Below are 54,336 nucleotides of genomic sequence, written 5' to 3' on the forward strand. Positions count from 1 at the left end.
CCTACAACCACTCCCGCCTTGTCGAATTCCCACAAACCGACAGGCCGAGTACCGAGTTCCCGCACCGGAGTGTGACTCAGCCACCCGCCGGGTCAACATCCGTGCGGTGGTCACCCAAGCGGCGATGACCACTACACCGCCGCGAAGGTACGAGACGAACCTCCGCCGACATGTGATGACTCGTCAGTAGGGTTAGCAAAGGGTGAGCAAGAGTCCTGCCACAGCTCCCCACAGAGGGACACACCGTGGAATCGCCTGACCCCGCACAGGGGGCCCACAGCACGTCCAGCCGCCCTCCCGCACGCGATGGAGGGACGGGAGACAACGCACGACGGCGAGTCGCCCGTCCGTCACCAACCAATTAGCCGTTTCCGCAGGTCAACGCACCCTTCCCCGCGGCTTCAGCGGCACCGGCGGGAGCTCCGGAGCGGGCAGCGGGGCGCCGTCGTAGCCCTTCACCTCGCCGAAGCGGGTACCGGTCATCCAGTCCCGGCGGGCCTGTTCGATCTCTTCCTGGGTCCGGCCGATCCAGTTCCAGAACATGACCAGTTCCTCCTCGAACGGCTCGCCGCCCAGGAGCATCAGCGCCGCGTCGGACTCGGCGCGCAGGGGGAGTTCGTCGCGGCCGCAGCCGAGGTAGAGCATCGAGCCCGGGAGCACCGGTACGCCGTCCACGTGGACCTCGCCGGACATGGCGAGGACCGCGTACTCGAAGTCACGCTCCAGGGGCAGCCGGACGTCCGCGCCGTTCGACAGGGCCAGGTCGGCGCCGACGATCGGGGTGTACGCCGTGCCCGGGGACGTGGCGCCGTCCAGGTCGCCGAGGATGAGTGTGGCCTCGACCCCCTGCGCCGTGACGACCGGGAGGTCGGCGTGGTGCTCGAAGCGCGGGTCGGTGTGGCGGTGGCCGTCCGGGAGGGCGACCCACAACTGGGCGCCGTGCAGGAAGCGGGCGTGCGAGCGGGGGCTCTCCTCGGAGTGGCTGATCGCCCTGCCGGACGTCATCAGGCCCAGTTCGCGCGGGCGGATCATCTGGAGGCTGCCCGTGGAGTCACGGTGCAGGACCTCGCCCTCGTGCAGCCAACTCACCGTCTGCAGGCCCATGTGCGGGTGCGGCGGCACCTGCATGCCGGGCTCGTCGGCGATGTCGTCCGGACCGTAGTGGTCGACGAAGCACCACGCGCCGATCATGCGCCGCCCCAGGTTGGGCAGCAGCCGCCGGACCTCCGTGGACTCGCCGAGCTTGACCTGCCGGGGGCTGAGGAGTTCCCGTACCGGCTCCGCCACCACGAAGCCGCGGCCGCCGCACAGGGACGGAACGGCTTCCCGCTCGAGATTGCTCATGGGCACAACCTAGCTTCGAGGGGGGCGGTGAGTCACTCCGGTGAGCCACTCCGTCGCTTCCCGCTCCGCCACCCCCGCCAGTAGTGGAATATTCAATCAACCAGCTCCGTTGTCGGCGTCGAAGGAGGTCACGAGTGGACACCATGTACTACTACGACCACGGAACCCCGGCCGAGCGCTGGGAGCGCGCCGGGCTGTTCTTCGACGCCAAGGACTACGCCGCCGCGGCGCGCGTCCTGAGCGGGCTGGTCGAGGAGGTGCCGGAGCAGACCGGGCCGCGGCTGCTGCTGGCGCGCTCCTACTACCACTCGGCCCAGCTGCGCCGCGCCGAGGCCGAGCTGCGGGTCATCGTGGAGCGCGACCCGGTGGAGCACTACGCCCGGCTGATGCTCGGCCGCACCCTCGAACGGCAGGGGCGGAACGAGGAGGCGGAGTCCCACCTGCGGATCGCCGCCGCGCTGGCGGGCGAGTTCGACGATGGGCTCGACCGGGAGTTCGACCACGCGTAGAGGACGGCAGTCGCGCGGGCCGGTGCCCGGCTCCTCCCGGAGGGAGACCGGCACCGGCCCGCGCGGTCCCGCCGCGTCCCGGTTACGGCGTCCGTGCCGTTCCGGTGCGTTCGTCTCCCCCGTACGTCCGTCGCCCCGCCTGTGCGCGATCTCCCCGAGGACGAGTCGACGGCGAGGAAGGCGGCCGGCGGGATGCCGAGCAGCGGGACGAAGTAGCCCAGTACGGCGACCACCGCCAGCAGCGGGACGAGGAGGTACGGCGCCACCACCACGCCCGGGTAGAAGTGCAGGCGCAGGATCAGGGGGCGCAGGGTGGTCCAGGCGGATCCGGACCGTGCGGGGGCGGGGGGCTGGGGGGCCTCGTCCGTGGTGGTCGAGGGAGCGGTGGTCATCGGTGGGCTTCTCCCGGGGCGTCTTGGCGGCCGTGGTGCTGCTCCAGTGGTCGGGGCGGCGGGGCCGCGGGTTCCCGGGCGACGGCTGTGACCCGCATCACTCGCCGAAACGGAGATGTCGTGGGCACGTGTCATCCTGGCCCGATGGGAACTCCGAACGATCGTGCGCCCCTTGCGGAGCGCGTCGAGCAACTCCTCGCCGGTGAAGGGCCGTTGCCCATCGTCGCGGCCGGTGATCCGGTTCTGCGGCAGGCGTCCGAGCCCTTCGACGGCCAGTTGGACCCCGCGCTGCTGGCGCGGTTCGTCGGGGCGTTGCGGGTCACCATGCACGCCGCGCCGGGGGTCGGCCTGGCCGCGCCGCAGGTGGGGGTGGGGCTGCGGATCGCGGTGATCGAGGATCCGGCTCCCGTCCCGGACGAGGTGCGGCTGGCGCGCGGCCGGGTACGGCAGCCCTTCCGGGTGCTGGTCAACCCGGTCTACGCGCCGGTCGGCGGCGGGCGGGCGGCGTTCTTCGAGGGCTGCTTGAGCGTGCCCGGCTACCAGGCGGTGGTGGCGCGGCACGCCGAGGTGCGGCTGACCGGGCAGGACGAGCACGGGCGGGCGGTGGACGAGGTGTTCAGCGGCTGGCCCGCGCGGATCGTCCAGCACGAGACGGACCACCTCGACGGCACGCTCTATCTCGACCGGGCCGAGCCCCGCTCGCTCTCGTCCCACCAGGCGGTGGTGGAGCGCTGGTCGCAGCCCACGCCGGAGGCGGCCGCGCGGGCCCTGGGCTTCGAACTGCCGTAAGGCCCGGTCGCCCGCCCGTGGCCCGCTCTCCCGGTGGCTCAGGTGCTGTCCCGGTATGCCTCCAGCAGTCGGAGCCATGCCTCGCTGATCGTCGGGTACGACGGGACCGCGTGCCACAGGCGGGCGACCGGGACCTGGGCGGCGACCGCGACGGTCGCCGAGTGGACCAGTTCGCCCACGCCGGGGCCGACGAAGGTGACGCCGCGCAGGGTCTCGCTCTCGAGGTCGACGACCATGCGGGCGCGGCCCTTGTACCCCTCCCCGTACAGACCGGCGCCGGCGACCGAGGACAGGTCGAGGTCGACGGCGCGGACGCGGTGTCCCGCCCGTTCCGCCTCGGCCAGGGAGAGGCCGACCGAGCCCGCCTCCGGGTCGGTGAACACCACCTGGGGTACGGCGTCGTGGTCGGCGGTGGCGGCGTGCGCGCCCCACGCCTCCGCGGCGACGGGCCCCCCGGCGGCGCGCGCGGCGATGGCGGCGCCCGCGATACGGGCCTGGTACTTGCCCTGATGGGTGAGCAGGGCACGCCGGTTGACGTCGCCGACCGCGTAGAGCCAGTCCTGGCCGGTCACTCGGAGGCTGTCGTCCACGGAGAGCCAGGATCCGGGTTCCAGACCGACGGTCTCCAGGCCGATGTCGTCGGTGCGCGGGGCGCGGCCGGTGGCGAAGAGGATCTCGTCGGCCTCGATCCGTTCCCCCGTTTCGGTGATGACCACGACGGCGCCGTTCTCCCTGGTCACCGAGGCGGCGGAGGTACCGGTACGGAGGTCCGCGCCGGCCTCGGTGAGCGCCTCGGCGACCAGCTCTCCGGCGAAGGGTTCCATCCGGGACAGCAGGCCCTTGCCGCGTACCAGGAGCGTGACCCGGGAGCCGAGCGCCTGCCAGGCCGTGGCCATCTCGGTGGCCACGACACCGCCACCGACCACGACCAGCCTGTCGGGCACGGCCTTGGCGCTGGTGGCCTCCCTGCTCGTCCACGGCGCGACGTCGGCGAGTCCGGGCAGCGGGGGCAGCAGCGCGCGGCTGCCCGTGCAGACGGCGACGGCGTGCCGGGCGGTGAGGACGCGCCGCGTTCCGTCGCCGGCGGTGACGGTCACCGTGCGCGGGCCGGTGATCCGCCCGACGCCACGGTGGAGTTCGACGCCGACGCTCTCCAGCCACCGGACCTGACCGTCGTCCTTCCAGTGCGAGGTGTACTCGTCCCGGTGGGCGAGGACCGCGCTCACATCGAGCGGCCCCTGCGCCGACCGGCTCAGGCCTGGGGTGCGGCGGGCGTCGGCCCGCGCGAGAACGGGACGCAGCAGGGCCTTGCTGGGCATGCACGCCCAGTAGGAGCACTCGCCGCCGACCAGTTCGCTCTCGACGATCGCGGTGGTCAGCCCTGCCGCGCGGGTGCGGTCGGCGACGTTCTCCCCCACGGGCCCGGCGCCGAGCACGACGACGTCGTAGTCCATGGGCTCCGGGTCCGCCGGTCCTGTCGACCCCGTCGGTCCTGTCCGTCCTGTCGGTTCCGTTTGCCTCATGGGGTCAGTCTGGTGGGTGGTGTGCGTGGTGGCCACATGGGTAGGGGCGCGGAATACGTGACCCGGCCGGCCGTGTTGTGCGGATGGCTCGACCCGACGTCAGGAAGAGGAAACACCATGAGCAGCACCGTGGAGCTCACCAAGGAGAACTTCGACCAGCTGGTCACGGAGAACGAGTTCGTTCTCATCGACTTCTGGGCGTCCTGGTGCGGGCCGTGCCGTCAGTTCGCCCCTGTGTACGAGAAGGCGGCGGAGGACAACCCGGACCTGGTGTTCGGCAAGGTGGACACGGAGGCGCAGCCGGAGCTGGCCGCTGCCTTCGACATCCGGTCGATCCCGACGCTGATGATCGTCCGCGACCAGGTGGCCGTGTTCGCCCAGCCGGGCGCCCTGCCCGAAGCCGCGCTGACGGACGTCATCGGGCAGGCCCGGAAGCTGGACATGGACGAGGTCCGCAAGTCGATCGCCGAGCAGCAGGCGAAGGCCGGCGGCGAGGCGGGGAGCCCGAGCCGGGGCCAGTGACCGACCGGCCCCGGCTCGGGTCCTTCTAGAACGGGTACTGCGCGACGTCCCCGCGCACGGTGGTCCAGCGCACCTCGGTGAACGCGTCCAGGTTGGCATCGCCGCCGAAGCGGGACCCGGTGCCGGAGGCGGCGACGCCGCCGAAGGGGGCCACGGCCTCGTCGTTCACGGTCTGGTCGTTGATGTGCACGATCCCCGTCGGGATCCGCTCCGCCAGGGCCAGGCCGCGTGCCGTGTCGGCGGTGACGATGCCCAGCGAGAGGCCGTAGGGGCTCGCGGCGGCCAGGGCGGCGGCCTCGTCGGCGTCGCTGAAGGACCGTACGGGTGCGACGGGGCCGAAGACCTCCTCCGTGTACGCGGGGGTGTCGTTGCCGGTGTCCGCGAGAACGGTGGGCCGGTAGAACAGCCGGTCGTGGGTGCCGCCCGCGGCGAGTTTCGCACCGCCGGCGGTGCTGGACTCGACCAGGGCGTGGACCTTGTCGAGCTGTCCACGGTCGATGAGCGGGCCGAGGTGGACCTGGTCGCGGTGCGGGTCGCCGACGGCGAGTGAGTCCGCCTTGGCGGCCAGCCGTTCGACGTACTCGTCGTAGAGCGAGGCGTGCACCAGGTGGCGTCCGGTCGTCATGCAGATCTGGCCCTGGTGGAAGAACGAGCCCCAGGCGGCCGTGGAGATCACCGCGTCGAGGTCGGCGTCCTCCAGCACGATCAGCGCGGAGTTGCCGCCGAGTTCCAGGTGGGCCCGCTTGAGGTGACGGCCAGCGGCCTCCCCGACGTGCCGGCCGGCGCCGGTGGAGCCGGTGAAGGAGATGACGGGGACGCGCGGGTCGGCGACGAGCGCCTGACCGGTCTCCGCGCCGCCCGGCAGGATGTGCAGCAGTCCCTCGGGCAGCCCCGCCTCGGCGAACACCGCGGCGAGCGCCAGTCCGCCGCAGACCGCGGTGCGCGGGTCCGGCTTCAGGACGACCGCGTTGCCGAGCGCGAGGGCCGGGGCGACGGAACGGATGGACAGGATCAGCGGCGCGTTGAACGGCGCGATGACGCCCACCACGCCCACCGGCACCCGTCGGGTGTAGGACAGCCGGGGCCCTTCGGTGGGCAGTACCTGACCGGGTGGGCGGGAGGCCAGGGCCGCGGCCTCGTAGCACTCCTGGGCGGCCACGTGCAGTTCGAAGTCGGCCTTGCCGGGGATGTTGCCGGCTTCGCGGACCAGCCATTCCCGCAGTTCCCCGGCGTGCGCGGCGAACAGGTCGCCGGCCTTGCGGAGCACCGCGGCACGGACGAAGTGCGGGGCCTTCGCCCACTCGGTCTGGGCGGTGCGGCCCGCTTCGGCGGCGGCCCCGACGTCCTCACCGGTGGCGAGGGTGACGGTGGCCAGCTGTTCGCCGGTGGCGGGCTCCGTGACGGTGTGGTCGGGTCCCGCGAGACGACGGGGCTGCCAGGTCGTGGGGTCGAGCAACGGCATGTGTGGGCTCTCCGATCGGTCACCGGCGCACCGCGCGAGCGCGAGCCCGGCTGTCCTTCCGCGTACCATTTGGTTGAGCAGGCAACATCCTAGTCACCATCCGGACGGTCCGACTCCCCCGAGCGCCCGACGATGTGACCGGACATCGCATGCGGCGCGGGCGGGCGCCCGGCACGCGAAGAGACCTCAGCTGGACTCGCGCTGGACCACCGACGCTCCCAGCACCTTGTGGGCCTCGAGTGCGGCGGCGGGATCGCGCACCGCGCGGTCGACGAGTTCGGCGAGTTCCCGGCCGGACGGCAGGTCGAGGTGGACGGTGGTCAGCCGGGGCCGCAGCAGTCGGCCCAGCATGAGGTTGTCGGCGCCGACCACGGCCGTCTCCTCCGGGATGCGGACGCCGACGTCGTCCAGGGCCCGCATCAGCAGCATCGCGTACTCGTCGTTGTAGGTGAACACGGCGTCGAGGCCGAGGTCGCGCCAGCCTGCGGCGAGCCGCGCGGCGGCGCCCTCGTCGTGGGCGAGGGGCAGTTCGGTGACCGTCGCGTCGGTGCCGCGCAGCGCCGCACGCACGCCGGCCAGGCGGGGCGCGGAGAACGCCCCCAGACCGGGCTCGCGCGGGACGACGACGCCGATGCGGCGCCGACCGCGGTCGAACAGATGGGCGCCCGCGCTGTGGCCGACGACGTCGTGGTCCATGAGCAGGGCGTGGGCGCCCTCGACGGACTCCGGGCCGAGGGTGATCACGGCACGCGCTCCGGAGCGCTTGAGCACGGCGACGCCCCGCGGGCCGAGCCCGGAGCCGGGGACCAGCACGGCCACGGGACGCAGTTCGGCCCAGGCACGGGCGGCCTCGTCGTCGTGCACGCCGACGGTGCCGTACTGCACCACCGTGTAATCGAGGCGGCCGAGCCCCACCTGGAGGTCGTTGACGAACTGGCTGTAGACCGGGCCCACCGGGAAGGCCGGGGCCGGCATCAGCACCATACGGCTGTGGCCGGCCCGTAAGCTGCGGGCCGCCGCATGCGGCACGTACCCGAGTTCCCTGGCGGCGTCGCGGACGCGGCGGCGGGTGGGCTCGCTGATCCGGACGGCCTCGGCGTTGTTCAGGACGTAGGAGACGGTCGCGCGCGAGACGCCGGCCAGTCGGGCCACGTCGGCGCTCGTGGGCACGGCGCGCGGCAGTGCGACGGATGCGGGCGCGGGTGGGTTCGGTATCTGCACCATGACGCCACGCATCCTTGCAGAAGCCCGAACGAGCCCTTCAGGCGGGGGAGTTGAGAGCGCCTCAGCGCAATTCCGGTTCAGTTCAGGACGTCCTGGCCGTGCGGTCGGGGTGGCGCGCTCCGGTCTGCGCGGCCGCGGCGAGCGGCCCGGTCAGCCGGGGAAGGCCTCGGAACCCGTCACGCGGTCGACGAGGTCCGCCCACGCGGCTTCCAGCCGCTCCATCGGCATCCCTCGCTGCTGGGTCAGGTGGTGGACCAGGGCGGGGTCGAGCGGCGCCATCAGGGTGTGGGCGAGGAGTTCGCAGTCCGCGTCGGGGACGGCCTCGCGCAGCAGCAGCGACACATGGTGGATCAGCACGCGGCGGGGCGGGCTGGTGAAGCGGCGGTCGGCGCACGGTTCGGCGGCGAGCTGCAGTTCCAGTTCGTCGGCCGTGCGGCGCAGCAGGGCGAGGCCGAACGCCCGCAGGCGCTCCGCGGGCGGCGCTCCCGGCCCCAGCGGCGGGGGTCCGGCGAGGAAGGCGGCCTGGAACTTCTTCTCGGAGTGGTCGAGCAGTGCCGACAGCAGCCCGGTGCGGTCGCCGAAGCGCCGGAAGACCGTCCCCTTGCCCACCCGGGCCGCCGCGGCCACCGCCTCCATGGTGAGGCCGTCCGCGCCGCGTTCGGCGACGAGGAGAGCGGCGGCCTCCAGCAGTCGGGCGCGGTTGCGCGCCGCGTCGGCTCGCAGGCAGGGCTCGTCGATCTCGCCGCCGAGCTGCGGCAACTCCTGCGGCTCGACGGGCTCCTGAGGTGTCGGGGCGGGCGGCGGCACGGCGGACATGAAGCCAGAGTAAGGCATCGGGAAGAAACTGGACCAGGGTCCGGTTAGGGTGCTAGAAAAGTAAACGGACCTCGGTCCGGATTGTTGCGGCGATGTTTCGTCACGCCGTCGCGCCCGGCCGTCGCACCACATGTCCCGCCCCCGTGTTCCACCCGGAATTTCACCCCCCAGGAGTTCTCATGTCCGTCCGCATCCTCGCCCTCGTCGGCAGCCTTCGCGCCGGTTCGCACAACCGTCAGCTCGCCGAGGCCGCGGTGAAGCTCGCACCCGAGGGCTCCGACGTGGTGCTCTACGAAGGTCTCGCGGAGATCCCCTTCTACAACGAGGACATCGACGTCGAGGGCAGCGTCCCCGCCGCCGCCACGCAGCTGCGCGAGGCCGTGGGCAGCGCCGACGCCCTGCTGCTCTTCACGCCCGAGTACAACGGCACGATGCCGGCCGTCCTGAAGAACGCCATCGACTGGCTGTCCCGCCCGTACGGCGCCGCCGCCCTCGGTGACAAGCCCGTCGCCGTGATCGGCACCGCCTTCGGCCAGTACGGCGGCGTCTGGGCGCAGGACGAGTCCCGCAAGGCCCTGGGGATCGCGGGCGGCAAGGTGATCGAGGACATCAAGCTCTCGATCCCGGGCTCCGTGACCCGTTTCGCCGAGGTCCACCCCGCCGACGACGCCGAGGTCGTCGGGCAGCTGACCGAGGTCATCGTCGCCCTCAACGGCCACGCCACCGCACCGGCCGCCGCCTGAGCCACCCCGCACGACCGCGTCCCGAAGGGGCCGGAGCCGTCTCGACGACGGCTCCGGCCCCTTCGGCCGTGGCGCGCCTGTTCCGGGGCACCCTCCCATGGCCCCTCTCACGTTGCGCGCTTCGGCCCGCGGCGGAGACTGGTGACGGACGATGTCACGGCGGGGTACCGCCTGTTCCTTCCCCGGGCGGCGCGGACCGTGGTCGAAGGCTCGACCCACCTGGGACACCGCCGGGCCGGATTGGTGTGGCCGCTCCGGGGCACGCGACCTACTGGGACCGAGCAGTCCGGGGCTCAGGAGCAGCCCCGGGGCCGGCGTGTCACGGCCTGCGGGCAGGGCCGAAGAGACCTTGGTCGCCCCGGTCACCTGTCGCGCGGGACCCGGCACACCGCCACCGAACGACGAAAGGCCGACCCATGACAGACACCCCACCTGCCACCACGACGGACTCCGGCGCCCCGGCGGAGAGTGACGAGCACTCGCTCACCGTAGGTCCCGGGGGGCCGATCCTGCTGCACGACGCCTACCTCATCGAGCAGATGGCGCAGTTCAACCGGGAGCGGATCCCCGAACGCCAGCCGCACGCCAAGGGAAGCGGCGCCTTCGGCCACTTCGAGGTGACGCACGACGTGAGCGCCTACACCAAGGCGGCCGTCTTCCAGCCGGGCACCCGCACCGACCTGCTCATCCGCTTCTCGACCGTCGCGGGCGAGCGCGGCAGCCCGGACACCTGGCGCGACCCGCGCGGCTTCGCGGTGAAGTTCTACACCAGCGAGGGCAACTACGACATGGTCGGCAACGACACGCCGGTGTTCTTCGTCAAGGACCCGATGAAGTTCCAGCACTTCATCCGGTCGCAGAAGCGCCGGGCGGACAACAACCTGCGCGACCACGACATGCAGTGGGACTTCTGGACCCTCTCGCCGGAATCCGCTCACCAGGTCGCCTGGCTCATGGGAGACCGCGGTATCCCGCGGACGTGGCGCCACATGAACGGCTACTCCTCCCACACGTACATGTGGATCAACTCCGAGGGTCAGAAGTTCTGGGTGAAGTACCACTTCAAGACGGACCAGGGAATCGAGTGCTTCACCCAGCACGAGGCCGACCAGATGGCGGCCGCCGACACCGACTACCACATGCGGGACCTCTTCGAGCACATCCGCGACGGCGAGTACCCGAGCTGGACCCTGTACATGCAGATCATGCCGTACGAGGAAGCCGCGGACTACCGGTTCAACCCGTTCGACCTGACCAAGGTGTGGCCGCACGGCGACTACCCCCTCATCCCGGTCGGCCGCATGACACTCGACCGCAACCCGACCGACAACCACGCCGAGATCGAGCAGGCGGCCTTCCAGCCCAACAACCTGGTCCCCGGCATCGGCCCGAGCCCGGACCGCATGCTGCTGGCCCGGCTCTTCTCCTACGCCGACGCCCACCGCCACCGGATCGGCGCCAACTACCAGCAGCTTCCTGTGAACGCCCCGGTCGTCGACGTCCACAGCTACTCCAAGGACGGCGCGATGGCCTACCGGAAGACGACCGATCCGGTGTATGCGCCGAACTCCAAGGGTGGTCCCGCGGCCGACACCGAGCACTACGGCACTCCGCCCAGCTGGGAGGCCGACGGGGCCCTCATGCGCACCGCCTACGTCTCCCACCCCGAGGACGACGACTGGAGCCAGCCCGGCACCCTGGTGCGCGAGGTCATGGACGACGCCGCGCGCGACCGACTGGTCGACAACGTCGTCGGACACCTCCTCAACGGCGTGACCGAACCCGTCCTCGAGCGAGCCTTCGAGTACTGGACGAACATCGACAAGAAGATCGGTGCCCGCATCGCCCAGGGCGTGCGGGCGAAGGCGGACGAGAAGGACCCCAAGGCCGCCGAACAGGGCAGTCCGGCCCGGCGCACCATGCAGGAAAAGGCCTGACGCCTTCGGCGAAGGGCGAGTGGGCGGCTTCGGGTCCCCGTCCGTACGGGGCGTGCGTCACACGGCGCGCGCCCCGCACCTGTTTCCGCACCGCCGGGGCCTGTCCGGCTGTTCGAACGGCCTTCAGGCGACGGCCGTCGGCGCCAGTTCGCGTAGTTCCCGCAGGGCGGCCTCGACCGCCGGGCGGGCGTGGCCGCCTCCTCGCGTGCAGGTCAGCAGTTTGCGGTGCGGGTTGCCCGTGCAGCGCACCCGGGTGACCGGCAGGTGCGGGGTCGGCTGGGCCAGCCGCGGGATCAGGGCGACGCCCAGCCCGTGCGCGACGAGGTGGGCGGTGACGTTCCAGTCGAGGGCGTGGTGGACGACGTCCGGGGTGAACCCGGCGGCGCCGCACGCCGACATCACATGCGCCCGGCAGGGACTCTCCGGCACCGGCGCGATCCACGGCTCGCGCGCCGCCTCCTCGAGGTCGACCCGCTCCCGCCCGGCCAGCGGATGCCCCTCGGGGACCACCAGGTCGAACGGGTCGTCCAGCAGCGGCCGCTGGTCGAAGCGCGCGTCGCTGAGCGGCGGGTTCCTCGGAGTGGCCTCCACGATCGCCAGATCGGTGGCCCCCTCGAAGAGCAGGTCGAAGCTCTTCGGCACCTCCGTCTCCAGGATCCGCACCGCCAGCCGCGGATGACGCGCGCCCAGCCGGGCCGCCATGGGCGCCAGCAGCACCGAGATCGCCACCGGGAATCCGGTCACCCGCAGCAGCCCGGCGGGGGCACCGCGGTCGGCCCGCAGGTCCAGTTCGGCCTGCTCCCAGTGGGCCTGGATGGCGTCGGCGTGCGCGAGCAGGCTCTCGGCCGCCGGAGAGAGCCGTACCCCGCGCCCCTGCGGTTCCAGCAGGTCGACGCCCAGGTCGCGGGCGAGCCGGCGGATCTGCTGGGAGGCGGCGGACGGGGTGAAGTGCAGGGCCTGGGCAGCCGCCGTGACCGTGCCGTAGTGGGCGACCGCCCTCAGGACGTGCAGCCGACGCAGGTCAATCATGTAGCCCACGCTTCACGGTCAGGTCCACGAAGTCAACCTGGACGTGTACGGATGTTCCGGCGCACCCTGGGCTGTGTCACGACGGCCGACCGGGCCATGTCGTCATGGGAGCCGCGAGTTCGAGAACGCGCGGACCCGGGGATGTGAGGAGCTGAGGAGTCATCATGACCAGCACGCCCGGAACCACTGGCGCGACCGGCTCGACCGGCGTCATCTGCCCGTACTGCGGATGGCCGGACGACGGCGAGCCGTTCCGGCTGGTGTCGCGGCACACCACCGCGGCGGGCAGCACCGTGTGGACCCGCTGCGGCTGCGGCTCGCTCCAGGTCCGTGTCGTCGACGACCGCGGCAGCCGCGTCGTCACCCGCAGCAGGCCGCCCGCCGGCGTTCCGCCGAGCCGGGCGGGCGGGGCGTGCGGTGTGGGCGGGACGGGTCACTGAAAGGGGCGCCGTTGACAGGCCGCTCGCCCCGGCCGTACTAATCGGGGAGGTGAGCGAAAGGCGTGGACGTGCAGAGACATCCCCTGTCCGGGGTCACAGTGGTCAGTCTGGAACAGGCCGTGGCCGCGCCGTACGCCACCCGTCAGCTCGCCGACCTCGGCGCCCGTGTGATCAAGGTGGAGCGGCCGGGCGGGGGAGACTTCGCCGGTCGCTACGACACCACCGTCCACGGCCACTCCAGCTACTTCGTGTGGCTCAACCGCTCCAAGGACTCCCTCACGCTGAACCTCAAGGATCCGCGGGGCCGGGAGATCCTGCACCGACTCCTCGCCGGTGCCGACGTGTTCGTGCAGAACCTGGCGCCGGGCGCGGCGGGCCGGCTCGGTCTGGGCACCGACGAGCTCGTCCGGCGCCATCCCCGGCTGATCCCCTGCACCGTCTCCGGCTACGGCACGACCGGCCCCTGGGCCGACCGCAAGGCGTACGACCTGCTGGTGCAGTGCCAGACGGGCCTGGTGTCGCTGACCGGAACACCGGACGGCACCGCCCGGACCGGTATCTCGGTGGCCGACATCGCCGCCGGGATGTACGCGTACAGCGGTGTCCTCACCGCGCTGTACACCCGCGCGACCACCGGCACCGTCCACCCCGTGGAGGTGTCGCTGTTCGAGGCGCTCGCCGAGTGGATGGGCCAGCCCGCCTACTACACCCGCCACGGCGGCACCCAGCCCCCGCGGCTTGGTACCCAGCACGCCACGATCGCCCCGTACGGGACGTATCCGGCCGCAGACGGGCGCGAGGTGCTGTTCTCCATCCAGAACGAGCGCGAGTGGGCGGCCCTGTGCGCGGAGTTCCTGGGCCGCCCCGAGCTGGCCGAGGATCCCCGCTTCGTCACCGGCTCCGCCCGGGTGGCGCACCGCGAGGAACTCGACGCCGTCATCGCCGAGCGCTGCGCCCGCTCCGACGCCGGGGAACTGCTGGAGGAGCTGGAGGCCGCCGGCATCGCCTGCGCCGGGGTCAACGACGTCGCCGCCTTCCTCGACCACCCGGTCCTCGCCGCCCGCGACCGCTGGCGCGAGGTGGCCGTGCCCGGAGCGACCGTTCAGGCCCTGCTTCCGCCGGCCGACCTCGCGGGCCTGCCACCCCGCATGGACCCGGTACCGGCCGTCGGCGAACACACGGAGGCGATCCTCACCGAACTGGGCCACTCCCCCGCCGACATCGACGCCCTCCGCGCGGACGAGGTCGTCTGAACCGATGCCGTCGTCCGAGCAGACGCGAGCGGGCGCGAGCAGACGACGGCATCCGAGTCGCGCCTACGAACCGGATGCCCCCTGGCGCCGGTGCAGCGCCGTCAGCACGTCCTCATCCGTCAGCTGGTCGAAGTCCGCGTACCACTCGCCCACGGCCATGAAGCCGGCGGGCCGGTGCGGACAGACCACCTCGTCGGCCTCGGCGCGCATCCGTTCGACACTGTCCGGGGAACCGACCGGGACGGCCAGCACGACCCGGGCGGGTGCTTGACGCCGTACGAACCGGAGCGCGGCGCGGGCCGTGGAACCGGTCGCCAGACCGTCGTCGACGACGATCACGGTGCGTCCCCGCAGCTCGGGGGCGGGCCGACCCTGGCGGTAGAGCTGTTCACGGCGTCGCAGTTCGACGCGCTCCCGCTCGACCACGGAATCGAGATCGGTCTCGCTCAGGCCCAGCGCCCGCAGGGTCGACGGATCGAACAGGGGCACCTCGTCACCGGCCATCGCACCGACGCCGACCTCCCGGTGGAAGGGGGCGCCGATCTTCCGGACGACGAGTACGTCGAGCGGCGCCTCGAGCGCCTCGGCGACCTCGTGGGCCACGGGAATGCCACCGCGGGGCAGGGCGAGGACGACGGCCTCGGGCAGCGCGCCGTCGTCCCGCATCCCGCGCAGCCTCTCGGCGAGTTCCCGGCCGGCTTCCCGCCGATCACGGAACAGCATGACGGACGCCCCTCTCCGCGCCGGTCTCCCCACCGGGGACGGCTGCCCCGGCGCGGCTCTCGCGTACCCCCTCGCGGGTGGTCCGAAGCACGCTCCGCCCGACGAACCTCCCACGCCGGTACGGGGTCGCATGCCCGGGGGACGAGGGGGTACCCCGGGGCACATGACCGGTATCGACATCGGCAGTGACGCCTTCGACGACCACACGTTCATCGCGCGGCGGCACGCGTACGAGGCGGCGAACGTCTCGCCGCCGCTGGCCTGGAGCGGTGTGCCGGACGACGCGGCGGAGCTGGTCCTGCTGTGCGAGGACCCCGACGCGCCGTCGGGGACGTTCGTGCACTGGATCGTCGTGGGCATCGACCCGCACAGCGGCGGCGTCGGCGCGGGGCAGAGTCCGCCGCGGGGCACCGCGCTGGTCAACGGCTACGGGGAGCGCGGCTGGGGCGGGCCGCACCCGCCGCCCGGGGACGACGCGCACCACTACGTCTTCCGGCTCTACGCCCTGGCCGAACCGTGTGTGCTGCCCGACGCGCCCCGGGCGGAGCAGGTGCACGAGGCGGTGGACAGGGCTCGGATCGCCGACGGCACCCTGGTGGGGTTGTATCGGCGCTGACTCCGCCGGGTCCCACCGGCGGGAACCGCGCGGCCGGGGCGGGTGAGACGGCTCGCGTATCCGCCCGCCCCGGCCCGACCTGTGCTCAGAGCGCTCCGGGGACTTCCTCCGTGACGCCGTTCAGCGGCGACGCCGGGTCGCTGCCGTAGGGACGGGTGATCACTTCCAGGCCGTGTCCGGCCGGGTCGGGGAAGTACACGCCGCGTCCGCCGTCGTTGCGGTTGATCCGGCGTGGGTGCCGACCGTGCGGGTCTGCCTGGATGGGGACCCCGGCGTCCACGAGCCGGCCGAGGATCGGGCCGAACTCGTCCTCGGAGACGAGGAAGGCGTAGTGCTGCACGGGAATGTCGGCGTCGATGGTCGCGAAGTCCAGCGTGACGCCGTTGGCCGTCGTCACGGGCAGGAACATTCCGGCCGGTTCGCCGACCTCCAGCCCCAGGATCCGGGCGAGGAAACGGGCGGACTTCTCCCGGTCGCGGGTCAGGACGATGGTGTGGTTGAACTCGACTGACACGGTTTCAATGCCTCCACGGGCATCCGCGGCGCCTCCATGCCTCACCCTGCCGGTGACCGACACGCGATGCCGCACGGGGATCATAGGCAGTCCCGTGGGCCGTGGTCGAGGGGCTTTCGCGACCCCGTCGCCTCCATGGCCTCGTCGACGCGGGCGGCCACACGGTCCAGGAAGCGGCGCACATCGCCGGCGGGCAGCGGGAGCGCGGCCGCCCTGGGGCGTTCGAAGCTGTGCAGCGCGGCTTCGACGAGGGGCCGGAAGGCCGGCTCGGAGGCGGCGACCGCCTCCGCCGCCCTGCGCTTGGGAAGCCACTGGCCGGTGCGGCAGAACACCAGGGAGCGGCAGCCGTTGAGCACCCTGTTGTCCGCCAGGTGGCCCTCGCCGTCGGCGTGTTCACGGACGGAGGCCCGCAGCGCGGTGAGCAGTGCGGTGCGGGGCGGCTCGGCGACCGCCTCCCGGGCCGGCCCTCCGAACAGCGGGCGTCCGGCCCGGGAGGCGATGGAGCGGTCGATGACGTACCAGAAGTCCGCGGACTCCCCCGGGTCGAAACTCACCTTCTCCGGCAGCTCCGCGCCGGTGTTGAGGTCCAGCAGGTAACCGGCCCCGCCCTCCCCCGTCCCGGCGGCGGTGTCGGAGGCGTGGACGACCAGTTCCAGCCCGGCCGCGGGACACGGCAGCGCGGAGTGGCTGAGTGTCCCGGCCAGCTCGTGCAGCGCCCGGCCGGGCAGGGACGGGTCCACCACGACCATGACGTCGACGTCACTGCGCCCGTGCAGGTAGTCGCCGAGGGCGACCGAACCGATCGCGAGGACGCTCACCAGGTGAGGGCCGCAGACGGTGCGGATGCGGTGGACCTGTTCCGCCAGATAGGGACGGAGCTCGGCGGGCACGGGCTGCGGGGAGGCGGGAGGGGCGGGGGTGCGGGCCATGCCCTCAGTGTCGCCTGGTGGAAAGTGCCCCTCGCCCGGCGTCCGTCGCCGTACGGCAGGGCCCGGCCGTCCCTGCCGGGCCCCACCGGCCCCCGGGGTACCCACCGGCACCGTTTTCAAGCATCGGTTGCTCATCAGGGCCGTCCGGCCCTGGTCCTGGTGGCTTCCGCCGCCGACGATGGACTGATGTTCCAGAGCGATGGCTTCCGCGCACTCGATCGCCAGGAGTGCCTGCGCCTGCTGGCGAGGGTGCCGGTGGGTCGCGTCGTGTACACCCTGCAGGCGCTGCCTGCCGTCCTCCCGGTCAACTTCTCCCTGGACACGGACTCCTCCGTGCTGCTGTGCACCTCGCGGGACTCCGACCTGGTGCGCGCGATCGACGGCGTCGTGGTGGCCTTCGAGGCCGACGACTTCCAGGCCGGGACACGGGCCGGCTGGAGCGTGGTGATCACCGGCCGGGCCGCCGTGGTGACCGACCCCGCCGAGCACGAGCGGCTGCTGCGGAGCGGTCCCGACTCCTGGATGCCGATGCGGAACGGGGTGTTCGTACGGATCGAGGCCGGTATGGTCTCGGGGCGGGAACTCATGGGCCTGGGCGTGCGCGGCACCGCGTCGACCACCTGAGCCCACCGGACCACCGGCCCGGTGCCGCACGGCAGTTGATCACGGCCCTGGGGCATCCCGTACGGTACGCCCGTGACCGAGTACAGCACTGAGGAAGCCCCGGGGCGCTTCGGCCCCACCGCCACCACCGAGGCCGAGCCCGGCGATGTGGGCCGGGTGCGCACGGAATACTCGCCCGCGCACGACGGTGACCCCGACCCCGGGGAGATCGTCTGGACCTGGGTGCCCTATGAGGAGAACGACGGCCGGGGCAAGGACCGTCCGGTGCTCGTCGTCGCACGTGAGGCGGCCGGAACCGTCCTCGCCGTGCAGTTGTCGAGCAGGCCGCGCGACGGGGACCGGGACTGGGTGCCGATCGGCAGCGGGCCGTGGGACCGGTCGGACCGGGACTCGTGGGTCGCCGTCGACCGGGTGCTGCGGCTGCACGAGGACGGCATGCGCCGTGAGGCCTGTGCCCTGGACCGGATGCGGTTCAATCTGGTGCGTCACCGGCTGCGGGAGCGGTACGGCTGGAGCTGACCGCCACCGTGTCCGCCACCAGATCCGCGAACGTCTGCTCGAAGGCCCTGTGGGTCGCGCCCTCGCGCGTGCGGTCCAGGATCCCGAACACCACGTGCTCGAACGCCCCCGCGAACCGGCCGCCCGGCTCCAGCAGCGCCCGGAACGCGGCCGCCACCTGCGCGGGGTCGTTGCGGAAGACCCCGCAGCCCCAGGCGCCCAGCACCAGCCGCCGGTAGCCGCCCGCCACGGCGGTCTCCAGCACCCGCTCCGCCCGGACGGCCAGGGCGCCGGGCACCTCGCCCACGCGCTCCGGCGCCGTCCGGCGGATGACGCCCGCGTTCGGCGCGGGCGAGGTGAGGAAGCCCGCCTGGAACGGCTCCTCGAGGAGTCGGCCGCGGTCGTCGCGGAAGACGGGCACCGCGGGTGAGTGGATCACCCGGTCGGAGTAGAACGGGTCACGGTGGTTCCGGTGGTGGTCGTAGTACTCGGCGGCTCGCAGCAGGCAGGTGTGGAGCGCGGAGGCACGGCACAGCGCCTCCTCCTGAGCCTGCGCGCCGTTGAGGTAGCCGCCGCCGGGGTTCCTGGCGGAGGCGAAGTTCAGCACCGCCGGCTCCCGACGCTGTCCACCCGGCTCCGCGTCTCCCGCGAGCCGGCGCGCGGCCTCCAGGCTGCTCTCCCCGGTGACCTCGATCCGAGTCCCGACCGGGAAGGACCGCTCCGGAACCCGCACCGGCTCCGGCCCGTACGTCCGGGTCCCGTCCCGGGCGGCCCGGACGGCCGCCGCGAGGCGCACCTCGCGGCCGCTCGGGGCACGGTAGGTCCCGGCCGCCACGATCTGCTCGGTCTCGCGCGCGATGCCGCGCAGGCGCGCGCTCACGCCACGACCCCCGTACGCTCCGTGACCGCGCGCCCCGCGGCTCCCCTCGCCGACATCCCCACCGGCTCCCCTCGTGATCTTCCCCGTCGTGCCCGTACGAGCATCGTGAGCGATGCTGGTGAGGCGATGCAACGGGGTTTTCCCGTACCCGGAACGCCCCACCGGGCGCCCTTGTGCCGAGCGTCGCGAGGGTTTTGGGTGGACGAGTTGAAGCCGGACGGGACCGGAGGGCCCCGGCCGGCGACATGGAGGTATCTCAGGAGGACCCCCACATGTCCGATTCGGCACGTGGCCACACCGAGCCACGCCCCGCCGTCACCGAAGCCGAGGTGGATGCGCTGGTCCGCGGCATCTGCTTCAAGACCGGACCGCCGCGCCGCCTCGGAGTCGAGGTGGAATGGCTCGTCCACGAGCTGCGTGCCCCGCAGCTCCCCGTGACATCCGAACGACTCGAAGCGGCCTACGCCGCACTGCGGACCGTGCCCCTGAGTTCGGCGCTCACCGTCGAACCCGGCGGCCAGCTGGAGCTCAGCTCGCCGCCCGCCGCCTCCCTCATGGAGTGCGTCGACACCGTCCGCGCCGACCTCGACGCCGTCCGCGCGGTACTGCGCGAGGACGATCTCACTCTCGTCGGTCTCGGCCACGATCCCTGGCACACACCACGCCGGTTCCTGCGCGAACCGCGCTACGACGCCATGGAGGCCTGCCTCGACCGCACCGGCCCCGCCGGCCGCGCCATGATGTGCACCTCCGCGTCCGTGCAGGTGTGCCTGGACGCCGGGTACGAGGAGCCCGGCCCCCTCGGTCATGTGCGGCGCTGGTGGCTGGCGCACCAACTCGGCGCGGTCCTGCTCGCCGCGTTCGCCAACTCCCCGCTGGCCGGTCACCGGCCGACCGGCTGGCTGTCCACCCGGCAGCTGCGCTGGGCGCAGATCGGCACCGGTCGCGCGGGCGGCCCCGTGCTGGACTCCGATCCGCGCGCGGCCTGGGCCCGTCACGTCCTGGACGCGCCGGTGATGTGCGTACGACGCGACGGCGGCCGGTGGGACGTGCCGGAGGGACTGAGCTTCCGTGAGTGGACCAGGTCCAGGGTGCCCAGGGCGCCGACCCGGGACGATCTCGACTACCACGTGACGACGCTGTTCCCGCCGGTCAGGCCGCGTGGCCACCTGGAGCTGCGGATGATCGACGCCCAGCCCGGTGACGACGGCTGGATCGTGCCGCTGGCCGTGACGACGGCGCTGTTCGACGATCCGGAGGCCGCCGAGACCGCCTACCGGGCGGTGAAGCCGCTGGCCGAACGGGCCCACGGGATGCCTGCGCCGCACAATCCGCTGTGGCGGGACGCGGCCCGCGGCGGCCTGGCCGATCCGGAGCTGCGCGAGGTGGCCGCCGCCTGCTTCGCCGCGGCGCTGCGGGCGCTGCCCCGGCTGGGCGCCACGACCGAGGTCGTGGACGCGGTGGCGGCGTACCGGGACCGCTATGTCGCCCGGGGCCGCTGCCCCGCCGACGAACTGCTCGACACCCTGCGCGTCGGCGTGGCCGCCCGCGTCGACGGCACCGCCGTGTCCGGCGCGCGCACGCACCCGCACACGCACGGAGCGCCTCCGCACGGGAAGGACAGCCGCTCATGACCGACCCCGCCCCCGACGCCGAGGCCCTGCGCGAGCGCGCGGCCGCCGCGCTGGTCACCGCGCGCGACCGGACCACCCTGCTGACCAGCTGCGTCGACGAACCCGAGCTGACCGCACAGCACTCGCCGCTGATGTCTCCCCTGGTGTGGGACCTCGCCCACATCGGCAACCAGGAGGAGCAGTGGCTGTTGCGGGCCGTCGCCGGGCAGGAGGCGATACGGCCCGAGATCGACAGTGTCTACGACGCCTTCGAGCACCCGCGTGCCGAGCGGCCGCAGCTGCCGCTGCTGCCTCCCGAGGAAGCCCGCCGCTACGCCTCGGACGTGCGCGGCCGGGCGCTGGACGTGCTGGAGGGCACCGCGTTCCACGGCGAGCGGCTGACGGAGGCGGGTTTCGCCTTCGGGATGATCGCTCAGCACGAACAGCAGCACGACGAGACGATGCTGATCACCCATCAGTTGCGCAAGGGGCCGCAGGCCCTGACCGCTCCGGATCCGGAGCCGGTGCCGCTGTTCACCGGTCCGTCCGAAGTGCTGGTTCCCGGCGGCCCGTTCACCATGGGCACCTCCGACGAGCCGTGGGCCCTGGACAACGAACGCCCCGCGCACCGGCGCGAGGTGGCGCCGTTCCACATCGACACCACCCCGGTGACGAACGCCGCCTACCAGGCGTTCATCGAGGACGGCGGCTACGACGACCCGCGCTGGTGGACCTCGGAGGGCTGGGCCCACATCCGCCGGAACTCCGTCACCGCCCCGCTGTTCTGGCACCGGGACGGCACCTTCGGCGCGGGGCGGTGGCTACGGCGCCGCTTCGGTGTCACCGAGGTCGTACCGCCCGACGAGCCCGTGCTGCACGTGTGCTGGTACGAGGCCGACGCGTACGCGCGCTGGGCCGGGCGCCGGCTGCCCACCGAGGCCGAGTGGGAGAAGGCCGCCCGCCACGACCCGGCCGGCGACCGCTCGGCGCGCTACCCCTGGGGCGACGCCGAGCCCGGACCGCAGCACGCCAACCTCGGCCAGCGGCACCTGCGTCCCGCGCCCGCGGGGAGCTATCCGGCCGGTGAGTCTCCGCTCGGGGTACGCCAGTTGATCGGTGACGTGTGGGAGTGGACGTCGAGCGACTTCCTGCCGTACCCGGGGTTCAGGGCGTTCCCGTACAAGGAGTACTCGGAGGTGTTCTTCGGAACCGGGTACAAGGTGTTGCGCGGCGGTTCGTTCGCGGTGGACGCGGTGGCCTGCCGGGGCACGTTCCGCAACTGGGACCACCCCGTCCGGCGGCAGATCTTCTCCGGCTTCCGCACGGCACGCTCGGAGAGCGTCTGATGTGCCGTCACCTCGCGTACGTGGGCCCCGAGGAACCGCTCGGCAGGCTCCTCGTGGGCCCGCCGCACGGGCTGTACCGCCAGTCGTGGGCACCCCGGCGCCAGCGGTACGGAACGGTCAACGCCGATGGTTTCGGCGTGGGCTGGTACGCGCCGGGAGACCCGGTGCCGGCCCGGTACCGCAGGGCCGGACCCATCTGGGCGGACCTGTCGTTCGCCGATCTGGCCCGGGTCGTCCGCACCCCGGCGCTGCTCGCCGCCGTACGGGACTCGACCCTGTCGGGCGCGGACGGTGAGGCCGCGGCGGCCCCGTTCGCCGCGGGGACCTGGCTGTTCAGCCACAACGGCGCCGTCCGGGGCTGGCCGGGCGCGCTCGCGCCGCTCGCCGGGTCCCTGCCCGCCGAGGACGTGCTGTCGCTGGAGGCCCGCAGCGACTCCGCGTTCGTGTGGGCCCTCGTGCTCGCCCGGCTGCGAGCCGGGGATCCCGAGGGGCAGGCGCTGGCCGACACCGTGCTGGAGGTCTCCGCGGCGGCCCCCGGCTCCCGGCTCAACCTGCTGCTCACCCAGGGCGACACCGTCACCGCGACCGCGTGGGGCGACACGTTGTGGTACCTCGCCCGGCCGGGCGGCGGCACCGTCGTCGCCTCGGAGCCCTACGACGACGATCCGCACTGGCGCGAGGTCCCCGACCGCACGCTGCTGGCGGCGAGCCGCACCGACGTGCTGCTCACCCCGATCGAGGAGCCGGGCGAGGCCCTGGCACCCACCGACCCATCGGCACCCCTGAAGGAGCTCCGCACGTGAGTCCGTTCCTGCTCACCCGCACCCTGCCCGAGGACGCCACCGACGCGGCCCTGCGCGCCGACGTCCTCCGGGGCCTGACCGGCAGGCCGAGGACACTGCCGCCGAAGTGGTTCTACGACGCGTACGGCAGCGAGCTGTTCGAAGAGATCACCGAGCTGCCCGAGTACTACCCGACGCGGGCCGAACGCGAGATCCTGCTCGCCCGCTCCGGTGAGATCGCCGCGGCGGCCGGTGCCCGCACCCTGATCGAACTGGGCTCCGGTTCCTCGGAGAAGACCCGCCACCTGATCGACGCTCTGACCGGACTGCACACCTACGTCCCCGTCGACGTCAGTGAGAGCGCCCTGACCCGGGCGGGACAGGCGCTCGTCGCCGAGCGGCCGGGCCTGGCCGTGCACGCGCTGATCGCCGACTTCACCGGCCGGATGACGCTGCCCGACACCCCGGGTCCTCGCCTCGTGGCGTTCCTCGGAGGCACGATCGGCAATCTACTGCCCGCCGAGCGGGCCGCGTTCCTGGCCTCCGTCCGCGCGCTGCTCGCCCCGGGGGACGCGCTGCTGCTGGGCACGGACCTGGTCAAGGACGAGAAGGTACTGGTCCGGGCGTACGACGACGCGGCCGGGGTCACGGCCGCCTTCAACAAGAACGTCCTGACCGTGATCAACCGGGAGTTGGGCGCCGACTTCGATCCGGCCGCCTTCGACCACGTGGCCGTGTGGGACGCCGAGCGCGAGTGGGTCGAGATGCGGCTGCGCTCGCGCGGGGCACAGACCGTGAAGGTGCCCGCGCTCGGTCTCGTCGTCGACTTCGAGGCGGGCGAGGAACTGCGCACCGAGGTCTCGGCGAAGTTCCGCAAGGAGGGAGTACGGGAGGAACTCGAGTCAGCGAGGCTGGAGTTGGCCCGATGGTGGACGGATGAGGAGGAGCGGTTCGCGCTGTCGCTGAGCATGGCGCGTTGACGTGGGGGGTCCTGTTTCCGTCTGGCGGACAGGGTGAAGGGCCCGGCGTGCGACGCGCGTGGGGACTCGCACGGGTGCCCCGTGTTTCGGTATGGGCGGGTCGCGGGGCCGGGGCCTGCGGGCGTCGGGGACCGGAGCGGCCGACGTCTCGCGGTGCGCCACGGCCTGGGGCACGGTGGAGTGACGTGCGACATCAGGAGGCGTCCCGCGTACCGGTGGGAGCCGCCGTCGAGAGGAGCACCCGCATGTCGAACCACACCTACCGGGTCACGGAGATCTTCGGCACCTCGCCCGACGGCGTGGACCAGGCCGTCCGCAACGGCATCGAGCGCGCCTCGCAGACCCTGCGCAACCTGGACTGGTTCGAGGTGACCCAGGTACGCGGCCAGATCGAGGAGGGCGGGATCGCGCACTGGCAAGTGGGCCTGAAGGTCGGCTTCCGCCTGGACGAGACGGGCTGAGCCCGCTCCGGAGGGGAACGGCCCCGCACCGGAGCGGGGGCGGTACGCGAGGAGGCTCAGGGCCCGGGTACGTACCTGCGGGAGCGGGAGGGCATCAGGTCCCCGCTCCCGCTCCCGCGCCGCCTCCGGCTCCCGGCGGGGCCGTCCAGCGAGCGTGCACGACGGCGAACCCGGCCCGTCGGGCGTCCGCGCAGACCGGTTCTTCGTCCACGAGCATCCGGGTCTCCCGGGTGCGGGCGAGGCGGCGTGGCATCGCCGGCCGGGTGTACCGGGCGGGCCGCCGGTCGGCGTCGCCGCGCATGCGGACCGGCCCGTCGGGCAGCCCGTGGGCGGGCAGCCGGTCCAGCGTGTCGCACCGGCGGCGCTCCGGGCGTCCGGTGGGGCGGACGATCCCGCACTCCCGCGTGCTCTCGCGCACCAGCGCGACGCCCTCAACGAGGGGCGGGTCGTGGGGCGCGGCGGCGAAGAAGGAGTCCCGGTCGCGCGGCCCGTGCTCCAGGAACCGCTTTCGGTGCGCGGTGTCCGCGAGGGCGTCGTCCAGGTCGAACGCGGCGAGCGGGCGCTTTTCACTGCCGGTCGCACCGCCCGGCCCGGACGGGGGAATGCGGTGGCGGGCCAGGCGTTGAACCGGGTGTGACCCCGCTGATCGCCCGCACCCGTTTCTCCGTTCTCGACCGTTCGCGGATTGGGATGCTTGGACAACACATCCCCGTGACCAGCCATGATGACTGTCCGTAGAAGTCGGCATCAGCGATGCTGACGCCTAGGACATGAGGAAGCCCCCTGGTCATCGGCCAACCAGGGGGCATGCCTGACAGGGCGTCAGTCAGTCCAGAGCGTCAAGCCGCTCCCCTCGATGCTCAGCAACGCGTACCGCGGAACGAGCGGACTGAGCCAGGAAGAAGAGCGCCACGGTTAGTTCCGCCTTGGTCACTGCCCCGTCCTCTGCCACGGACAGGGCCCTACCGACGTCCATCGTGGCCACCCTCAGAACGGACTCTTCCCAGGACTGCACTCCCCTGGTCTCAGAGGTCCGGGGGACCAAGAGAGCCCCCTGTAGAAGTTGCTCGATCCTGCCCCCTGCCTCACAGATGACAGTCTTCCCCGGCTCTGCCTGTCCCTCTGGAATGATGCTCATGGTCCTACCTCCATAGGGCCTAGGCCCCGGTGTCAGAGCTAGTCCCTCTGCCCGGGGCTGTTCTGTGTCCCCGGTGACTACCGGAGGAAGGTCAGCGTACTCGTATCCTCGAATACTCGAAAGGTCACACGCTCGGATGCGGGTATCCCCGAACCGTCGCACGCTTGACCCATGATCGACCGGACGCAGCCTGTCTACCCGCAGCTTGTGCGCATCCTCAGGGCCAGGATCACCGACGGCACCTACGCCCCGGGGTCACGCATGCCGGCTGTCCTTGCCGTGGCGAGTGAGTTCGACGTCGCTGCCTCCACAGTCCAACGAGCGTTCGCAGCACTCAGGGAAGATGGACTGATCATCACCTGGTCCGGGCGCGGTTCGTTCGTGGCAGACCAGAAGGTGTAAGGGTGTTTGCCGTCTGACGTTTACCCTTTGGGCTTTACCCCTTTGTCCCTTTGCCTTGATGTCTGGCCGGCTCTCGTTTATGACAGTGTCAGGCACCAATGCATTTGGCGTCGGTTATCCCTGTCTGCTTCAGGTGCCATCCGTTTATGTCATGCCGGCATTGTCTGCGCTCCCACGGATATATGTCTGTGCACTCCCGGGGTAATGCCTGGGAATGCATCGAGCGGACCCGCCGGGGGCACCTTCCTTTCCTTGCGTACGGGTTTCAAGAATCTAGCTGATCTGAAACGGCAGACAGATACACGAAAATCGGGGACCCCTAGCGAGTAATTCGCCAGAGATCCCCGGATGATCGTTGTCTAGGCCCTGATATACAGGGGAATTCACTCAGTCAAAGTGCCGGCTGTAATCCTCGGCAGAGAGCCCAGCAATGTTATAGACAGCCTCAGCCCTAACCTCATCCATAGGGCTATTGCCAATAGTCGTGGCGACATCCTTTGACCGAGGATGGAGGGGCGCAGTACCGCCCCAATCAATGAGTTCGTCATGGGCAACAATGGAGCCGTTCTGATACGTCTCCAGACCAAGAGCCTGAGCAGACTTCCGAGTAAGCCGGCCATCTGCCGTAAGCTTAAAGGCTTCAGCGTCGCTGTAGCCCTCCCAGCCTGTACCCGCGGAACGGTCCTCATGGCTGTCAGAAACGGCCCACACAAGCCGGACAGTGGCAGAGGACATACGGGCCCTGGCATCCTCCGCAGCCTCCATAGCGGCTACGTACTCCGCATGCACCTGGGAACACTCGTCCAGAGCCTTCCTGGCAAGGGAAGGCATCTCCTCAATGATGCTGTCCTCTGCGGCCCGGAATGCCTGGTCATAGACAGCACGGAGCGCAGCAATGGTGCGCTTGTATTCCTCTGCCTTGGCACGGTACGGAGCAAGGTGCTTATCCCTGTCAGGGAGTGGCTTACCATTCGCCACTGCCACTCGGTCAAGCTTAATCAGTTCCGCCTCTGCCTTGACAATGGCAGGAATCCGCGGCCCCTGAGGAGTAGGAATAGCGGCATAGTCGGCGTGGTCAAGTTGGTAATCCTGAAGACTCTTCAGCGCCTTATCCCTGGCAGCAATGAGCTTCTTGGTAGCCGCGGTGAAAGTGTAACCAGCCGGCATAGGCTTAACAAACAGACTCTCAGGCATTGTGCCTCCAATAGTTCATAACGTCATTGCGCTCTTTCAAGCACTGCACTCCGTCCACCAAGACGCAGATGAGGAAGACCAGGTAACCAGCAACCGCCAGGGGCTCCATTACTGGCCCCTGGCCTTGAATTGTCCAGCCTTACAGGCGTCGTAAAACTCATGCGGTGTCATGTCATTTAGTTCCGCATGAGTGTCTGTCGTATGGGTTTCCTCGGAAGTAAGAGTGCCATTCATATGTGTTCCTCCTAGGCTGCGTTAAGCATCTTGACGTAACGTGCACCGGTCCTGTCAGAGACTCCGAACGCCTTGGCCAGAGCAGGACCCGTAACAAGCTGTCCAACGGAATCGAGATTCTGTGCAGCCTCCCGGATGGCTGCCAGGGAGGGACGAGAGCGGCCACGGGAAGGCTTGTCGGGGCGCAGCATGGGGATTGGAGCCTCGGTCACTTCCTCGGTCGTCTCAGAGCCTGTGAGCGGTTCTTCCTCGTTCCCCTGTCCGGATTCCATAGGAGTGACATCGACAGTGCTCTTTGGCAGTGCAGCCAAATGGAGCATGTGAGCCGCGGCAAGTGCTGGCACAGAGGAGACAAGGGAGACCAGGACAGGCCCTGTTGTCATATAGCCACTGCTGATGAGATGACCGACCACCTGTGCAGACAGAGCCATACTCAGGGCAACGCCACTGCCAATGATCGCTGATATCCGCCCCTTGCTGCCACGGGGTCGGTTGGCGGCAATGACAGCAGATGCCGCCGAATAAACCGACAGGGTGAGCGGCATCAAGTATTCAAAGCCGTTCCCAAAGCCACTGGCACGGGCTAGCTGAATCTCCGCCGGCATACTGATAACGAGAGCAGAGATGAGAACCAGCGGCCTAGAAATGGCCGCGGTGAGCTTGGCATAGAAGGGTGTCGTGTTCATGTGTCGTGTGTCCAATCGTTAGAGGATGACGGAGCGAATGGCCTGCCGAATGGCAGGGTCAGAGATGTTCTTAAGCGCCTCTGTCAAGGGAATATTGAGCGCCTTGGCCATAAGGATTTGGTTACGGAGAGAGGGAGTCCGCTCGCCGTAAAACCACTTGCTCACAGCCTTGTATGTGACACCGCACTCTGCGGCTATCTCGCCGTAGGTAACGGCACGGGCACGTCGAATTGCATCCCACGTGGCCCTATCCCAAAGATTGATGTCTGACATAGCAATCACTCCAAAGGGTGAGGTTGAATGAGTCGTGGGCATAAAAAAGACCCTGGTCTCTGCCACGACAAAACAGAGACCAGGGCCAGGGATGCCCGTAGACCAGAACCGGGCAAGGAGGGGAGAACCGAGACTACGAACCAGGGGAAGCAAGGAGAAGAACCAGTGTTGTTCTTCCTCTACCTATGACGTCGGTATCACTACTCGTCAGTAGTGACCGATAGAGGGGTAACAAGAAGGTAACGTCTACAAAACCCCTAGTCAGCACACGTGTGTTGGTCCAACCAACAGAGCCGGCGCAGAGGGCCTAGGAACCTTCACCGCACCCCAGAGGACAGGGCGTAGCCCCCAGAGGCTCATACGGCCACACAGAGACTTCCGCGGCCCTGGCAGAACCAGGACCGGACCACTCACACAGAGACCAGAGAGCGTCCATGGACCTAGAAAGCTCTGTACGGGCCCTAGGAGCGCCTAGGATGCGCTCCCTAGGCAAGGAGTTCAGGAAGGCTCTCCTAGGCCGCTACAGAGCCACACAGAGGCTCTGCGGGGGCGGGGCAATCTCTAGTCGAGACATGAGGTCTCTCCACTCGACTAAGTCTCGTGCTTCACCGGTAGCCCTTGAAGGGGCTACCTGGTTCAGCTCTCCCTCACTCCGTTCGGTCGTTGCCTTGGCCTCTGAAAGAACCTCCCCTTCCCTGGTTCCAGCCCAGAACTGGAACCAGGTAAAGACCCTTGGCTAGATGATCTTGATATGACTATGGCCAAGGAACCTCCAAGACTCCTTGGCCTAGTGATCTTGTTCTTACTAGTACTGGTAAATACTCCTAGTCTCTTAAGAGACTAGGAGGAAGTTAGTAGAGAAGTTTGTCTATCACCAGTGATAGACCCCCCTATCACCAGTGATAGACCCTAGCCCTGGTTGGGGATGGAGCCGATACGCCAGATGTCCGAGGTACCAGGGCGCGCCACGGCCTTACGGATAAGGTCCTTCTCCTTGAGTTCGGCCATGGCTCGGTTAGCCGTGGGAGTTGACATGCCAAGGCGTTTGGCCGTGTTGCCTATGGCTTCGGAGTAGCCATGGGAGTTCTTCCCACACTTCTGGGCTACGCCAACGGCAAAGTGCACGGTGGATGACTTTACGCCTGCCGCGGCCACAAGGTACATCCACTCATTCTGTCTGTGATTGGTCATGTCCTCCCAGGATGCTTTACGGCGCTCTTCCTCCCTGACAACCTTGGCCGCTTTCTCCGCGGCCTCTCTCTTCTCCCTGTCAATCTCCCAAGGGCTTTTCTCGCCCCAGACATCAAAGCCTGTCTGTTCGTTATTCATCTGCTCAGTTGTCATTCTTGTCCCCAATCTTGGTCAGGCCCTTGTCTACTTCCTCTGTCATGACTGCTGCCATGGCGTCATGAACCATGTCTCTGGCCACATGCCATTCCACCTTGAAAAGTCCGCCAACAAACCAGATAGCCGCGGACAAGTCCATTCCTCCGTGCCATACCATCGAGCCGACACGTTCAATGGCAAGTGCCTTCTCTGCCTTTGTCATTCCTCTGTCCTCTCGAATGTCGGCACCGTTGGCGCCGGCTAGACATGAAAAAGGGCCATGACTCCTGATGCCATGGCCCCTTTACGGGTACTGCTTATTCGGTTATCCGTCGTGCTGGAGTCGAGTCACCATGAGTTCAGCCCAGAACTCACAGAGGAAGTCCGCGGACTCTTCCTCGGTCCATTCCGTCGTCTGTGCGTAGATCTTGACTGCTGCTGCCAGTGTCAAGGCCCCTGCCCTTACGTGGTCTCCCAAGGAGTAGACCAGGGCGTCAAGCGTCTCGGTCCTACCTTCGAGCCGGCCTTCCTCCCAATCGGTCGACTCGTCGTTCTCCCACTTGTCCCTCAGGGCGTTGCGGTGATCCCCCCTGTGACCACTGTCGAGCACGCACGGTATGCGGTGACGTCCGATGGGAGGGCCGTTCTCCCAACCAGGCTGACGTGCACCACAGGTGTTCTCTGGCATAGACTGTCGTCTCCTTCACAGGAGACAGAGGGGCGTTCTGTTTGGCGACGGGCGCCCCTCTGCCTGTTCAACAACGGTGGGTTGCTGGTTATTCCCCGACCATGAAACCTAGGCCGGCAGACTTGAAGACATCCACCATGTGCTGGATCTCTTCCTCGCTCTCTCCCCTGGCCCTGAGACGTTCCTTCCATTCATCCCAGGACATGGGTTCTGGTGTGATCTTGAAGGTTCCACGGCCCACCTCAACTCGGTAACCCGACTTGATGAGTTGCTTCCGCTTGCCTTCAAGGTCAAGGCCGGCCCACAGCTCCTTGAACGTCTGGCCCGTGGCTTTCTCAGACCAGTGCCCCTCAACTACAGGTTCCGCCGCAAGCTCTGTCTCTCGTGTCCTCAGAGCGTGCATGCGATCCTTGTACTCCTTGGGGTTGTCATCGAACTCCCCATCTACGTACAGGTTCCGCAGACGAGAGATGCGCTTTCTCGTCGTCTCAAGCTCTCGTGTGTTGTCCGATCCAGGGACCCACACCCTCTCCGTAACAGGCTGGTCACCGTACCGATTGAGGAAGGCCACCATCAGCCAATCCTCTACTTCCTCGGCACGCACAGACCCGGAGCATTCCGCCTCTTTGGGCCACGCACCACAGACGTAATAGCGGTAGATCTTGTCCTTCTTCTTGGCTGTCTTGTGCCTGGCCTTACTGCCGCACCGCCCACAGAAGACAAGACCATAGAGGGGTGACGTGTCGTTGACACGACGTTGTGTCGTCTGCTGCCTAGCTTCGATGGCAGCTTGAAGGGATGACCATTCCTCATCTGTGAAGATGGGGTCTGCCAACTGGATAGGCTGTTCCTGGCTGTCGTACAGAACCTTGCCTTGGTGCTTCTTGTGTCCGAGACAGGCAGGGTCTGTCAGGAGAGCCTTGACAGAGGACACGCCCCATTGCTCGGGTACGCCCTCTGCCTGGCCACGTCGACTAGAGACAGGCTTCCCCTTACGCACCCGGGCCCTGTCCCTGGCAGTCAACTCCCCTTGTGCGTTGAGGTACTTGGCCACACCCAAGAGGGATTGTCCGTCAATGATCTGACGACGCATCTCATGGAGAACCTCGGCCATAGCGGGGTCCTTCTCCAAGAAGGTCGCTGTCCTACCGTCAACGAACCTCTTGATGGGGACATAGCCGAACGGGGCAAGTCCGCCGGGCCACCGTGTGGTGAACCGTCGCCGTTCGTGGCTCTCCTTCACCCTCTGCTTGATCCTGTCCAACTCCATGGCCGGCCCAATGGACTGTACATAGGCCATGGCCCTACCCGCCGGGGTGTGGAAGTCAAGACTTGGGTTGTCCAGGATGACAACCTTCTTACCCCACTCACGGAACACCTTTCGCATAAGGTCATGCGCGTGTTCGTCGTCCCTGGACAGTCGGTCTTGGGTGGTAACCCACAGCTCATCCCACTTATCGCGGTTCTCTTCTGCCAGCCACGGGCCCAGATTCTTACGGGTGAACGGATCAACGTCACCAGACACAGACAAGTCCCGTGCGACTGCTACAACCGTGACACCCTCTGCCTCGGCACGCCGGCTCAGCTTGTCGTGCTGAGACTCGATGGACTCTGAGCGCTCGTTCCGATCATCTGAGATGCGCTCTGCGAATAGGACCCGTCGCACCGGCTCTCCCCTCCCCTAGTGGTGCGGCTCCCTGCCGTACCTCCTGTCTCCAGACTAGTGGATGGTTGTCAATCAGTCCACATCCGTTCCCGCATCCGTGAGGGACACACCGGTCCCGAGGCGCTGCGTGACACCGTGCGGCTGGCGGAGGAGGTGGAGCGGCTCGGCTACCACCGGTTCTGGGTCTCCGAGCACCACGGCGTGCCCGGAGTCGCCGGCTCCGCGCCGACGGTGCTGGCCGCCGCCGTCGCCGCGGCGACCGGGACGATCCGCGTGGGCACCGGCGGGGTCATGCTGCCCAACCATCAACCACTCGTCGTGGCGGAGCAGTTCGGGGTGCTGGAGTCACTCTTCCCGGGACGGGTGGACATGGGTCTGGGCCGCTCGGTCGGCTTCACCGACGGGGTGCGCAAGGCTCTGGGCCGCGACAAGGACGACGCCGAGGACTTCGGCGCCCAGATCGACGAGCTGCTCGGCTGGTTCCGCGGCACCTCCCCCACCGGGGTGCGCGCCCGCCCGGCCGAGGGGCTGGCCGTGCCCCCGTTCGTGCTCGCCATGGGCGAGGGGGCGGCGATCGCCGCCCGCGCGGGCCTGCCGATGGTCATCGGCGACCTGCGTGGCCGCGACCGGATGCGCCGGGGCATCGACGACTACCGCGCGCGGTTCCGTCCGTCCGCATGGGCGAGCGAGCCGTACGTGGTGATCTCCGGCACGGTCGCCGTGGCCGACACGCCCAAACAGGCCCGTCGGCTGCTGATTCCGGAGGCCTGGTCGATGGCGCACTCCCGCACCCGCGGCACCTTCCCGCCGCTGCCGCCCGCCGAGCGCGTCGAGTCGCTCCTCATGACGGCCAAGGAACGCGGCCTGTACGAGTCCGGGCTCAGTGGCCACATCGCCGGCACCGAGGAGCAGGTGGCCGACGAACTGGAGAGGGTGCTGAAGGAGACGGGCGCCCAGGAGGTCCTGGTCACCACCAGTACCCACGACCGTACGGCCCTGCTGGACTCCTACCGGCGGCTCGCCGGCCTCGTCGGTCTCCCGGGGACGGACGGCGGCGCGCCGCGCCGGTGAGCGGCCTTACCGGCACGCACGCGGTTCCGTCCGGTCAGCCGCGGCCGCGCCGCGGAACGTCGCGGCCCCGCCGGGTCGCGTCGTCGCTCCGCAGGGTGTCGTCCGGTACTCCCTCGCTCTCGATGCGCTCCTTGCGGACCCGGCCGCGCACGGTCTCGTTCTCGGTGCGCTCCTCCACGGTCAGCCGCACCCGTTCCACGGGTACCGCCCTGGTCTCCACGACGGGGCGCTCCTCGTGCAGCGTGATCTCGTAGTCGGCCTCGCCGATCTCGGTGCCGGAGAGCGCGGCCTCGCGCTCGGCCTCCGTGATCGGCTCGCGCACCACGCGCACCTCCTCGTGGCGCACCGGCACGGTCTTCTCGATCTCCTCCGTCACCACGTACTTGTGCAGCCTGGCCCGTCCGGTCTCGCGTCGCTCGACGCGGACGTGCATCTCCTCCTCCATGCGCGTCATGGAATCGGCGCCCGGCCCGCCGCGCGCGGTGCTCCTGCCCGTGGCCCCGGCGGCGGCCACGGAGCTGGTCCGGCCCGCCTTCCCGGTCGTCGTCGGTGCTCCCGCGGCGCCGGCCGTCGCCGTGTTCGCCGTGGGCACTGTCCGGTCCCTGCCCGTCGTGCGGGCTGTCCCAGCGGCACCCGAGGTCCCCGTCGTGCCCGCCGTCCCGGCCGCGCCCGCCACGCCGGCGGCACCCGCCGCGCCGGCCGTTCCCGCCTTGCTCGTGCCGGGGTGCCGGTCGCCGCGGCCCTCGCCGGAGCGCGCGGTGTCGTCGCGCAGCACACCGCTCCAGTCGATGCCGTAGTACTCGTACAGCCGGTGTTCCTCCGACTCCGACAGGTGGCCCTGTGCGTCGACGTCGACGTCGGGTGCGCCCTTGACCTTGTCCTTGAGGTACGGGACTTCGAGGTGGTCCTCCACCAGTTCGGCGTCACGGACGGGGATGAACGACTCGTTGGAGCCGAACATGCCCGTCCTGACGCTCACCCACTCGGGGCGGCCGCTCATGTCGTCGAAGAAGACGTGCTTGGCCTCACCGATCCTGTTGCCCTCGCCGTCGTAGACGGGGTGATCCAGGAGGATCTTGACCTCATCGCGGGAGATCATCTGGTCTCACCCTCCTTTCAGGATGTCACTCCCGTCCGGATGTCCTCATCATCACCATGGAAACTTCATGTAAGGGATAAAACGCACTTAATTTTCAACAGCGCTCACTCCTGGTGGCCCCCGTCGCACGTCTTCGGCCGGATGTTCCCGCCCGAGGTCGCCGGTCGGCGGCTGCGCGGCGGCGGCCAGGGCACGGCGGTCGAAGTGGGTGCCCGGCGGGATCGCGGCCCGTACCTCGACCTCGGCGATCAGACCGCGGGCCGAGACCACCCGCCACAGGGACGCGAACAGGGTGTCGTCGCCGACGAAGGCCGCGGCGGTGGCCGGCGTTCCGTGTGCGCTCCGGTAGTGGATGCGGACCGGCTGGACCGGGGCCCCGGCGTCCAGCGCCGCCTGGAAGACGGCCCGGCGGAAGGAGCCCTGCCGGCGGCCGCACCAGGTGCTGCCCTCGGGGAAGGCGGCGACCGCCGCACCCTCGCGCAGCGCCCCGGCGATCCGGGCGACCGTGTCCGGCAGGGCGCGCAAGCGGTCACGGTCGATGAACAGGACACCACCGCGTCCGACCAGCGGCCCGGCCACCGGCCACCGCCGTATCTCGGACTTGGCCAGCATGCGGGCCGGGCGGATCGCGCCCAGCAGCGGTATGTCGAGCCAGGAGATGTGGTTGGCGACGAGGAGCAGCCCGCCGGTGGGCGGGGCGGCGCCGGTGACCCGGATCCGGACCCCGGCGGCCCGCACGATCCACCGGCACCAGCGGCTCACCAGCCCCGCCGGGACCCGTCGGCCGATCGGCAGCAGCGCCACTCCGGCGAGGAGCAGGAGGGCGAGCGCCGTCAGCCGCAGCACCGCCCTCGGGACGGCCGTCGCGGCCCCCGTCGGCTCCACACAGCCGCTCGGGGTGCAGGGCGCGGCGGGCAGCCAGACGCTCATCAGGCCGGTACGAGGGAGAGGAAGTGCCGCAGGTAGCGCGGGTTCACCCGGTCCATCGACAGCAGTACGTACAGGTCGGCGACGCCGAAGTCCACGTCGTGCGCGGGCTCGCCGCAGACCCGGGCGCCGAGCCGGAGGTAGCCGCGCAGCAGGGCGGGCAGCTCGGTGCGGGCCGCGGGCGCCGCGGGTGTCCCGGGGTTCGCCCGCCACGGGAGCAGGGGGCGTACGCGGTACTCCTCGGGGGCGAGGTGTTTGCCCCGCACCCGGTCCCAGGTGGCGGAGGCGAGCGCGCCGCCGTCGGCGAGCGGTATGGAGCAGCAGCCCGCCAGCCACGTGTGGCCCCGGTCGACCATGTAGCGGGCGATGCCGGCCCAGATGAGGCCGATGACCGCGCCGTCGCGGTGGTCGGGGTGCACGCAGGAGCGGCCGACCTCGACGAGGTCCGGCCGGATCGGGTCGAGCGCACCGAGGTCGAACTCGCTCTCGGCGTACAGGCGCCCGGCGACCGCGGCGCGCTCCGGAGGCAGCAGCCGGTAGGTGCCGACGACCCGGCCGCTCACCTCCTCGCGCACGAGCAGGTGGTCGCAGTAGGCGTCGAAGGGGTCGACGTCCAGGCCCGGCTGGGGGGTGGACAGCAGGGCGCCCAGCTCGCCGGCGAAGACGTCGTGCCGCAGTCGCTGGGCGGCGCGCACGTCCTCCTCGTCGCGGGCGAGGGTGACGGTGTAACGGGTGGGTGCCGCGGGCTTCGCGGGGTGGTCTGCGGTCAGCACGCCGGTCATGGCTCTCTCCTGGTCACGCGCCGGAGCGGGAAGGTGGGGACTCCCCTTGTTTCTGCCTATGCCGGTTGGCGTGCACGTGACCTGGGCCGGGAGTACGGATGTGGGGATGCTGAATGCCAGGCGTCACCCGGACGGCAGACGGGACCGGGGATGAGCACCACTCCCGGTCCCGCCCGTCCGCCCCCTGGCGAACGCTCTCCCGCCGCCCGCCCGGTGGCTACCGGCCGGTCCCCTTGCGCGTGGCCCGCAGCCACTCCTTGTTCATCCCGGTGATGGAGGTCAGCGGGATGCCCTTCGGACAGGCGGTGGCGCACTCGCCGGCGAGGGTGCAGCCGCCGAACCCCTCCTCGTCCATCTGCGCCACCATGTCGAGCACCCGGGTCTCGCGCTCGGGCGCGCCCTGCGGCAGCACGTTGAGGTGGTTGATCTTCGCCGAGGTGAAGAGCATCGCCGCGCCGTTGGGGCAGGCCGCGACGCAGGCGCCGCAGCCGATGCACTCGGCGTGCTCGAAGGCGAAGTCCGCGTCCGGCTTCGGCACCGGCGTGGCGTGCGCCTCGGGCGCGGAGCCGGTGGGGACGCTGACGTAGCCGCCGGCCTGGATGATCCGGTCGAACGCCGACCGGTCCACGACGAGGTCCTTCACCACCGGGAAGGCCGACGCCCGCCACGGCTCGATGTCGATGGTGTCGCCGTCCTTGAAGGACCGCATGTGCAGCTGGCAGGTGGTGGTGCGCTCGGGGCCGTGGGCGTCGCCGTTGATGACCAGCGAGCAGGCGCCGCAGATGCCCTCGCGGCAGTCGTGGTCGAAGGCGACGGGGTCCTCGCCCTTGAGGGTGAGTTCCTCGTTGAGGGTGTCGAGCATCTCCAGGAAGGACATGTCGGGCGAGATGCCGTCCACCTCGTACGTGGACATGGCGCCGTCGGCGTCGGCGTTCTTCTGCCGCCAGACGCGCAGGGTGAGCTTCATGCGTAGCTCCGCTGAGTGGGTTGGACGTACTCGAAGACGAGGTCTTCCTTGTGCAGGGTGGGAGCTTCGCCCGTGCCGGTGAACTCCCAGGCGGCCGCGTAGGAGAACTCCTCGTCCTTGCGGGCCGCCTCACCCTCGGGGCTCTGGGACTCCTCACGGAAGTGGCCGCCGCAGGATTCGGAGCGGTGCAGCGCGTCGAGGCACATCAGCTCGGCGAGCTCCAGGTAGTCGACGATGCGGTTGGCCCGCTCCAGCGACTGGTTGAACTCCTCGCCGGTGCCGGGGACCTTGATCCGGCGCCAGAACTCCTCACGGATCTGCGGAATGCGCTCCAGCGCCTTGCGCAGGCCCGATTCGGTACGGGCCATGCCGCAGAACTCCCACATGAGTTCGCCGAGTTCGCGGTGGAAGGAGTCGGGGGTGCGGTCGCCGTCCACGGACAGCAGCAGGTTGAGCCGGTCCTCGGTCTCGGCCAGCACCTCCTGCACCGCCGGGTGGCCGGCGTCGACCTCGTCCTTGTGCGGGTTGCGGGCGAGGTAGTCGTTGATGGTGGCGGGGAGGACGAAGTAGCCGTCCGCCAGGCCCTGCATCAGCGCGGAGGCGCCGAGGCGGTTGGCACCGTGGTCGGAGAAGTTGGCCTCACCGATGGCGAACAGCCCGGGGACGGTGGTCTGGAGGTCGTAGTCGACCCACAGGCCGCCCATCGTGTAGTGCACCGCGGGGTAGATCCGCATCGGCACCCGGTACGGGTCCTCGTCGGTGATCCGCTGGTACATGTCGAAGAGGTTGCCGTACTTGGCCTCCACCGCCCCCCGCCCCATGCGCTCGATGGCGTCGGCGAAGTCCAGGTAGACGCCCTGCCCTCCGGGGCCGACGCCCCGGCCCTCGTCGCAGACGTTCTTCGCGGCGCGGGAGGCGATGTCGCGGGGGACGAGGTTGCCGAAGGAGGGGTAGATGCGCTCCAGGTAGTAGTCGCGCTCGTCCTCGGGGATCTCGTTCGGCGGGCGGTCGTCGCCCTTCGCCTTCGGCACCCAGATGCGGCCGTCGTTGCGCAGCGACTCGCTCATCAGCGTCAGCTTGGACTGGTGGTCGCCGGTGCGCGGGATGCAGGTGGGGTGGATCTGGGTGAAGCAGGGGTTGGCGAAGTACGCGCCGCGCCGGTGCGCCCGCCAGACGGCGGTCGCGTTGGAGTTCATGGCGTTCGTCGACAGGTAGAAGACGTTGCCGTAGCCGCCGGTCGCGAGGACGACGGCGTCGGCGAAGTAGGTGTCGATCTTCCCGGTGATCAGGTCCCGGGCGACGATCCCGCGCGCCCGGCCGTCGACGACGACGAGGTCGAGCATCTCGGTGCGCGGGTGCATCTCCACGTTCCCGGCGGCGATCTGCCGGGACAGCGCCTGGTAGGCGCCGAGGAGGAGCTGCTGGCCCGTCTGGCCGCGGGCGTAGAAGGTGCGGGAGACCTGGACGCCGCCGAAGGAGCGGGTGTCGAGCAGGCCGCCGTACTCGCGGGCGAAGGGCACGCCCTGGGCCACGCACTGGTCGATGATCTCCACGGAGATCTGCGCGAGGCGGTGCACGTTGGACTCGCGGGCCCGGAAGTCGCCGCCCTTGACGGTGTCGTAGAAGAGGCGGTGGACGGAGTCGCCGTCGTTGCGGTAGTTCTTCGCCGCGTTGATGCCGCCCTGCGCGGCGATGGAGTGGGCCCGGCGCGGGGAGTCCGTGTAGCAGAACTGGATGACGCGGTAGCCCTGTTCGGCGAGCGTGGCTCCGGCGGAGCCGCCGGCCAGTCCGGTTCCGACGACGATCACGGTCTGCTTGCGCCGGTTGGCGGGGTTGACCAGCTTGGCCTCGAAGCGGCGGGTGTCCCAGCGCTCGTGGATCGGCCCGGACGGGGCCTTGGTGTCGGCGACCGGCTCACCGGTCGCGTACTCGGTGTAAGCAGCGTAGGCAGTCATTTCAGCTCACCACTCCGGTCATGACGCCCACGGGTACGGCGACGAAGCCGATCGTGAGCAGCAGCGCGAGGACGTTGGCGGCGGCTTTGAGCGCGCGGTCGCGGGTGCGGCTGCCGACGCCGAGGGTCTGGGCGGCGCTCCAGAAGCCGTGCCGGATGTGCATTCCGAGGGCGAGCACCGCGACGATGTAGATGACGTTTCCGTACCAGGTGGAGAAGGTGTCCACGACGTTCTGGTAGGGCTTGCCCGTCTCGAAACCGCCGGAGTGCACGGTGCCGGTGGTCAGGTCGAGAATGTGCCAGACGATGAAGAGGCCGAGGATGATCCCGCCCCAGCGCATGGTGCGCGTGGCGTAACTGGCCCGCGCCTTCTTGTGGACGTACTTGCTGGGGCGCGCCTTGATGTCGCGGCGGCTGAGCTGGTACGCGGAGACGGCGTGGGCGACGACCGCGACGACGAGCACGACCCGGACCACCCACAGCGCCCACTCGTAGTGCAGGAGGGGTTCGCCCAAGGTGCGCAGCCAGTGTGCGTACTCGTTGAACTCGACGGCCCCGAAGTAGATCTTCAGGTTGCCGATCATGTGGGCGACCAGGTAGAGCAGCATGACCAGACCGCTGACGGCCATCACTGTCTTCTTGCCGACGGTCGAGTCCCACACGGTGCGCGCCATGGACGGCCGTCGGTCCGTCCGCGTTGCCAGAGCCATGTCACCAGACGCTAGGGCCAGAGGACCCCATCGGTCCAAGACATGGTCCACCTCGTTTCCATAGCTACCGCCTATGGAAGGTCTATATTGGCCCCATGCAGTTCCAGCAGCTCCAGTACTTCGTGGCGGTCGCCGAGACCCGGCACTTCACCCGCGCCGCCGAGATGGTCCATGTCGCGCAGCCGTCCCTCTCGCAGCAGATCAAGGCGCTGGAGCGGGAGCTGGGGGCTGACCTGTTCCTGCGGGCGCGCGGCAACATCACGCTCACCGACGCGGGCGAGGCGCTGCTGCCGCTGGCGCGGCGCATCCTGGCCGACGCCGACACGGCCCGGCACGAGGTGCAGGAACTGGTGCAGCTGCGCAGCGGCCGGGTACGGCTGGGGGCGACGCCGAGCCTGTGCACCGGTCTGCTGCCGGACGTGCTGCGCTCCTTCCACGACCGCTACCCGGGCGTCCGGCTGCTGGTCGAGGAGAGCGGCTCCCACGACCTGGTAAGGGAGCTGGCCCGTGGTGCGCTCGATCTGGCCCTGGTCGTCCTGCCCCTGCCGACCCCCTCCCCCGCCCTCACCACGGTGGAGCTGCTGCGCGAGGACCTGGTGGTGGTGTCCTCCCCGGACGCCCCTCAGCCCGGCCGGGGCCGCCGCACCGTGCGCGTCGCCGATCTGGAGGGCGAGCGGCTGGTGATGTTCCGGCACGGCTACGACCTGCGGGAGCTGACCGTGGCCGCGTGCCGTGCGGAGGGCTTCGAACCGGACTTCGCGGTGGAGGGCGGGGAGATGGACGCCGTGCTGGGCTTCGTGCGGGCGGGGCTGGGCGTCGCCGTGGTGCCCCGCATGGTCGCCGCACGGTCCGGGCAGGGCCTGCGGGTCACCCCCCTGGCCCGCCCCGGTCTCCACCGCACCATCGCCCTGGCCCACCGCAGCGACGTGGCTCCGCCCCGCGCGGCCCGGGAACTGCAGCGGATGCTCCTGGAGCGGTGAGCCGGTCCGCCCGGCGTCAGCCCGTCGCGTCGGCCAGGGCCAGGTCGTGCAGGCGTTCCGGTGGGCCGGGGCGGGCGTAGTACCAGCCCTGCGCCGTGTCGCAGCCGAGTACGCGGAGCTGCTCGGCCTGCGCCCTCGTCTCCACCCCCTCCACCGTGACGGCGAGATCGAGGCTGTGGGCCAGGGAGACGATCCCCTCGACGATCTTGAGGTCGACCGGGTCGGCCGGGAACTGCTGCATGCTCTGGGTGAAGGAGCGGTCCAGCTTGAGGACGCTCACCGGGAGGCGACGCAGGTTGGCGAGGTTGGAGTAGCCGGTGCCGAAGTCGTCCAGGGCGATGTCCACGCCCATCTCCGCCAGTCGGCGCAGCGGCTTCAGCAGGTCGTCGTCCGCGCCGATCAGCGCCGACTCGGTCACCTCCAGGCACAGCGCGTCCGGCTCGACCCCGGTGCGCTCCAGGATGTCGACGGTGTCCTGGACCAGGCCGGGGTGGGTGAGCTGGCAGGGCGAGAGGTTCACGTTGATGCGCAGCGGGCCGAGCGCCTCCGCGCCGCCGTGCCGCTCCTGCCACGCGCGGGCCTGGCGCACCGACTGCTCGAGCACCCAGCGGCCCAGCGGGACGATCAGCCCGGTGTGCTCGGCGAGCGGGATGAACCGGTCCGGGGACAGCACGCCGTGCTGCGGGTGCAGCCAGCGCACCAGCGCCTCGGCGCCCCGGACGCTGCCGTCGCCGAGGTGGACCAGCGGCTGGTACTCGATGAAGAACTCGCCCCGCTCCAGGGCCGCGGGCAGTGCCGTGGTGAGTCCGTGCCGGGTGATGGCGCGGGCGTCGGACTCCGGGTCGGCCAGCTCGAAACGGTTGCCGCCCGCCGACTTGGCCCGGTACATGGTGATGTCGGCGCTGCGCAGCACCTCCGCCGGGCTGCGTTCCCCGGCCGGCCCCTCGACGATGCCGATGCTGCCGCGCACGGTCAGGTCACGGCCGTCGACGCCGATGGGGGCGAGCAGCGCGTTCATGATGCGGGCGGCGAGCTCGTCGACCGTGTGCTCGGTGTCGGGGCCCGTGGTCAGCGCCACGAACTCGTCGCCGCCGAGCCGGGCGACCATCTCGCCGGGCGCGGTGGCGCAGGACTGGAGCCGGTCGGCGACCTCGACGAGCAGCCGGTCGCCGGCCGCGTGCCCGAGACTGTCGTTGACGGTCTTGAAGCCGTCCAGGTCGAGGTAGCACAGGCCGAAGCGCTGTCCGGGGCCGGCGCCGAGCGCCTTCTCCAGCCGTTCGAAGAAGAACGTGCGGTTGGGCAGCCCGGTGAGCGCGTCGTGGGTGGCCTCGTAGCGCAGCCGGAGGTTGAGCAGCCGCCGCTCGGTGGTGTCCTCCATCAGGGCGAGCTGGTACTGCGGTTCACCGTCGGTGCCGCGCAGCAGGGACACCGTCAGATTGGTCCACAGGACCGTTCCGTCGGGCCGGTGGAACGCCTTCTCGAGGTGGTAGTGCTCACGGTGGCCGCGGACCAGCTCGTCGTAGAGGTTCCAGGTCTGCGGGGCGTCGTCGGGGTGCGTCCACTCCCTGACGTTGCGGCTGCGCAGGCCCTGTTCGGACAGGCCGAACATGCGCCGCAGGGCGCCGTTGACCTGCAGGACGTTGCCGTCGAGGTCGGCGATGCCGATTCCTATCGCCGCGCCTTCGAAGACCGCGCGGAACCTGGCCTCGGTGGCGTGCAGGGCCTGCGCCACCGCGCCCTGTGCCTCCAGCGCGGCCTGGGCGATGGCCTCCTGCTCGGCCAGCGCCCGCTCGCGCAGCGCCCGCGCGAAACCGGCGGCCATGGCGTGCTGCAGTCTGGCGCTGCGCGCCCGCAGGTCCTCGCGGTCGCCGTCCCCGCCGCAGTACAGGACGAGGTAGGCGTCCACGCAGTCCAGGGTCCGGCTGAGCGCCTCCGGGTCGGTGCAGTGCGCCTGGATCAGGGCGGCGCCGACCGCCTGGCCGACGTCCGGGTCGAAGGCCCTGGCCAGCAGCGCTTCACTCAATCGCCGGGCCAACGGGAGCAGTTGCTCCTCGAACTCGGGCCGGGTCGACGACGTCGAGGTCACGGGGAAGACCGCCCGGCTCCAAATCGTCGCGAACCGGCGCAGCCTGCCCTCCGGCCCGTCCGGCTCCGCGCTCACGCGGTACGCCCCACGCCCGCGAGCCCGGAGAGCTCGTAGGGATCCTCGTCCTCCGGTGCGGTGTCCGGCCGCCACCGCGGCATCGGCACCAGTCCGGGTTCCACCATGTCGTACCCCTCGAAGAACCGCGCGATCTCGTCACGCGAGCGCATGATCAACGGGTTGCGGATGTCCTTGTACACGTCCACCGCGCCACCGGCCCGCTCCGGAGGCAACGGAATTCCCTCGTACGAGGCATGGGTGAGGATCAGCATACTGCCGGGTGCGAGGGCCTCACGCAGTTCGACCACCGCCGCGTACGGGTCGTCCGCGTCCTCCACGAAGTGCAGTACGGCGACGAGCAGCAGCGCCACCGGACGGTTCAGGTCGATCAGGCGCCCCACCTCGGAACTCGCCAGGATGTCCAGGGGCTTGCGGAGATCCCCGGCGACGACGCCCGCGTCCTCGTTGCCGTCGAGAACGGCCTGGCTGTGCGCGACGGCCACCGGGTCGTGGTCGACGTAGACCACCCGCGCGCCGGGAGCGGCCGCCTGCGCCACCTCGTGGACGTTGCCGAACGTCGGGATGCCGGAGCCGATGTCCAGGAACTGGGTGACGTCCTCGCCGACCGCGAAACGTACCGCCCGGCGCAGGAACGCCCTGTTCGCCTGCATGACCTTGGGCAGTCCCGGCATGAACTCCATGGCTTTGCGGGCCGCTTCCCGGTCGACCTCGAAGTTGTGCGAACCGCCCAGGTAGTAGTCGTACATCCGGGAAACACTGGGCACCGTGATGTCGATGCTCCGTGGGGCCCAGGCGGGACGCTCCATGTATCTCTCCACAACGTAGGCGATCCGGTGTTCGAGCCGAGGCTACTGATCACCCGCCAGGGGAGCGACCCCGAACGGAAATTGACCATCCGTTCCCGGTCACTGCCAGTGGCACATACCAAATTGACGCCCCGGTGAAAACGTCACGAAAAGTACCCGCGGCATTCCGGAGAGTTCCGCTGTGCGGCGAAACGCGAGGAGAACACGGGGAGAAGGGACCGAAATTTCCACGAGTTCCGGTGAATCGCGGCAAAACGGTCCGCCCCTCCGTGCGGCGCGGAGGGGCGGACCGGGATCGGCGGTGCCGAAGTGGACGACGTCCTGGGGAGGTTGCTACTTCTCCGGCGCGCCGACCGGCTTTCCGTCGGGGCGCACGGCGTACCAGGTGCCGCCGACACCTTGGCCGTTGGTGTCGCCCGGGGCCTTGTCGCCGGCGAAGGTGTAGATCGGCCAGCAGTAGATCGTCTGCTGCTCGGCGCCGTTGTCCGGGCGGGTGAACTTCATGTAGTTCTTCTTCTCGATGCCCTTGGTGTCGTTGATGTCGACCGGCGCCACCACCGGCCACTTCTCCAGGCACGCGCCGGTGCAGGCGGAGACCGGCTTCGGCCAGGCCTCGTCCTTCGTGAAGCGGTAGACCGTCATGCCGTCCTTGTCGACCACGATCTCACCGAGTTCGGGGTCCTTGCGGGTGGACAGACCGGGCAGGTCGGCCGCCTGCGCCTTCTTGCCCTCGGGGGTCAGCCCGAACCACTTGCCGCCCACGCCCTGGCCCTTGACGTCGCCGGCGTTGACGTCCTTGACGTAGCGGTAGGCGGGCCAGCCGTCGACGGTGAGCTGCTTGGTGCCGTCCGCCCGGGTGACTTCGCCCAGCAGTGACGCGTCGATGCCCTTGCCGGCCTTGGCGTCATCGGCGAGCACCGGGGGCCAGGTCTTGGCGCAGTCGCCGTCGCAGTTGGACTTGGGGGGCTGCGCGGTGTCCTGGTCGAAGCGGTAGAGCGTGAGCCCGAGTTCGTCCGTCACCAGCTCGCCGAGTTCGGCGTTGGTGGCGACACCCAACGTGCCCACGCCGCCGGCGGGGGCCTCGGGCGACGCCGTGCCGGCCCCTGTGTCGATGCCCCCGAGGTCCCCGGGCGCGGCCGAGGCGCCGACGTTCTGGCTGCTGGCCGGCGGCGCGGTGTCCTGACCGCATGCCGTCGTCAGCGTCAGCACCGCCGCGGCGCTCACCACCAGTGAGGCGGTCCGCCAGGAGGTCTTCATCTCAACTCCAGATCATCGCAAGGGTGTTGCAGCGCCCTGCTGCGCCGCCGCTCGACGTGGAGTACGCACGAAGACACCTGACGTGTTCAACGGCGGCTCATATTTCTTCCGGAACCCGTACTTCCGCCCCGCTCCGACCGCCCGCCCCCTGTCACATCGCACGTCAGTGCGATTCTCCCCAACGGGTGATCAGCCCGGAGCCAACCGGAAGATGACGAATTCACCTCCATCGGGTCATTCATCCGGAGCTCGCGCGTGTCCCGACCCGTCCCGGCTCATGATCTCCGTCGTGCAAGGACTCGTACCGACCCGATCCGCTCTCGCCGCACGGACGTTGGCGGTGGCGACGCTGGCCTGGGCGCTCGTCGGCGCCCCCGGCGCGGCGACGGCCGACGCCTGCGCCTACGCCTCGGCGGGCCCGGGGGGAACGGAGGCGGTGGCGGTCGCCGGCAGCATGACCTGGCCGCTCCCCCCGCCCTGTTCACCCTCCCCCCCGCCACCCACGCCCACACCGGCACCCCCTCCGCCTCCACCGCCGCCCGAACCCACGCCGACCCCGCCACCCCCCGCTCCCACGCCCCCTCCGACACTGAAGCCCACCCCCACGGCGAAACCCGAACCACCGTCCCCGCCACCTCCGCGTCGGGCCCGCCCCGCGCCACCGCCCGCCCGTCCGGCCCCCACTCCCACGCCCGCTCCGCCGCCGCGCCCCGCGCCGGCCCCGCCCCCCTCGGCCACCCCCACACCCGCGCCGCCTCCGTCCGCGACGCCCGTTCACTACCCGCGGTACCGGGCGGCACCCCCGGTCAAACGGCCCTCCGGCGGCGCCACGTCGCCCCTCACCTTCGTCCTGCTCATCACCACGCCCGCCGTGGTCGCCGTCGCCGCACTGCGGCCCCGCTGAAACCCGAGCGCCCGCCCAGGGCCCGTCCCGCCGTGGAGGCACCTCTTGCCGGAATGGCTTGTTCTCACCCTCGCGATGCTGGCCGTCTGCGTCGTGGTGGTCGTCATCACTCTCGTACGTCACCGCGCGGCCGCCGATGACGAGGACCCCAGCGAGACCCCGGACGTCATCGAGTACATGACGATGTGGATCGGCGTGGTGTACGCCATCGTCCTGGGCCTGGCCATCGCCGGCGTCTGGGAGGGCCGCGGCGCGGCACAGGAGCACGTGCGGGCGGAGGCGGTGGCGCTGCACGAGATCTCGGAGCGGGTACGGATCTATCCGGCCGACGTCCGCGACCGCATTCGGGACGATGTCGACGCCTATGTCGGACACGTCGTCACCACCGAGTGGCGTGTCATGGCCGACGACGGCCGGGTCACCGAACGCGGGACGGACCTCCTCGACCGGGTCCGCCGGGACGTCACCGACTACGAACCGCGGACGGACTTCGAGGCGCAGGCCTACCAGCCGCTCGTCGACCAGGTCTCCGCCGCCGACCAGGCGCGTGCCGCGCGGGCGGAGTCGACCGGGAAGACCATGCCGGGCGTGGTGTGGTTCGGGCTGATCGCCGGGGCGGTCATCACCATCGGGATGATCTTCGCGCTGCAGATCCGCCGCACCGGCCGTGAACTGGTCCTCGCCGGACTGTTCTCGGCGTTGATCGCCTTCCTGCTCTTCTTGATCTGGGACTTCGACGCGCCCTTCAGCCGGGGGCTCGCCGCCTCGGCCGATCCGTTCCTCCTCCTGTTCCCCCACGTCGGAGGCTGACGGGTGCCTACCACGGCACCCGCCGCGGGGGCGTGCGCCACGCCGCGCACGCCCCCGGCTGCCGTGACGCGGTTCCCCGCGCGGCCCACAGCACCACCCCGTTCGCGCGACTGCGGGCGCGCGCCCCGGCGCGGCTTTCCGGCTTTCCGGCTTTCCGCACATCGAGGCGTACTTCCGGCGCGAGCGGAACAGGTGCGCCGCTGTTCCTCGGGACCCAGAGGACTCGCCCTGCACGCGGTACGCGTCGCTCCCGCCGCGACGGCACGGAGGACGGACGGCTCCGCCCGGTGGGATTTCAGGACCAGCAGGGCTGTGCCCCGGATCCGGGCGGGATCCGGGGCACAGCCCTGAAGTCACACGTGCGGGAAACGGTCGCCGAAAGGGATGGGACTCAGATCTGCTTCTCGGCGCGGCGGCGCATCCAGAAGACACCGCCGGCGGTGACCGCGGCGGTCACCAGTCCGCTGCCGATGGCGATGTCGACCGGGGTCGCCCCGTCGGTGCTGCCTCCGAGGCCGCCGCGGACCCCGCCGAGGACGGTGAAGGCGGCCGGCCGGGTCAGGCTCCGGCCGGAGCAGTGCACGGTGATGTCGTACGAGCCGGCGCGCGCGTCGAAGTCGACGGTGGCGATGCCCTTCGCGGTGTCACCTCCCTCGTGGATGGGCCGCAGTTCGGTCCTCGGGAAGGCGTCGGACGTCGCGTGGCCGCCGTGGGGGCAACCGTCGACCGTGCTGGCCAACTGGCCGCCGCGGGCGATGACGCTGGGCAGGACCACGATGTTGGACGAGCCGGGGATCTGGTCGCCCTCCGCAACGGCGACCGGGGCGGCGAGCCCGAGAACGGCGACGGCGGCGCCCGCGGACGCCAGGGCACGTGACTTGCGCATGTGTTCCTCCGCGGAAGGCACCCCCGGGGGCGGTCCCCGGTAGATCGGCGAGAAAGCGCCTCCCAACAAGACCCTCAGTTGCACTGCCCCGGCACGCATTTCGGCAATGGTCCGTACCGGTGAGGCGATTTCCGCGCACATTCACGCATTCGCATGTCATCGCAGGTCACGGACAGCCAAAAAATCTCCTTTCGGCGGAACCCCGGATGGCGCACCGATGACGGCCCGGCCACCCGTTCGCCTTTCTCCCATCGCCGATCGCGCGCGCGGCACTTAGCGTTTCTGCCATGCGCGAGTGACGCGGCGACGGCCGTGTCGAGAGGGGAAAAGCGAATGTCTGCTTTCGAGCCGGCGGAAATCGAAGAGGAGGCACGGCGGAAGAAGCGTGCTCCGTGGGGCGTGCTGGCGCTGGTCCTGCTCACCGGCCTCGCGCTCATCCGGAACGGTTCGGGGGAGTTCGACATGGGGCCGCCGCAACCCGCCGTGGCGGCCGCCACCGAAAGCCGGGCGCCCGGTGACACCGCGGGCAGCTCGGTGACACCGCTGCCGTACTCGGTGCCGGGCCGGGTAAAGATTCCGGCGATCCAGGTCGACGCGCCGGTCATGGCAGTGGGGCTGGACACGGACGGGTGGATCGACGCGCCACCGCCCGAGGACCCCAATCTGGCGGGCTGGTTCACCGGCGGCGTCACCCCCGGGGAGAAGGGCACGGCGGTCGTGGTCGGCCATGTCGACAACCACCAGGGGCCGACCGTCTTCTACGGACTCGGCGCGCTGAAGAAGGGCGATCACGTCGAGATCGAGCGCAAGGACGGGAAGACCGCAAAGTTCGAGATCTACGGCGTCGAGGTCTTCGCGAAGAACGACTTTCCCGGTGACCGGGTCTACAACTCGAAAGGCACGTCGGAATTGCGGGTCATCACCTGCGGAGGCGGTTTCACCCAGCAGGACGGTTACGACGGCAACGTCGTCGTCTTCGCCCGCCTGGCCGAGGTCCGCTGAGCGGGCTCCGCCCGAGCCGGGCGGGGCGTCCGTCCGGCGTGGCGCGCGTCCGTCCGGTGTCAGGTGTACTGCCGGCGGGGCACGGTGACCTGGTAGCCGGAGTCCAGCAGTTCGGGCAGATAGCCGCGCAGCGCCCGCACGCTCTGGGACCGCTCGCCCCCGGCGTCGTGCGAGAGCACCACGACGCCGGGGGCTGCTCCGTTCTTCACCCGGTCGACGATGGCGCGGGTGCCCGGGGAGGTCCAGTCGAGGGTGTCGACGGTCCAGGCGAGGGGTTCCATGCCGAGTTCGGCGCCGAGTTGGAACGCGGCGCGGTTCCAGGCCCCGTAGGGCGCGCGGAACCACTGGGGGCGCTCGCCGTACCCGTCCTCGATCACATCGCTGGTGCGTTCCATCTCGGAGCGGATCCTGCTCCGGGAGAGAGTGGTGAGCAGGGGGTGGGACCAGGTGTGGTTGCCGACGACATGCCCCTCGTCGGACATACGGGCCAGCAGGCCCTTGTGGTAGAAGGCCATTTCCCCGCACACGAAGAACATCGCCCGCACGTCGTACGCGGCAAGCGTGTCGAGGATGTCCGGGGTGTAGCGGGGGTCGGGCCCGTCGTCGAAGGTCAGCACCATGGTGCGACCCCGTCCGGACACCCGCAGCAGGGGCGCGCTCCGCACCTGGGCCCTGCGGGGCATGCTCCTCGGCGGGCCGTAGCCGGTGAGGGGCCTGAGGCGGTACGCGGAGGGTTTGAGCGGGCGCCCGGCGGCCAGGCCTCCGGCGGCGGGCGGGGCGGGGCGTGCCACCTCGGTACCGGCGCCCCTCATGAGGACTCCGGCCGTGCCGACCGCCCCCACGACGGCGGCGCCGGCACCGGCGAGCAGCACTCGGCGCCGGGTGGGCAACTGATCCTTCTGCATGACTCATCAGTCGCCCGCCGGGGGACGGGCCCACCTCGGTGGCACCGGTCCGGCGGGACGATTCCACCCGCTCGGACCAGCACTCCGCCGGCACCGGGGTTCGCTGACCTCTGCGCCGTGACGGGACAGCACCCGACGCGGTTCGAACGGGGCACCGGCGGACCGAAGGTGATCGTGGTCGGAGTGGACGGCTCCGGCTCCTCACTGCGCGCGGCGGGCCTGCGCGTCCGGTTCGGCGCGGTGGCAGCACGCACTGTTCGCCGTGGTGTGCGTGCGGCCGGCGGCGGGCGCGGCGCGCGGGGCGCCGGTGGCCGACGCCACCGGCGAGATCGCCGAGGAACTGGTGGCGCAGGTCGGGGCGGCGTCCGAGCGGGCGGGGCGCTCGTCTTCCGCTGGGAGTTCCACACGTTCCGCGACGCCCCCTGCAACGGCATCGTGGAGGCGGCGGACGACCTCAAGGCGGGCGTGGTGGTGGGCGCCTCCGAGCAGGCGGGACGCCGGCCGGTGACGGTGGCGCCCCGAGTTCCGCGGCGTCAGAGGGTGCGCAGGAAGTCGAGGAGGATCTCGTTGAAGACCTCGGGCCGTTCCATGCACGCGTAGTGTCCCGCCCCCTCGATGGTGGCGGCGCGGCCGTCGCGCACCTCTCGGACGAGACGCTCCGCCGCCGCGGTCAGATCGGCGGGTTCGAGTGAGCCGTTGAGCGCGAGCACCGGCACGTCGATCGTCGGCACGCGGTCCCAGGTGCCGGTGACGGCGACGCGCAGGTCCTTCTCGTCCGGGGTGTGCTTGGAGATCGTATGCAGCGCCATCTCCCGCAGTCGGCGCGGGATGTCCGGGTCGACGCCGTCGATGCCGCGGTGTTCGCCCGGCGCGACCTGCACGAAGGCGTTCAGCCAGCCCTCGATGTCCCCGGCGCCCAGGGTGCGGGCGAACTCGGCCTGGAGCCGGTTGGTCCACGGATCGGTGTACTCGAACTCACTGGTGGCCGCCCCGCAGGCGACGACCGCGCGGACCAGCTCCGGGTGTTCGAGGACGGTGTCGGTCGCGATGGCCCCGCCCATCGACACGCCGACCAGGACCGCGGGCCCCGCGTCGAGGTGGCGCAGCAGGGCGGCGAGGTCGTCCGCCCAGCGGAAGGGCTGCGTGGCGTTGGCGGAGGAGCCGTGGCCGCGTACGTCGGGGGCGATCACCCGGTGGTGGGCGGCGAGGGCCGGGATCTGGTCCGCGAAGAGCCGGTGGTCGACAAAGCCGGAGTGGAGCAGGACGACCGGGTCTCCGGTGCCGCTGTCGTGGTAGGCGAGGTCGCCGTCGGAGGAGGTGAAGCAGCGGAGTTCCGCAACCGTATTCATGACAACCAAGGTGTCATTTCCGGCGAGATTTGGCAACCAAGGTGTCATGATGAGGGGGTGAACCACACCGGGAACGACACCGACAGGCCCCTTTCACCCGACGAACTCGGCCCGCGCCTGATGGAGGTGTTCGATCTGATCGGCCCGCTGTACCGGCGGGTGCAGCGGAAAGTAGAAGAGGGCGCACAAGGCGCACAGGGCGCGTACACCGGCGAACAGGACCAGGCCGTCGAGGGCCTGTCCGTCGGCGTGCGCGCCGTGCTCGACCTGCTGCACAAGCACGGCCCGATGACCGTGCCCCAGATGGGCCGCGCGCAGGCGATCAGCCGTCAGTTCGTGCAGCGCATGGTCAACGACGCCGCGGCGCGGGACCTGGTGGAGAGCATCCCCAACCCCGCCCACCAGCGGTCGTCGCTGATCCGGCTCACCGAGAAGGGGCGGGCGGCGATCGCGGCCGTCGTCGCCCGGGAGCACGCCGTGCTGCGGGAGGTCGGCGGCGACCTCACGGACGCCGACGTACGGACCTGCGTGCGGGTCCTCGCACAGATGCTGGCGCTGTTCGACACCGTGGACGTGAACTGATCGCCGCCTCGGCCGGGACGGTCTACTCCCCCATGACCAGTCCGTCCTTCGCCGCGCCCCGGCTCAGCACCACGTCGCGGATCCGGTCGCGCGCGGAGCGCACTTCGGCACCCGTCCGGAGGGCCCGGTTGAGGTCGACCACGCGGCCGGCGTCCACGTCGAAGAGGGAGGGGACGAACTCGGCCTTCGTCACCTCCCAGCGCCCGTCCGGACGCGCGGGCGGGGCGAAGGTGAAGCGGCCCAGCGTGGACTGGTTGCCGCGGGGGTCCGGGACGCCGTCGGAGTCGGTCTTCTCACCGGCGATCTGATCGCCCGTCCCGTAGACCACCCAGGTGCCGTTGACCTTCTCGTAGGCCTGCGGGACATGGGCACGCGCGCCGAGGATCAGGTCGACGTCGGGGCGGTCGCCGGTGCGGGCGGCGGTGAGTGAGCGGGCCAGGGCGATCTGCCGCCCGTCGGGGGCCTCCTGCCACTCGGTGCCCCAGCGCAGGGAGACGACGACCACGTCGGCGCCCGCCTTCCTGGCCGCGCGGGCGTCGGCGAGGATCCTGGTCCCGCCGATGAGGCCGACGGCCCAGGGCCGGTCGGGCGGGAGCGGGAGGCCGTCGGTGCCGTAGGTGTGGGCGAGGTGGGCGACCTCGGCCCGGCCCGCGCGCAGCACGGTCGCCGTACGGGCCCCATGTTCGGAGCGGGCCGTCCCGGCGTACCGTACGCCCGCGCCGTCGAGGGCGTCGAGGGTGCGCCGGATGCCGTCGACGCCGTCGTCCAGGGCGTGGTCGGAGGCGGTGGAGCAGCCGTCGTGGCCGGTGGCGGCGAGGCCCCGGGCCGGCTCGGGCGGGAACGTGAGGGCGGGGTGGCCGCCGTGGTCGCCGTCGGCTCCGTACACGGTTCCCGCGTGGCACAGCGCCAGATCCGCGCCGGTGACGACGGACCGGATCCCCGGGAGCATCGGACGGAAGTCGTGGCCGGCCTCTCCGGCGTCGAAGCGGGCGCGGTCGATGACCGGGTCGTGCGGCAGCACGTCCCCCGAGGCGACCAGGGTGAAGCCGCGGTCCCGCGCGGCCGAGGCACCCGGATGGCCGGATTCCGGTGGGTGGTGGTCCCGGGCCTGGCAGGCGGCGCCCGCGGCGAGGACGACGGTGAGGGCCAGGGCCACCTGTCTACTGCGGGCAATCATCGCTTCACCCCGGTACGGATCTCTTCGCGGTCACGCTCTTCACTGTCGTATTTGCTGACAAATAGATAAGAATCAACTTCTGGGTCACCGCTGCTCCGACACGCTGTTTCAAGCCGTCCGGCGCGGGCGAACGGTCGCCGCGACCGTTCGTCGAACCGTTCGTCGACGCGATCGACCGTCCGCCGCACGCTCCCGTGCGCGCCCTGTCCCCGGGGATCGCCGTACGCTGCCATACCGCCATGACGGCCGGAATCACACTCACGAGCGGGACAACCGCCGAGCACGAACTCGCCGCCCTGCAACGCGAGCACGGCCGGCCCCTCTTCGCACTGCTGCTGCGGCTCTGCGACGGGGACCGGCAGCGCGCCGAGGACCTCGTCCAGGAGACCCTGGTGCGGGCCTGGCAGCACCCCGAGGCCCTGCGCGCCGACGGCTTCGACTCCGTACGGCCCTGGCTGATGACGGTGGGACGGCGGCTCGCCATCGACGCGCGGCGGGCACGGCAGGCCCGGCCCGCCGAGGTGGGCGACGCGGTACTGGAGAACGCACGGGTGATCTCCGACCACGCCGAGCGGGCCGCGGCGACGCTCGATGTCCGCAAGGCTGTGAAGACACTCACCCCCGAACACCGTGAAGTCCTGGTGCTGGTGTACTTCCAGGGGGCGAGTGTGGCGGAAGCCGCGGCCGCCCTCGGCATCCCGCCCGGTACCGTGAAGTCCCGCGCGTTCTACGCGCTGCGGGCCCTGCGCCGGGTGCTTCCGGGATACGCCACCGACCTGCGGTGAAACCGACGGCCGGGTCAAACCTCCGTAAAGCGCCTTGCCGACGACCCCGGTTGAGTAATCGGCTGTCCTCATCCGTGTTGCGGACCGGGAGCCCGAATCGGGCGACGCGCACGTACCGGAGGAAGGCTGAAAGGGATGCCGCACAGAGGGCAAGAGAGCACCGACGACATCGGAGACGGTGAACTCACCGTCCCCATGGCCTGGTTGTACGCCGAGTACATCGCCGACGAGCTACTGCGCAGCGGCGACCTGATGCCGCCGACGTCCTTCGAGTTCCGGGCCGGCCGGGACGCGCTGGCGCTGACCGTCTTCCTGTCCGACGCCGACGGCGAGCTCTCCGGCATCCGGGTGATCACCCAGTTGGAGACCTGGCTGTCGCTGACCGCGTACGACCAGCCGTGGCAGGAGTGGGTGCAGGGACGCCTGGCGGACCTGACCGCGGAACGTGCCGCCGGCCGGAGCGCGGCGCGGCCCGACCTGGAACTCGCCCGGTCGGCCTGGCGCTGGCTGCGGGAGACGGAGCTGCTCGCACCGGATCTGAACGCGGTGCCGGGCGGCGGCACGGGGGCCGGAGAGGACGAGGGACCGAAGGTGTGGACACCGGCGTGGCAGCTCGGACTGCCGCTCGGGCACCTCGCCATCCACCTTTTCTAGCCTTCCGGTGAATCGGACCAATCCGTGGGCCCGAGGGCTCCGAATCCTTTGGTCACGATTCGGTGTGCGGCTTGAGTGAATCGACTGCCTGGTGCGTACCGGTGGGAGCAAGGAGTAACCCCACCCATACTCAACGGTACGAGGATTCGGCATGAGGTCCCTGGAACGGCATCGCGACGTCGGCGCGTACGCGCTCGGCGTGCTGGACGAGGCGGAGGCGTTCCGCTTCGAGGACCACCTCATGGAGTGCCCCAGCTGCGCTGCACAGGTGACCGAATTCGGGGCGACGACACGGCAGTTGATGCTGTACCGGCGCTCCACGCCGCCGCTGGCCCCCCCGATGGCCAGGCCCGGTCCGAAGATGCTGGACCGGCTGCTGTCCCAGGTGGCGGCCCGGCAGCGGGCGGAACGCCGGCGGCTGCTGTTCGCACTGGCCGCCTCGGTGGTGCTCGCGACGACCGCTCCGGCGCTCGCCATGATGACGAGCGGCGGCGACCGGCCACCGCGCGAGAGCATCGCGGCGACCGACGAACGGTCCGGGGTGTGGGCGGAGATCACGACGCAGGACGAGGACTGGGGCAGTCGGCTGGAGCTGAAGGTCAAGGACGGCGCGGGTCCCCGCGTCTGCCGGCTGGTGGTGGTCGGGCAGGACGGCACCGAGGAGACCGTGACCAGCTGGAGCGTGCCCCGCCACGACGCCCGGCCCAACAGCATGACGGGCGGCTCCACCCTGCACTCCGGGCAGATCATGCGCTACGAGCTGCGCTCCTCGGACGGCGAGCACCTGGTGACGCTGACGCCCACCGACCGCTGACGCCCGTCGGCACCCGCCGACCGCCGACACCGGCTCGGCCGCGGCCTCGCGGACCGTGTCGCCCCGGACCGGACCGGACCGGTCAGCGGGAACCGTGCCCCGTGCCGCCGTCGGCGTCGTGGCCGTGGTCCGCGGCGGCGGGGGAGGTGGTCACCGCGAACTCGCCCCAGACGCACTTGCCGCCGCCCCGTGCCT

The 54,336-nt window shown here is 70.5% G+C and carries 57 protein-coding genes and 2 pseudogenes (1 of these 59 only partly in view); 25 read left to right on the forward strand and 34 right to left on the reverse strand.

Going from position 1 to position 54,336, the window contains the following annotated elements:
• Nucleotides 1–378: 378 nt before the first annotated feature.
• Complete coding sequence (locus AB0I73_RS18920) at nt 379–1,344, reverse strand: pirin family protein (protein ID WP_363038724.1); 966 nt, start codon at nt 1,342–1,344, stop codon at nt 379–381.
• A gap of 134 nt (nt 1,345–1,478) precedes the next feature.
• On the opposite strand from AB0I73_RS18920, the gene AB0I73_RS18925 reads away from it, so the two are divergent.
• A complete protein-coding gene (locus AB0I73_RS18925) occupies nt 1,479–1,853 on the forward strand; it encodes a tetratricopeptide repeat protein (RefSeq protein WP_363038726.1) in 375 nt (124 codons plus the stop codon).
• A 245-nt stretch (nt 1,854–2,098) separates the two neighbouring features.
• Here the strand turns inward: AB0I73_RS18925 and AB0I73_RS18930 are convergent.
• Nucleotides 2,099–2,245, reverse strand: a pseudogene (locus AB0I73_RS18930) (PepSY domain-containing protein); the annotation flags it as partial.
• Between the two features lie 144 nt (nt 2,246–2,389).
• Here AB0I73_RS18930 and AB0I73_RS18935 point away from each other — a divergent pair.
• On the forward strand, nt 2,390–3,034 hold the full coding sequence (locus AB0I73_RS18935; RefSeq protein WP_363038728.1) for a peptide deformylase: 645 nt from the start codon (nt 2,390–2,392) through the stop codon (nt 3,032–3,034).
• 38 nt (nt 3,035–3,072) lie between these two features.
• On the opposite strand, the gene AB0I73_RS18940 is transcribed toward AB0I73_RS18935, so the two are convergent.
• Nucleotides 3,073–4,488: an NAD(P)/FAD-dependent oxidoreductase gene (locus tag AB0I73_RS18940; protein ID WP_363038730.1), complete on the reverse strand. Its 1,416-nt coding sequence runs from the start codon at nt 4,486–4,488 to the stop codon at nt 3,073–3,075.
• A 186-nt stretch (nt 4,489–4,674) separates the two neighbouring features.
• Here AB0I73_RS18940 and trxA point away from each other — a divergent pair, with 186 nt between their 5' ends.
• On the forward strand, nt 4,675–5,079 hold the full coding sequence (trxA, locus tag AB0I73_RS18945) for a thioredoxin (RefSeq protein WP_363038732.1): 405 nt from the start codon (nt 4,675–4,677) through the stop codon (nt 5,077–5,079).
• Between the two features lie 25 nt (nt 5,080–5,104).
• Here trxA and AB0I73_RS18950 read toward each other — a convergent pair whose 3' ends face one another.
• From AB0I73_RS18950 to AB0I73_RS18960, 3 genes are all read right to left on the reverse strand, one after another.
• A complete protein-coding gene (locus tag AB0I73_RS18950) occupies nt 5,105–6,541 on the reverse strand; it encodes an aldehyde dehydrogenase family protein (protein ID WP_363038734.1) in 1,437 nt (478 codons plus the stop codon).
• 186 nt (nt 6,542–6,727) lie between these two features.
• The gene (locus AB0I73_RS18955) at nt 6,728–7,765 is read right to left on the reverse strand and encodes a LacI family DNA-binding transcriptional regulator (RefSeq protein WP_363038736.1); all 1,038 of its coding nucleotides are present in this window, start codon (nt 7,763–7,765) and stop codon (nt 6,728–6,730) included.
• A 150-nt stretch (nt 7,766–7,915) separates the two neighbouring features.
• Complete coding sequence (locus AB0I73_RS18960; RefSeq protein ID WP_363038738.1) at nt 7,916–8,581, reverse strand: helix-turn-helix domain-containing protein; 666 nt, start codon at nt 8,579–8,581, stop codon at nt 7,916–7,918.
• Between the two features lie 179 nt (nt 8,582–8,760).
• Between AB0I73_RS18960 and AB0I73_RS18965 the strand changes: the two genes are divergently transcribed.
• Both AB0I73_RS18965 and AB0I73_RS18970 read left to right on the forward strand, forming a co-directional pair.
• Entirely contained in the window at nt 8,761–9,324 is a 564-nt protein-coding gene (locus AB0I73_RS18965; protein WP_109382311.1) for an NAD(P)H-dependent oxidoreductase, read from the forward strand.
• Nucleotides 9,325–9,740: 416 nt separating this feature from the next.
• Nucleotides 9,741–11,261 carry a catalase gene (locus tag AB0I73_RS18970; protein WP_363038741.1) on the forward strand — a complete coding sequence of 507 codons (1,521 nt, stop codon included), beginning with the start codon at nt 9,741–9,743 and terminating at the stop codon, nt 11,259–11,261.
• 123 nt (nt 11,262–11,384) lie between these two features.
• On the opposite strand, the gene AB0I73_RS18975 is transcribed toward AB0I73_RS18970, so the two are convergent.
• Entirely contained in the window at nt 11,385–12,290 is a 906-nt protein-coding gene (locus AB0I73_RS18975; protein ID WP_363038743.1) for a LysR family transcriptional regulator, read from the reverse strand.
• Nucleotides 12,291–12,454: 164 nt separating this feature from the next.
• On the opposite strand from AB0I73_RS18975, the gene AB0I73_RS18980 reads away from it, so the two are divergent.
• Both AB0I73_RS18980 and AB0I73_RS18985 read left to right on the forward strand, forming a co-directional pair.
• Nucleotides 12,455–12,730: a hypothetical protein gene (locus tag AB0I73_RS18980; protein ID WP_363038745.1), complete on the forward strand. Its 276-nt coding sequence runs from the start codon at nt 12,455–12,457 to the stop codon at nt 12,728–12,730.
• Nucleotides 12,731–12,792: 62 nt separating this feature from the next.
• Nucleotides 12,793–13,983, forward strand: coding sequence for a CaiB/BaiF CoA-transferase family protein (locus tag AB0I73_RS18985; RefSeq protein ID WP_363038747.1), 1,191 nt, complete (start codon nt 12,793–12,795; stop codon nt 13,981–13,983).
• Nucleotides 13,984–14,046: 63 nt separating this feature from the next.
• Here the strand turns inward: AB0I73_RS18985 and AB0I73_RS18990 are convergent, their stop codons facing one another.
• Complete coding sequence (locus AB0I73_RS18990) at nt 14,047–14,706, reverse strand: phosphoribosyltransferase family protein (RefSeq protein ID WP_363038749.1); 660 nt, start codon at nt 14,704–14,706, stop codon at nt 14,047–14,049.
• Nucleotides 14,707–14,869: 163 nt separating this feature from the next.
• On the opposite strand from AB0I73_RS18990, the gene AB0I73_RS18995 reads away from it, so the two are divergent.
• A complete protein-coding gene (locus AB0I73_RS18995) occupies nt 14,870–15,322 on the forward strand; it encodes a YbhB/YbcL family Raf kinase inhibitor-like protein (RefSeq protein ID WP_363038751.1) in 453 nt (150 codons plus the stop codon).
• A gap of 85 nt (nt 15,323–15,407) precedes the next feature.
• On the opposite strand, the gene AB0I73_RS19000 is transcribed toward AB0I73_RS18995, so the two are convergent.
• Nucleotides 15,408–15,836, reverse strand: coding sequence for a VOC family protein (locus tag AB0I73_RS19000; RefSeq protein WP_109382301.1), 429 nt, complete (start codon nt 15,834–15,836; stop codon nt 15,408–15,410).
• An 80-nt stretch (nt 15,837–15,916) separates the two neighbouring features.
• Nucleotides 15,917–16,765, reverse strand: coding sequence for an aminoglycoside adenylyltransferase domain-containing protein (locus AB0I73_RS19005; protein WP_363038753.1), 849 nt, complete (start codon nt 16,763–16,765; stop codon nt 15,917–15,919).
• A 186-nt stretch (nt 16,766–16,951) separates the two neighbouring features.
• On the opposite strand from AB0I73_RS19005, the gene AB0I73_RS19010 reads away from it, so the two are divergent.
• Both AB0I73_RS19010 and AB0I73_RS19015 read left to right on the forward strand, forming a co-directional pair.
• Entirely contained in the window at nt 16,952–17,389 is a 438-nt protein-coding gene (locus AB0I73_RS19010; RefSeq protein WP_363038755.1) for a pyridoxamine 5'-phosphate oxidase family protein, read from the forward strand.
• Nucleotides 17,390–17,461: 72 nt separating this feature from the next.
• On the forward strand, nt 17,462–17,908 hold the full coding sequence (locus tag AB0I73_RS19015) for a type II toxin-antitoxin system PemK/MazF family toxin (protein WP_363038757.1): 447 nt from the start codon (nt 17,462–17,464) through the stop codon (nt 17,906–17,908).
• Here the strand turns inward: AB0I73_RS19015 and AB0I73_RS19020 are convergent.
• Nucleotides 17,862–18,767 (reverse strand): TIGR02452 family protein, encoded by a 906-nt coding sequence (locus AB0I73_RS19020; protein ID WP_363038759.1) that lies wholly within the window; start codon nt 18,765–18,767, stop codon nt 17,862–17,864. The genes AB0I73_RS19015 and AB0I73_RS19020 overlap by 47 nt on opposite strands.
• Nucleotides 18,768–19,039: 272 nt before the next feature.
• On the opposite strand from AB0I73_RS19020, the gene egtA reads away from it, so the two are divergent.
• From egtA to AB0I73_RS19045, 5 genes are all read left to right on the forward strand, one after another.
• Complete coding sequence (gene egtA, locus AB0I73_RS19025; RefSeq protein WP_363038761.1) at nt 19,040–20,401, forward strand: ergothioneine biosynthesis glutamate--cysteine ligase EgtA; 1,362 nt, start codon at nt 19,040–19,042, stop codon at nt 20,399–20,401.
• Complete coding sequence (egtB, locus tag AB0I73_RS19030; protein WP_363038763.1) at nt 20,398–21,726, forward strand: ergothioneine biosynthesis protein EgtB; 1,329 nt, start codon at nt 20,398–20,400, stop codon at nt 21,724–21,726. Before egtA ends, egtB begins: the two co-directional genes overlap by 4 nt.
• A complete protein-coding gene (egtC, locus tag AB0I73_RS19035) occupies nt 21,726–22,529 on the forward strand; it encodes an ergothioneine biosynthesis protein EgtC (protein WP_363038765.1) in 804 nt (267 codons plus the stop codon). Before egtB ends, egtC begins: the two co-directional genes overlap by 1 nt.
• Nucleotides 22,526–23,488 carry an L-histidine N(alpha)-methyltransferase gene (gene egtD / locus AB0I73_RS19040; RefSeq protein ID WP_363038767.1) on the forward strand — a complete coding sequence of 321 codons (963 nt, stop codon included), beginning with the start codon at nt 22,526–22,528 and terminating at the stop codon, nt 23,486–23,488. Before egtC ends, egtD begins: the two co-directional genes overlap by 4 nt.
• A gap of 245 nt (nt 23,489–23,733) precedes the next feature.
• Nucleotides 23,734–23,949, forward strand: a complete 216-nt coding sequence (locus AB0I73_RS19045) for a dodecin (RefSeq protein WP_363038768.1) — start codon at nt 23,734–23,736, stop codon at nt 23,947–23,949.
• Between the two features lie 94 nt (nt 23,950–24,043).
• On the opposite strand, the gene AB0I73_RS19050 is transcribed toward AB0I73_RS19045, so the two are convergent.
• Both AB0I73_RS19050 and AB0I73_RS19055 read right to left on the reverse strand, forming a co-directional pair.
• A complete protein-coding gene (locus AB0I73_RS19050) occupies nt 24,044–24,553 on the reverse strand; it encodes a hypothetical protein (protein WP_363038885.1) in 510 nt (169 codons plus the stop codon).
• A 222-nt stretch (nt 24,554–24,775) separates the two neighbouring features.
• Nucleotides 24,776–25,087, reverse strand: a complete 312-nt coding sequence (locus AB0I73_RS19055) for a hypothetical protein (protein WP_363038770.1) — start codon at nt 25,085–25,087, stop codon at nt 24,776–24,778.
• A gap of 171 nt (nt 25,088–25,258) precedes the next feature.
• On the opposite strand from AB0I73_RS19055, the gene AB0I73_RS19060 reads away from it, so the two are divergent.
• On the forward strand, nt 25,259–25,489 hold the full coding sequence (locus tag AB0I73_RS19060; protein ID WP_363038772.1) for a winged helix-turn-helix domain-containing protein: 231 nt from the start codon (nt 25,259–25,261) through the stop codon (nt 25,487–25,489).
• Between the two features lie 387 nt (nt 25,490–25,876).
• Here the strand turns inward: AB0I73_RS19060 and AB0I73_RS19065 are convergent, their stop codons facing one another.
• From AB0I73_RS19065 to AB0I73_RS19095, 7 genes are all read right to left on the reverse strand, one after another.
• Entirely contained in the window at nt 25,877–26,683 is an 807-nt protein-coding gene (locus AB0I73_RS19065; protein WP_363038774.1) for a hypothetical protein, read from the reverse strand.
• A gap of 245 nt (nt 26,684–26,928) precedes the next feature.
• On the reverse strand, nt 26,929–27,603 hold the full coding sequence (locus tag AB0I73_RS19070) for a hypothetical protein (protein WP_363038776.1): 675 nt from the start codon (nt 27,601–27,603) through the stop codon (nt 26,929–26,931).
• An 18-nt stretch (nt 27,604–27,621) separates the two neighbouring features.
• Entirely contained in the window at nt 27,622–27,918 is a 297-nt protein-coding gene (locus AB0I73_RS19075; RefSeq protein ID WP_363038887.1) for a helix-turn-helix transcriptional regulator, read from the reverse strand.
• 867 nt (nt 27,919–28,785) lie between these two features.
• On the reverse strand, nt 28,786–29,220 hold the full coding sequence (locus tag AB0I73_RS19080; RefSeq protein WP_363038778.1) for a helix-turn-helix domain-containing protein: 435 nt from the start codon (nt 29,218–29,220) through the stop codon (nt 28,786–28,788).
• Nucleotides 29,210–29,425, reverse strand: coding sequence for a hypothetical protein (locus AB0I73_RS19085; RefSeq protein ID WP_363038780.1), 216 nt, complete (start codon nt 29,423–29,425; stop codon nt 29,210–29,212). Before AB0I73_RS19085 ends, AB0I73_RS19080 begins: the two co-directional genes overlap by 11 nt.
• A 102-nt stretch (nt 29,426–29,527) precedes the next feature.
• Entirely contained in the window at nt 29,528–29,890 is a 363-nt protein-coding gene (locus tag AB0I73_RS19090; protein WP_363038782.1) for a hypothetical protein, read from the reverse strand.
• Between the two features lie 88 nt (nt 29,891–29,978).
• Complete coding sequence (locus AB0I73_RS19095) at nt 29,979–31,556, reverse strand: recombinase family protein (protein WP_363038784.1); 1,578 nt, start codon at nt 31,554–31,556, stop codon at nt 29,979–29,981.
• Between the two features lie 57 nt (nt 31,557–31,613).
• Here AB0I73_RS19095 and AB0I73_RS19100 point away from each other — a divergent pair, with 57 nt between their 5' ends.
• Nucleotides 31,614–32,627: an LLM class flavin-dependent oxidoreductase gene (locus AB0I73_RS19100; protein ID WP_363038786.1), complete on the forward strand. Its 1,014-nt coding sequence runs from the start codon at nt 31,614–31,616 to the stop codon at nt 32,625–32,627.
• Nucleotides 32,628–32,661: 34 nt separating this feature from the next.
• On the opposite strand, the gene AB0I73_RS19105 is transcribed toward AB0I73_RS19100, so the two are convergent.
• The 6 genes from AB0I73_RS19105 to AB0I73_RS19130 form a co-directional block, all read right to left on the reverse strand.
• Nucleotides 32,662–33,726 carry a PRC and DUF2382 domain-containing protein gene (locus AB0I73_RS19105; RefSeq protein ID WP_363038788.1) on the reverse strand — a complete coding sequence of 355 codons (1,065 nt, stop codon included), beginning with the start codon at nt 33,724–33,726 and terminating at the stop codon, nt 32,662–32,664.
• An 87-nt stretch (nt 33,727–33,813) separates the two neighbouring features.
• A complete protein-coding gene (locus AB0I73_RS19110; RefSeq protein WP_363038790.1) occupies nt 33,814–34,656 on the reverse strand; it encodes a 1-acyl-sn-glycerol-3-phosphate acyltransferase in 843 nt (280 codons plus the stop codon).
• On the reverse strand, nt 34,656–35,435 hold the full coding sequence (locus AB0I73_RS19115; protein ID WP_363038792.1) for a GNAT family N-acyltransferase: 780 nt from the start codon (nt 35,433–35,435) through the stop codon (nt 34,656–34,658). The genes AB0I73_RS19110 and AB0I73_RS19115 overlap by 1 nt, the downstream gene beginning before the upstream one ends.
• Nucleotides 35,436–35,652: 217 nt before the next feature.
• Complete coding sequence (locus tag AB0I73_RS19120; protein WP_361460270.1) at nt 35,653–36,402, reverse strand: succinate dehydrogenase/fumarate reductase iron-sulfur subunit; 750 nt, start codon at nt 36,400–36,402, stop codon at nt 35,653–35,655.
• The gene (locus AB0I73_RS19125) at nt 36,399–38,357 is read right to left on the reverse strand and encodes a fumarate reductase/succinate dehydrogenase flavoprotein subunit (RefSeq protein WP_363038794.1); all 1,959 of its coding nucleotides are present in this window, start codon (nt 38,355–38,357) and stop codon (nt 36,399–36,401) included. Before AB0I73_RS19125 ends, AB0I73_RS19120 begins: the two co-directional genes overlap by 4 nt.
• Before the next feature lies 1 nt (nt 38,358).
• A complete protein-coding gene (locus AB0I73_RS19130) occupies nt 38,359–39,030 on the reverse strand; it encodes a succinate dehydrogenase (protein ID WP_363038889.1) in 672 nt (223 codons plus the stop codon).
• A gap of 131 nt (nt 39,031–39,161) precedes the next feature.
• Between AB0I73_RS19130 and AB0I73_RS19135 the strand changes: the two genes are divergently transcribed.
• The gene (locus tag AB0I73_RS19135) at nt 39,162–40,046 is read left to right on the forward strand and encodes a LysR substrate-binding domain-containing protein (protein WP_363038796.1); all 885 of its coding nucleotides are present in this window, start codon (nt 39,162–39,164) and stop codon (nt 40,044–40,046) included.
• A gap of 16 nt (nt 40,047–40,062) precedes the next feature.
• On the opposite strand, the gene AB0I73_RS19140 is transcribed toward AB0I73_RS19135, so the two are convergent.
• The 3 genes from AB0I73_RS19140 to AB0I73_RS19150 form a co-directional block, all read right to left on the reverse strand.
• On the reverse strand, nt 40,063–42,207 hold the full coding sequence (locus AB0I73_RS19140) for an EAL domain-containing protein (RefSeq protein WP_363038798.1): 2,145 nt from the start codon (nt 42,205–42,207) through the stop codon (nt 40,063–40,065).
• Entirely contained in the window at nt 42,204–43,016 is an 813-nt protein-coding gene (locus AB0I73_RS19145) for an SAM-dependent methyltransferase (RefSeq protein WP_363038800.1), read from the reverse strand. Before AB0I73_RS19145 ends, AB0I73_RS19140 begins: the two co-directional genes overlap by 4 nt.
• A gap of 333 nt (nt 43,017–43,349) precedes the next feature.
• Complete coding sequence (locus AB0I73_RS19150; RefSeq protein WP_363038802.1) at nt 43,350–44,273, reverse strand: SCO0930 family lipoprotein; 924 nt, start codon at nt 44,271–44,273, stop codon at nt 43,350–43,352.
• A 949-nt stretch (nt 44,274–45,222) separates the two neighbouring features.
• On the opposite strand from AB0I73_RS19150, the gene AB0I73_RS19155 reads away from it, so the two are divergent.
• Nucleotides 45,223–45,987: a hypothetical protein gene (locus AB0I73_RS19155; protein WP_363038804.1), complete on the forward strand. Its 765-nt coding sequence runs from the start codon at nt 45,223–45,225 to the stop codon at nt 45,985–45,987.
• A gap of 391 nt (nt 45,988–46,378) precedes the next feature.
• Here AB0I73_RS19155 and AB0I73_RS19160 read toward each other — a convergent pair whose 3' ends face one another.
• Nucleotides 46,379–46,873: a hypothetical protein gene (locus AB0I73_RS19160; protein WP_363038806.1), complete on the reverse strand. Its 495-nt coding sequence runs from the start codon at nt 46,871–46,873 to the stop codon at nt 46,379–46,381.
• 333 nt (nt 46,874–47,206) lie between these two features.
• Between AB0I73_RS19160 and AB0I73_RS19165 the strand changes: the two genes are divergently transcribed.
• On the forward strand, nt 47,207–47,875 hold the full coding sequence (locus AB0I73_RS19165; RefSeq protein ID WP_363038808.1) for a class F sortase: 669 nt from the start codon (nt 47,207–47,209) through the stop codon (nt 47,873–47,875).
• 59 nt (nt 47,876–47,934) lie between these two features.
• Here AB0I73_RS19165 and AB0I73_RS19170 read toward each other — a convergent pair whose 3' ends face one another.
• Entirely contained in the window at nt 47,935–48,780 is an 846-nt protein-coding gene (locus tag AB0I73_RS19170) for a polysaccharide deacetylase family protein (protein WP_363038810.1), read from the reverse strand.
• A gap of 117 nt (nt 48,781–48,897) precedes the next feature.
• Between AB0I73_RS19170 and AB0I73_RS19175 the strand changes: the two are divergent.
• Nucleotides 48,898–49,281 (forward strand): annotated as a pseudogene (locus tag AB0I73_RS19175) (universal stress protein); the annotation flags it as partial.
• 32 nt (nt 49,282–49,313) lie between these two features.
• Here the strand turns inward: AB0I73_RS19175 and AB0I73_RS19180 are convergent.
• Entirely contained in the window at nt 49,314–50,129 is an 816-nt protein-coding gene (locus tag AB0I73_RS19180; RefSeq protein ID WP_363038812.1) for an alpha/beta hydrolase, read from the reverse strand.
• A 120-nt stretch (nt 50,130–50,249) separates the two neighbouring features.
• On the opposite strand from AB0I73_RS19180, the gene AB0I73_RS19185 reads away from it, so the two are divergent.
• A complete protein-coding gene (locus AB0I73_RS19185; RefSeq protein WP_363038891.1) occupies nt 50,250–50,711 on the forward strand; it encodes a MarR family winged helix-turn-helix transcriptional regulator in 462 nt (153 codons plus the stop codon).
• Nucleotides 50,712–50,733: 22 nt separating this feature from the next.
• Here AB0I73_RS19185 and AB0I73_RS19190 read toward each other — a convergent pair whose 3' ends face one another.
• Nucleotides 50,734–51,888, reverse strand: a complete 1,155-nt coding sequence (locus tag AB0I73_RS19190; RefSeq protein WP_363038813.1) for a CapA family protein — start codon at nt 51,886–51,888, stop codon at nt 50,734–50,736.
• Between the two features lie 239 nt (nt 51,889–52,127).
• Here AB0I73_RS19190 and AB0I73_RS19195 point away from each other — a divergent pair, with 239 nt between their 5' ends.
• From AB0I73_RS19195 to AB0I73_RS19205, 3 genes are all read left to right on the forward strand, one after another.
• Complete coding sequence (locus tag AB0I73_RS19195; protein WP_363038815.1) at nt 52,128–52,673, forward strand: sigma-70 family RNA polymerase sigma factor; 546 nt, start codon at nt 52,128–52,130, stop codon at nt 52,671–52,673.
• 135 nt (nt 52,674–52,808) lie between these two features.
• Entirely contained in the window at nt 52,809–53,327 is a 519-nt protein-coding gene (locus AB0I73_RS19200) for a hypothetical protein (RefSeq protein ID WP_363038817.1), read from the forward strand.
• A 151-nt stretch (nt 53,328–53,478) separates the two neighbouring features.
• Nucleotides 53,479–54,141, forward strand: coding sequence for a zf-HC2 domain-containing protein (locus tag AB0I73_RS19205; RefSeq protein ID WP_363038819.1), 663 nt, complete (start codon nt 53,479–53,481; stop codon nt 54,139–54,141).
• Between the two features lie 82 nt (nt 54,142–54,223).
• Here the strand turns inward: AB0I73_RS19205 and AB0I73_RS19210 are convergent, their stop codons facing one another.
• Nucleotides 54,224–54,336: the 3' end of a SpoIIE family protein phosphatase gene (locus tag AB0I73_RS19210; protein ID WP_363038821.1), read on the reverse strand. It continues 2,029 nt past the right edge of the window; only the last 113 of its 2,142 coding nucleotides appear in the window; its start codon lies beyond the right edge, outside the window — the gene reads right to left on this strand; the stop codon is at nt 54,224–54,226.

Source organism: Streptomyces sp. NPDC050388, from assembly GCF_040655635.1.
In the GTDB taxonomy this organism is placed as follows: Bacteria; Actinomycetota; Actinomycetes; order Streptomycetales; family Streptomycetaceae; genus Streptomyces.

Bases quoted from the DNA above. Each gene is read 5' to 3' on its own strand.
- AB0I73_RS18965 (WP_109382311.1), top strand. From the start codon at position 8,761: ATGTCCGTCCGCATCCTCGCCCTCGTCGGCAGCCTTCGCGCCGGTTCG.
- AB0I73_RS19205 (WP_363038819.1), top strand. From the start codon at position 53,479: ATGAGGTCCCTGGAACGGCATCGCGACGTCGGCGCGTACGCGCTCGGC.
- AB0I73_RS19055 (WP_363038770.1), bottom strand. From the start codon at position 25,087: ATGAGCATCATTCCAGAGGGACAGGCAGAGCCGGGGAAGACTGTCATC.
- AB0I73_RS19065 (WP_363038774.1), bottom strand. From the start codon at position 26,683: ATGCCTGAGAGTCTGTTTGTTAAGCCTATGCCGGCTGGTTACACTTTC.
- AB0I73_RS19150 (WP_363038802.1), bottom strand. From the start codon at position 44,273: ATGAAGACCTCCTGGCGGACCGCCTCACTGGTGGTGAGCGCCGCGGCG.
- AB0I73_RS18990 (WP_363038749.1), bottom strand. From the start codon at position 14,706: ATGCTGTTCCGTGATCGGCGGGAAGCCGGCCGGGAACTCGCCGAGAGG.
- trxA (WP_363038732.1), top strand. From the start codon at position 4,675: ATGAGCAGCACCGTGGAGCTCACCAAGGAGAACTTCGACCAGCTGGTC.
- AB0I73_RS19060 (WP_363038772.1), top strand. From the start codon at position 25,259: ATGATCGACCGGACGCAGCCTGTCTACCCGCAGCTTGTGCGCATCCTC.
- AB0I73_RS19045 (WP_363038768.1), top strand. From the start codon at position 23,734: ATGTCGAACCACACCTACCGGGTCACGGAGATCTTCGGCACCTCGCCC.
- egtB (WP_363038763.1), top strand. From the start codon at position 20,398: ATGACCGACCCCGCCCCCGACGCCGAGGCCCTGCGCGAGCGCGCGGCC.
- AB0I73_RS19195 (WP_363038815.1), top strand. From the start codon at position 52,128: ATGACGGCCGGAATCACACTCACGAGCGGGACAACCGCCGAGCACGAA.
- AB0I73_RS19190 (WP_363038813.1), bottom strand. From the start codon at position 51,888: ATGATTGCCCGCAGTAGACAGGTGGCCCTGGCCCTCACCGTCGTCCTC.
- AB0I73_RS19120 (WP_361460270.1), bottom strand. From the start codon at position 36,402: ATGAAGCTCACCCTGCGCGTCTGGCGGCAGAAGAACGCCGACGCCGAC.
- AB0I73_RS19165 (WP_363038808.1), top strand. From the start codon at position 47,207: ATGTCTGCTTTCGAGCCGGCGGAAATCGAAGAGGAGGCACGGCGGAAG.
- AB0I73_RS18920 (WP_363038724.1), bottom strand. From the start codon at position 1,344: ATGAGCAATCTCGAGCGGGAAGCCGTTCCGTCCCTGTGCGGCGGCCGC.
- AB0I73_RS19145 (WP_363038800.1), bottom strand. From the start codon at position 43,016: ATGGAGCGTCCCGCCTGGGCCCCACGGAGCATCGACATCACGGTGCCC.
- AB0I73_RS19180 (WP_363038812.1), bottom strand. From the start codon at position 50,129: ATGAATACGGTTGCGGAACTCCGCTGCTTCACCTCCTCCGACGGCGAC.
- AB0I73_RS19130 (WP_363038889.1), bottom strand. From the start codon at position 39,030: ATGGCGCGCACCGTGTGGGACTCGACCGTCGGCAAGAAGACAGTGATG.
- AB0I73_RS19160 (WP_363038806.1), bottom strand. From the start codon at position 46,873: ATGCGCAAGTCACGTGCCCTGGCGTCCGCGGGCGCCGCCGTCGCCGTT.
- egtC (WP_363038765.1), top strand. From the start codon at position 21,726: ATGTGCCGTCACCTCGCGTACGTGGGCCCCGAGGAACCGCTCGGCAGG.
- AB0I73_RS19185 (WP_363038891.1), top strand. From the start codon at position 50,250: ATGGAGGTGTTCGATCTGATCGGCCCGCTGTACCGGCGGGTGCAGCGG.
- AB0I73_RS18975 (WP_363038743.1), bottom strand. From the start codon at position 12,290: ATGATTGACCTGCGTCGGCTGCACGTCCTGAGGGCGGTCGCCCACTAC.
- AB0I73_RS19080 (WP_363038778.1), bottom strand. From the start codon at position 29,220: ATGACAACTGAGCAGATGAATAACGAACAGACAGGCTTTGATGTCTGG.
- AB0I73_RS19005 (WP_363038753.1), bottom strand. From the start codon at position 16,765: ATGGCCCGCACCCCCGCCCCTCCCGCCTCCCCGCAGCCCGTGCCCGCC.
- AB0I73_RS18970 (WP_363038741.1), top strand. From the start codon at position 9,741: ATGACAGACACCCCACCTGCCACCACGACGGACTCCGGCGCCCCGGCG.
- AB0I73_RS19170 (WP_363038810.1), bottom strand. From the start codon at position 48,780: ATGCAGAAGGATCAGTTGCCCACCCGGCGCCGAGTGCTGCTCGCCGGT.
- AB0I73_RS18940 (WP_363038730.1), bottom strand. From the start codon at position 4,488: ATGGACTACGACGTCGTCGTGCTCGGCGCCGGGCCCGTGGGGGAGAAC.
- AB0I73_RS18955 (WP_363038736.1), bottom strand. From the start codon at position 7,765: ATGGTGCAGATACCGAACCCACCCGCGCCCGCATCCGTCGCACTGCCG.
- AB0I73_RS18950 (WP_363038734.1), bottom strand. From the start codon at position 6,541: ATGCCGTTGCTCGACCCCACGACCTGGCAGCCCCGTCGTCTCGCGGGA.
- AB0I73_RS19125 (WP_363038794.1), bottom strand. From the start codon at position 38,357: ATGACTGCCTACGCTGCTTACACCGAGTACGCGACCGGTGAGCCGGTC.
- AB0I73_RS19105 (WP_363038788.1), bottom strand. From the start codon at position 33,726: ATGATCTCCCGCGATGAGGTCAAGATCCTCCTGGATCACCCCGTCTAC.
- AB0I73_RS18995 (WP_363038751.1), top strand. From the start codon at position 14,870: ATGACCGGTATCGACATCGGCAGTGACGCCTTCGACGACCACACGTTC.
- AB0I73_RS19090 (WP_363038782.1), bottom strand. From the start codon at position 29,890: ATGCCAGAGAACACCTGTGGTGCACGTCAGCCTGGTTGGGAGAACGGC.
- egtA (WP_363038761.1), top strand. From the start codon at position 19,040: ATGTCCGATTCGGCACGTGGCCACACCGAGCCACGCCCCGCCGTCACC.
- AB0I73_RS18935 (WP_363038728.1), top strand. From the start codon at position 2,390: ATGGGAACTCCGAACGATCGTGCGCCCCTTGCGGAGCGCGTCGAGCAA.
- AB0I73_RS19070 (WP_363038776.1), bottom strand. From the start codon at position 27,603: ATGAACACGACACCCTTCTATGCCAAGCTCACCGCGGCCATTTCTAGG.
- AB0I73_RS19085 (WP_363038780.1), bottom strand. From the start codon at position 29,425: ATGACAAAGGCAGAGAAGGCACTTGCCATTGAACGTGTCGGCTCGATG.
- AB0I73_RS18980 (WP_363038745.1), top strand. From the start codon at position 12,455: ATGACCAGCACGCCCGGAACCACTGGCGCGACCGGCTCGACCGGCGTC.
- AB0I73_RS19010 (WP_363038755.1), top strand. From the start codon at position 16,952: ATGTTCCAGAGCGATGGCTTCCGCGCACTCGATCGCCAGGAGTGCCTG.
- AB0I73_RS19110 (WP_363038790.1), bottom strand. From the start codon at position 34,656: ATGAGCGTCTGGCTGCCCGCCGCGCCCTGCACCCCGAGCGGCTGTGTG.
- AB0I73_RS19115 (WP_363038792.1), bottom strand. From the start codon at position 35,435: ATGACCGGCGTGCTGACCGCAGACCACCCCGCGAAGCCCGCGGCACCC.
- AB0I73_RS19200 (WP_363038817.1), top strand. From the start codon at position 52,809: ATGCCGCACAGAGGGCAAGAGAGCACCGACGACATCGGAGACGGTGAA.
- AB0I73_RS19075 (WP_363038887.1), bottom strand. From the start codon at position 27,918: ATGCCCACGACTCATTCAACCTCACCCTTTGGAGTGATTGCTATGTCA.
- AB0I73_RS19135 (WP_363038796.1), top strand. From the start codon at position 39,162: ATGCAGTTCCAGCAGCTCCAGTACTTCGTGGCGGTCGCCGAGACCCGG.
- AB0I73_RS18960 (WP_363038738.1), bottom strand. From the start codon at position 8,581: ATGTCCGCCGTGCCGCCGCCCGCCCCGACACCTCAGGAGCCCGTCGAG.